The following is a 57,671-nucleotide window of genomic DNA, read 5'->3' as shown; positions in this document are numbered from 1 at the left end:
TACTGCCCGTAGTAGGCTTTTGCCCCGTGTTTGCGCAGGTAGTGCTTGTCCAGCAGCGTTTGCTGCATCGCGGGCAGCTGCGGCGCTAGCTGGCGGCAGAAAATCCCCATATAGGCGATCTCTTCCAGCACGATTGCATTATGTACCGCATCTTCGGCGTTTTTCCCCCAGGCGAACGGGCCGTGCGAATGCACCAGCACGCCGGGCATTTGCGCCGGATCGATACCCTGTTCGCGGAACGTTTCGACGATAACGCGCCCGGTTTCCCACTCATATTCGCCGTTGATTTCCTCATCGGTCATCAGGCGGGTGCAGGGCACCGGGCCATAGAAATAATCGGCATGGGTGGTACCGGTCGCCGGAATAGCTTGCCCGGCCTGCGCCCAGATGGTGGCGTGGCGCGAATGGGTATGGACAATCCCGCCCAATGACGGGAAGGCCTGGTAGAGCAGGCGATGGGTTGCTGTATCCGAAGAGGGTTTCTTTTTCCCTTCGACCACTTCGCCGCTTTCAAGACTCACCACCACCATATCGTCGGCGCCCATTGCGCTGTAGTCGACGCCCGACGGCTTAATCACCAGCACACCGCGTTCGCGATCGACGGCGCTGACGTTGCCCCAGGTGAGGGTGACGAGATTGTTTTTCGGCAGGGCCAGGTTAGCTTCTAGCACCTGCTGCTTTAATGCTTCGAGCATTGGGTTCTCCTTGCCGGCGGCGCTTCGTTGACCTGGCCTACAAAACCGCAGTGTGTAGGCCGGGCAAACCACGTGTCGCCGGGCAATTGGCTGCCGTGGTTAACGTTTTGAAGCGTAATAGACTTCGTTCCAGCGCAGCGCGTCTTTAAAGGACGGCAGACGGGTTTCGTTATCGATTACCGCCAGTTCGATATCCTGTAGCTCGGCAAATTGACGCATATCATCGAGCGTCAGCGCGTGGCTGAAGACGGTGTGGTGTGCGCCGCCGGCGATGATCCAGGCTTCAGACGCGGTGCACAGATCCGGCTGGGCTTTCCACAATGCATTGGCAACCGGCAGCTTCGGCAGATCGTGCGGCGTTGGGACTGTTTCCACGGTGTTAACCAGCAGGCGGAAACGATCGCCAAGATCGATCAGGCTGGCGACGAGGGCCGGACCGGTCTGCGTATTGAAGATCAGGCGGGCCGGATCGGCTTTACCGCCGATGCCCAACGGCTGAACGTCGAGGATCGGTTTGTCTGCCGTGGCGATGGTCGGGCAGACTTCCAGCATATGCGAGCCCAGAACCAGATCGTCTCCGTTATCGAAGTGGTAGGTGTAGTCCTCCATAAAGGAGGTGCCGCCCTGCAGACCGGTTGACATCACCTTCATGATGCGAAGCAGGGCGGCGGTTTTCCAGTCGCCTTCGCCGGCAAAGCCATAGCCCTGCTGCATCAGACGCTGTACGGCGAGGCCCGGGAGCTGCTTCAGGCCGTGCAAATCTTCAAAGGTAGTGGTGAAAGCATGGAAGCCGCCCTGCTCAAGGAAACGTTTCATCCCCAGCTCAATGCGCGCGGCGTCGAGCACATTCTGCCGCTTATCACCGTGGATCTGCGCCGCCGGGGTCAGGCGATAGCTGCTTTCATACTCATCAACCAGCGCGCTGATATCCCCCTCGCTGATGCTGTTGACCACCTGAACCAGATCGCCCACCGCCCAGGTATTGACCGAAAAGCCGAATTTGATCTGGGCGGCAACTTTATCGCCATCGGTGACCGCGACTTCACGCATGTTGTCGCCGAAACGGCAGACTTTCAGATGACGGGTATCCTGCTTAGAAACCGCCTGGCGCATCCAGGAGCCGATGCGCTGATGGGCGCTCTGATCCTGCCAGTGGCCGGTAACCACGCTGTGCTGCTGGCGCATGCGCGCGCCGATAAAGCCGAACTCGCGGCCGCCGTGCGCGGTCTGATTCAGGTTCATAAAGTCCATATCGATGCTGTCCCACGGCAGCGACGCGTTGTATTGCGTGTGGAACTGCAGCAGCGGCTTATTGAGGATAGTCAGGCCGTTAATCCACATTTTGGCCGGAGAGAAGGTATGCAGCCACACCATCATGCCGGCACATTTATCATCATAGTTAGCGTCGCGGCAGATATGGGTAATCTCATCCGGCGTGGTGCCCAGCGGCTTTAACACCAGCTTGCACGGCAGCTTTGCTTCCGCATTCAGGCTGTTCACCACATGTTCGGCATGCTTCGTGACCTGACGCAGCGCTTCCGGGCCATACAGATGCTGGCTGCCAATCACGAACCATACTTCGTAGTTATCAAAAATCGTCATTTTCGTGTCCTTAATGGGTGAGAGCTGCCTGAGAAAGCGGGGCTTTTTCCGCCTTCGCAGCCGAAGGGAGATACTGTTGTTCTGCGCTGACCGACCACTGCTGGTAGCGCTGATAAAGTTGTTCAAAGCGTTGAGCCTGGGCAGGACGCGGCTGCAGGGTGCTTTCGACCTCACTTGCCATGCTGCGCTGGGCGGTGGGGATATCCTGATGCACGCCAGCGGCGACGGCGGCGAAGATCGCCGCGCCGAGCGCGCAGCACTGATCGGAGGCGACGATTTGCAGCGGCCGGTTCAGCACGTCACAGCAGGCCTGCATAATGACCGGGTTTTTACGGGCAATACCGCCCAGGGCCATCACGTTGTTGACCGGGATTCCCTGGTCGGTGAAGCACTCCATAATGGCGCGCGCGCCGAAGGCGGTGGCCGCCACCAGGCCGCCAAAGAGCGCCGGCGCATCGGTGGCGAGATTCAGATCGGTAATGACCCCCTTCAGTCGCTGGTTGGCATTGGGGGTGCGACGGCCGTTAAACCAGTCCAGAACCACCGGCAGATGTTCCAGCGACGGATTTTTGGCCCAGGCTTCGGTCAGCGATGGCAGCAGCTGTTTTTGCTGGGCAGCAATCTGCGTTTTCAGCTCCGGATGCTGCTGCGCCAGCTGTTCCAGCGGCCAGCCGAGAATACGGCCAAACCAGGCGTAAATATCGCCGAAGGCAGATTGTCCGGCCTCCATACCAATAAAGTCAGGGACCACGCTGCCATCGACCTGGCCGCAGATCCCCTTGACCGTGCGATTGCCCACGCTCTGTTTATCGGCGATCAGAATGTCGCAGGTGGAGGTGCCAATGACTTTGACCAGGGCGTTAGGCTGCGCGCCGGCGCCGACTGCACCCATATGGCAGTCGAAGGCGCCGCCGGACAGAATGACGGTTTCCGGCAGGCCCAGGCGCTGCGCCCATTCGGCACAGAGCGTGCCGACAGGGACATCGGCGGTCCAGGTGTCGCTAAACAGCGGCCAGCTCAGGTGCCGGTTGATAATCGGATCGAGCTCATCGAAGAAGCTGGCCGGCGGCAGTCCGCCCCAGCTTTCGTGCCACAATGATTTATGCCCGGCGCTGCAGCGTCCGCGACGAATATCCTGCGGGCGGGTGGTGCCGGAAAGCAGGGCGGGCACCCAGTCGCACAGCTCAATCCACGAAGCGGCTGCCTCGGCGACGGCGCTGTCCTGACGGGTGACGTGGAGTATTTTGGCCCAGAACCACTCGCTGGAGTAGATGCCGCCAATGTAGCGGGAGTAGTCCTCTTTGCCCGGCTGATGGCACAGGCGAGTAATGGCTTCCGCCTCTTCGACCGCCGTGTGGTCCTTCCACAGCACGAACATGGCATTGGGGTTATCGGCAAACTCTTCGCGCAGCGCCAGCACGTTGCCGTCGGCATCGATCGGCGCCGGCGTTGAGCCGGTGCTATCGACGCCGATGCCCACCACCCCGGCGCGCTGTTCGGGGCTTAACAATGCCAACACACTTTTCAGCGCGGCTTCCATCGATTCAATGTAGTCGCGCGGATGGTGGCGAAACCGGTTATTCGGGCCATCGCAAAACAGCCCCTCCTGCCAGCGCGGATACCACTCTACGCTGGTGGCCAGCTCCTCGCCGGTGGCGCATTCCACTGCCAGTGCGCGTACGGAATCACTACCAAAATCGAGGCCAATCGCAATTGCCATGCTGTTACTCCATGCAGAAAACCATTCATGGTGAAACAGTAGATATTCACGCCAAAAACCGTCAGGCCGTATTCGCTAATCTTATGGACTATGTTGCTATTGCATCGCAAAGTGTGACGCCGTGCAAATATTCAATGTGGACATTTCTGCCGTATTTATAGACACTTCTGTTATGCGGAAAAAGTGCTTTAATTGTGCGCTGTCATCGATTTTTGCTGTGACGAGGCGGGTTTTGATCGAAATTTCAACCGGCGTCCCAGTACGGCGAGCTGCGTTAGCAGTACAATGTTGAATATGGACAATTGGTTTCCATAATATATCCAGGAGAGCTGAGCCTATGGCTGAAACACAAAACGATCCGCTGCTGCCGGGCTACTCGTTTAATGCCCATCTGGTGACGGGGCTGACGCCGATTGATGCCGATGGCTATCTGGATTTCTTTATTGATCGTCCGCTCGGTATGAAGGGATATATTCTGAACCTGACGGTGCGCGGTGAAGGGGTGATTAACAATCACGATGAGCAGTTTATCTGCCGGCCGGGAGATATTTTGCTTTTTCCGCCGGGAGAAATTCATCACTATGGCCGCCATCCCGATGCCCGTGAATGGTATCACCAGTGGGTCTACTTCCGGCCGCGCGCCTACTGGCATGAATGGCTGAACTGGCCGACGATCTTCGCCCAGACCGGCTTTTTCCGTCCTGATGAGCAGTGGCAGGCGCGTTTTTGCGAGCTGTTTGGGCAGATCGTTGAGGCTGGTCAGGGGGCCGGACGCTATTCGGAGCTGCTGGCGATCAATTTGCTCGAGCAGCTGCTGTTACGGCGCATGGAGGCGATTAATGAGTCTCTGCATCCGCCGCTGGACAATCGCGTGCGCGATGCCTGCCAGTACATCAGCGATCACCTCGCGGATAGCCATTTCGATATCGCCAGCGTCGCCCAGCATGTCTGTCTGTCTCCTTCGCGCCTGTCCCATCTGTTCCGCCAGCAGCTGGGTATCAGCGTGCTGGGGTGGCGGGAAGACCAGCGCATCAGCCAGGCGAAGCTGCTGCTCAGTACCACGCGTATGCCCATCGCCACGGTAGGGCGCAACGTCGGGTTCGAAGACCAGCTCTACTTTTCGCGGGTATTTAAGAAATGCACCGGCGCCAGCCCCAGTGAATTCCGTGCGGGGTGTGAATAAAACGTAAAGAAAATGAAATGTTGCGCCGGATAATTGTCACAACCAGTAAACTAAACCCTAAATAATTCGAGTTGCAGGAAGGCGGCAACGCAGGGAATCCCCAGGAGCTTACTCAAGTAAGTGACTGGGGTGAGCGAGGAAAGCCAACGCTCATGCAACTTGAAGTATGACGGGTTTATTCTGACAATTGATGACTTGACGAAGGCGCGACGGCTCCGGAGAATCCGTGCTTCGTTTTGATACCGGGCACATTATGCAAGCATTGCTGGAACATTTTATCACCCAGTCTACGGTCTATTCCCTGATAGCCGTGATGCTGGTCGCCTTCCTTGAATCACTGGCGCTGGTGGGGCTGATATTACCGGGAACGGTGATGATGGCCGGGCTGGGGGCGCTGATTGGCAGCGGAGACGTGAATTTCTGGCAGGCGTGGCTGGCGGGGATTATCGGGTGTTTACTCGGCGACTGGATCTCTTTCTGGCTCGGCTGGCGGTTTAAAAAACCGCTCCATCGCTGGTCTTTTATGAAGAAAAACAAGGCGCTGTTGGATAAAACCGAGCATGCGCTGCATCAGCACAGCATGATCACGATTCTTATCGGCCGCTTTGTTGGTCCGACGCGGCCGCTGGTGCCGATGGTCGCCGGCATGCTCGATCTCCCGGTGGCGAAGTTTATTCTGCCCAATATTATTGGTTGCCTGCTGTGGCCGCCGCTGTACTTCTTGCCAGGTATTCTGGCCGGCGCGGCGATTGATATCCCCACCAATGAGCACAGCGCCAGCTTCAAGTGGCTGCTGCTGGCTGCCGCGCTGCTGGTTTGGCTGGCGGGCTGGCTGTGCTGGCGCTTGTGGCGCAGCGCAAAAATGCGCGATCGCCTGACGCGACTCTTACCCCGCGCGCGTCTGCTGTGGCTGACGCCGGTGACGGTGGTGCTGGCCGGCGCAGCGCTAACCCTGGTGATTCGCCATCCTCTGATGCCCGTCTATCTCGATATTCTGCACAAGGTTATCGCGCGCTAATGCCTAACAGGTGAGAGGCGCTGCTGTTGCCGCTGAGCAACGTTTCGGTCGCGCCGTCCCAGGCGATCCGCCCGTCGGCCACCACCAGCGAGCGCGGCGCGATACGGGCGGCATCTTCCACGCTATGAGACACCATCAGCAGCGTCAGATGTTGACGCTGGCAGACATCGTTCACCAGCGTCAGCATCTCCTGGCGCAGTGCGGGGTCGAGTGCGGAAAAAGGTTCGTCCAGCAGCAGGACCGGCTGTTCCCGGACCAGACAGCGCGCCAGCGCCACGCGTTGGCGCTGGCCGCCTGAGAGCTCGCCCGGCAATCTGTCCAGCAGTGAATCGATGCTCATTTGCCCGGCTATCGTCTGCAGGCTGGCGGTCTGCGTCGGGTTAAGCTTCAGCCCCGGATGCATCCCGAGCGCGATATTCTGGCGGACGGTAAGATGATGAAAGAGATTGTTTTCCTGAAACAGCATTGATACCGGGCGCCGGGCCGGCGGCGTCGTGGTATGCGGCTGGCCGTTAATCAAAATCGTGCCGCTCACCGGCGGCAGAAAGCCGGCGATCAGATTGAGCAGCGTGCTTTTGCCCGCGCCGCTCGGGCCGAGCACGGCGAGGCGTTCACCCTGCTCGACGGAGAGCGTGAAGCGCATCGGCAGATGCTGGTAAAGCCAGGTCACATCATTCAGTTTTAACATCACGTCCCGGAAGTTTCTCAATCACGGTAAAGAGTAAAAAGCACAGCAGCAGTAGCAGCAGGGCAGTGACGGCACCGTCCTGGCTACGATAAGAGCCTATTTGCTGGTACAGATAGAACGGCAGCGTACGGAATTGTTCATTACCGAACAGCGCGACGGCGCCGAAATCGCCGATGGACAGGACGCAGGCAAACGCCAGCGCCTGGGCCAGCGGACGCTTTAATGCGCGCAGCTCCACGACCCTCAGGCGGGTAAAACCGCTCATGCCCAAAGAGTGGCAGAGCATACCGTAGCGTACGGCAATATCGCGCATCGGGTTTTCCAGCACCTTCAGGGCATAGGGGATAGCCATCAGCGCGTTGGTGAAGATCACAATACCGTCGGCGGAAGCCGGCAGTCCAATACTGTTATTGAGCAGTAAAAAGAAGCCGGTCGCCAGCACGATTCCCGGCATCGCCAGAATCAGCATACCGCTGAGTTCCAGCGTCTGGCCCGCCAGCAGTCGGTTGCGAAGGCGCAGTTCACGGCTGCTCCACAGCAGCATCATCGTTAACATCACGCTGAGCAGACCGGCGGAAAGCGCGATGCGTAACGAAGTGCAGAATGCCTGCCACAGCGCGGGCTGCGCCAGGACGCTGAGCAGATTGTTATTCAGACCGTCGACCACCACCGCCAGCAGCGGAGGCAGCAGTAACAGTAGCGTGAAAACGATCAGTGCGGTATCGCTCAGGCGGCTGTGCAGGCGATCGTCCGGATCGCGCCAGCCGTGAACTTGCGTGGTGCCGATAGCAACGGCCTTGCTCAGACGCTGGGCGAGGAGCACCAGCCCGAGGCAGCAGACCATCTGGATCAGCGCCAGCATCGCCGCACGGGCCGGGTCATAATCAAAGTTCAGCGCCTGGTAGATCGCCAGCTCAATCGTTGTGGCCCGTGGGCCGCCGCCCAGCGACAGCACGGTGGCAAAGCTGGCGAAGCAGAGCATAAAGATCAGTGCCGCAACCGGGGGAATTTGCCGCCGTAGCCAGGGCCACTCCACCAGACGGAAAAAAGGGTAGCCGCGCATGCCCAGCTGGGCAGCGATCTGCCGCTGCTCTCCGGGGATATTCTCCAGCGCCTGCAGCAGCAGCCGGGTTGCCATCGGCATATTGAAAAAAACGTGCGCCAACAGAATGCCTTGCAGTCCATACGGCGAGAAATCCCACTGCCAGCCGATGGCGTTAAACAGTGTCGCCAGCCAGCCCTGACGGCCATAGACGCTGAGAATGCCAAAGACGGCCACTAATACCGGCAGAATCAGCGTCATGGCGCACAGGCGCAGCAGCAGCGTACGCCCCGGGAAGCGGCGACGATACAGCGCGCGGGCGAGAAAAATCGCCGGTACAACGGAGAAGAGCGCGGAGAGAAACGCTTGCCAGAAAGAGAAACGGATAACGTGCCACAGATAGCTGTCGCTGAAAACCGAGCGCCACGCCGCCTCCGGCGCACTGCTCCAGAGCGCCAGGAATGCGGCCAGTGCGACGGCGACCAGCAGCGCGGCGGCCGTCAGACCCGGCGCCAGCCAGCCGATATTTAGCGGCTGACGGCGCGTTGCCATGCATTAATCCAGTTTTGACGTTCTGCGGCGACCTGCTGCGGAGTATATTCCAGCGTGGTTTGAGGTTTCGGCAACGTCTCAAAGCCCGCGGGAAGCGCAACCTGGGTGACCGGATACATCCAGTTGCCGGTCGGGATGGCATTCTGGAAGGCGGGAGACACCATAAACTTGAGGAATTTCTCCGCCAGCTCCGGTTGTTTGCTGGCGGCGGTACGCGCGGCGACTTCAACCTGCAAATAGTGGCCTTCGGCGAAACTGGCGGCCGCGTACTGGTCTTTTTTCTCTTCAATGATGTGGTAGGCCGGCGATGTGGTGTAGCTGAGAACCAGATCGCTTTCCCCTTTCAGGAACAGACCGTAAGCCTCGCTCCAGCCTTTGGTGACGGTGACGGTTTTCGCCGCCAGTTTTTGCCAGGCTTCCGGCGACTTCTCGCCATACACTTTTTGCATCCACAGCAGCAGCCCCAGGCCCGGGGTACTGGTGCGGGGATCTTCGTAGATCACGCGCCATTTTTGATCGCTTTCCACCAGTTCTTTCAGGCTTTTCGGCGGATTTTTCAGCTTGTTTTTGTCGTAGACAAAGGCGAAATAGCCGTAATCAAACGGCACAAACGTGTCGTTATCCCAGCCGCCCGGTACCGTGACTGCGCTGGCCGGTACCTGGCTTTTGGCGAACAATTTGCTCTGCGTAGCCGCTTCCAGCAGGTTGTTGTCCAGCCCGAGCACCACATCGGCTTTGCTATTCTTGCCTTCCATCCGCAGACGATTAAGCAGCGAAACGCCATCTTCCAGCGCCACGAACTTCAGTTCACAGTTGCAGTCGGCTTCAAAGGCTTTTTTCACGACCGGTCCAGGACCCCAGTCTGCCGAAAAGGAGTCATAGGTGTAGACGGTGAGTACAGGTTTAGCAAACGCGGGAACGGCGACCAGCGCCAGCAGCGGGAGTAATTTTTTCAACACTTTGCACCTCATAAACAAGGGGGGGCAAAGGATTTTGAGTAGGCCTCAAATCCCTTCGCCGGCGTTATCCGGATCAGGTTCGACGGGTATTTTCTCAGCCAATACACTTCATCCTTCGCGCTGCCTCTGCGTTAGCATCGCGTGTTCACCCCGGTCACATAGTTATCTATGCTCCCGGGGATTCACCCGCTTGCCGCCTTGATGCAACCCGAATGATTTTGTGTATACACGCTTCATCCTTCGCGCTGCCTCTGCGTTAGCATCGCGTGTTCACCCCGGTCACATAGTTATCTATGCTCCTGGGGATTCACCCGCTTGCCGCCTTGATGCAACCCGAATGATTTTGTGTATACACGCTTCATCCTTCGCGCTGCCTCTGCGTTAGCATCGCGTGTTCACCCCGGTCACATAGTTATCTATGCTCCTGGGGATTCACCCGCTTGCCGCCTTGATGCAACCCGAATGATTTTGTGTACGTATATCAGCACCCCGTTGAGAACGGCGATAGTGTAATGATTTTGTGAACTGACGGAAAGCGCTTCAGCGCCTGCCGGGAGTGCTATCAGGGATCCGGCGGCGCGAACCATGCGGATTTGAAATCAAACCAGCCGAGCGTATTCATTCTTACGCCGCGCATACTGCGCTGCCCCTGGATCATCAGCCAGTGGTGGATCAGCGGCACGATGGTTTGATTGGCCAGCAGCTGCTGGCTCCAGGTGGCCGGGTTTAGCTCGCCTGCGTGCCAGCGACGGGCATCCTGCTCCCAGTCGACAGGAATACAATGCCGTATCAGCGGGACCTCATACAGCAAGGCAAACAGAGAAAAATCAATCGGCAGGGTAAAGTTGGCGCTGTTCAACCAGACATCGCTGACCACCTCGCCGCGGTGCCACTCTTCGTAGTCCAGCTCCTGAATCTCCAGCTTGACCTGATGCTCCGCCAGCAGTGTTGCCATGATCCCGCCCATCACGCGGTGTTCGACGTGATCCCGGTAGTAGGTGAGGGTGACAGACTCCAGTCCCGGCGGTTTTTCACAGGCATGACTGCGGGCGTGGTGCCAGCGGGGCAGCAGACCGTAGGCCGGGAACCAGTTGCCCTGATACTGTTCACCGGCGTGATAAAGCAGATTGGCGGGCTGTAACAGATAGCTGAGCCACTGACGAACGGCGAGGTTGCTGCCGAGGGGGCTGCGGGCATCAAACAGCAGATAGTAGCACCCTTCTTCCAGCCGGCTCTCAACCGCTTTCTCACTTTGCGTGGTCCCCTGTAGCGTCAGGCCGCCGTTGGGCTCTTCGCTAATCTCTGGCAGGACCCAGACGTTAACTTCATCAATTAACGCCCGGTAGCCGAAATAATCGTCAAAAGCATGGATCTTCAGCTGGTTTTGATTGTTGCGAACCACCGCATAAGGCCCGGTACCTACCGGCATTGCAGAGAAATTCTCCATCGACTGCCATTCACGCGGCAATACGACAGCCGACACCTGGCCGAGCAGCCACGGTAGCCAGCGATCGGGTTGCGTCAGATGTACATCCAGCGTCCAGGCGGTGGGGGAGGCAATACGTTCAATATGTGAGTAGAGCGGCAGACTGTTGCTGCGCTGCAACGAAGCAATGACATCCTCCATCTCCAGCTCTCTCCCGTGGTGAAAATGAATGCCGGGGCGGAGAAAAAAGCGCCAGTGGGTGGGCGAAAGCTGCTGCCAGTGGTGCGCAATGTCGGCTTCCAGTTCCCCGTTTTCCTCATTTACCCGCGTTAATGCGCTGAAGATCTGCCTGGCGATATGATTTTCCGAGCGGCGCAGCGCGCTGCCGGGGAGCAGGTTTTTCATCGGTCGGTAGTAGAGTACGCGCAGAATATGCCGCCCCTGACGGAAGCTGCGGCCCAGATGCGAGACCAGCATCTGACGCACCGCGGCCTTGTCGCCCACCAGCTGGACCAGCTGATCGATACGATCCTGTTCCAGCAGATCCTCGGCCCGCTGCTGCTGCAGCGCCAGGCCGGTATAGAGGAAAGCCAGCTTTGAACGCTTGCCGCGCCCGGCCTCCGCTTCCCAGGTTAACCAGCCGCGTTCTTCCATCATATTCAGCAACGTACGCATATGGCGGCGCGAGCAGCAGAGCATTTCCGCCAGTTCGTTAAGGGTTGTCTCCTGCGATTTACCTTCGCAGCACTGCCATAAGCGGATGAACTGTTGTTGCAGACGAGCAGAAGACATAAAAGGGGAACTCCTGATGAAAACTCAGCAATTTATTAATCCCTATATTAGGCCAATAATGCATTCCGATGAAGCGAGGAGGTGAATATGATGAGGTCTACCGCGAAACAGTTCTACCAACGCTACTTTTCTGCGACGCAGGACGCGTCATGGCTGGCCCGCCTGATGGCAGGGAGACAGCAGAAGATTCTTGGCGAGCTGATGCAGTGGGGAGTTACGTCACAGACCTCTGATCATTGACTTGCCCACATCATGTGTGACTGAGTATTGGTGTGTACTTATCCTCTTTCAGACCCAGGCCAGTTGACTGAACCATAACGTTTCGGTCGCCAGCCTGTCACTTGAAACAGATAGAGTATAAAATCACCCGCCAGCAGATGACTTCTGCTGGCTTTTTTCGTTTTCTTCGCGTGCTTTAAGGACATGACATGCTCTGGTTGATGACGATGGGACGGCGGCTTAACGGTGTATACGCGGCGTTTATGCTGGTCGCTTTTATGATGGGTATTGCGGGCGCGCTGCAGGCGCCAACCCTCAGCTTGTTCCTCAGCCGCGAAGTGGGCGCACAGCCTTTCTGGGTCGGCCTGTTTTATACCGTTAACGCGATCGCCGGTATTCTGGTGAGCCTGGCGCTGGCGAAACGTTCCGATAGCCAGGGGGATCGCCGCCGGCTGATCATGTTCTGCTGTCTGATGGCGGTGGGCAACGCGCTACTGTTTGCTTTTAACCGTCACTACTTAACATTGATCACCTGCGGTGTGATGCTGGCGTCGATTGCCAATGCCGCGATGCCCCAGCTGTTCGCCCTGGCGCGGGAATATGCCGATAGTTCGGCGCGGGAAGTGGTGATGTTCAGCTCGGTGATGCGTGCGCAGCTGTCGCTGGCGTGGGTGATCGGACCGCCGCTGGCCTTCATGCTGGCGCTGAACTATGGCTTTACCACCATGTTCTCGATTGCGGCCGGTATTTTCGTCATTAGCCTGGCGTTAATTGCCGTTAAGCTGCCGTCGGTTGCCCGAGTGGAACAGCCTGCGGAAGCGGCGGGCGTCGTAGTGCAGGCCGGCGGCTGGCAAGATAAAAACGTACGTATGTTGTTTATCGCGTCGACGCTGATGTGGACCTGCAACACCATGTATATCATCGATATGCCGCTGTGGATCAGTAGCGATCTTGGCTTGCCGGATAGCCTGGCCGGGATCCTGATGGGGACGGCGGCCGGGCTGGAAATCCCGGCGATGATCCTGGCGGGGTATTACGTCAAGCGCTGGGGCAAACGTAAAATGATGGTCGCCGCGGTGGCTGCCGGCGTGCTGTTCTATCTTGGCCTGATTGTGTTCCACGAGCGTACCGCGCTGCTGGCGCTGCAGCTGTTCAACGCCATTTTTATCGGTATTGTCGCCGGGATTGGCATGCTGTGGTTCCAGGATCTGATGCCTGGACGGGCCGGGGCCGCCACCACGCTGTTTACCAACAGTATTTCCACCGGAGTGATTCTCGCCGGCGTGCTGCAGGGAGCGCTGTCGCAAAACTATGGCCACGCCAGCGTGTACTGGGTCATTGCCGCCATCTCGCTGCTGACGCTGTTTCTGACCAGCAAAGTCAAAGATATTTAGCCAGGCGCCGCACCGCAGATTGCTGCGATGCGGCGTGCTTTCAGGACAGAATATTCATCATTTCCCGCAGCTGACGCACGGCAATTTGTCCGGGTGCCGATGCCTGGCCCACGCTGCCAAACGTCATCGCTGAGCCGAACAGGCGTCCGGTGACCCGGCTGACGCCGCCCAGTTTGCCCATCGACATCGTGATTAACGGGCGGGTGGCGTACCGTTCTTTCATGACCAGAGTGGCAGACAGTAATGTCAGCACGTCTTGCGGCGACTGAGGCATGACCGCGATTTTCGGCAGATCGGCGCCCAGCTCCTGCATGCGGCGTAGCCGGGCGATAATCTCTTCCTGCGCCGGTGTTGTTTGGAAATCATGATTGCTCATAATCACTTTTACCCCGGCGGCATGAGCTTCATCGATCAGCGCCCGGATCGGCATTTCGTCATTGAAGAGCTCAATATCAATGATGTCCACCAGCCCGCTGGCAACGGCCAGACGGTTGAGTGCGAAGTACGCGTCATCGCCGATCTCCGTTTCACCTCCCTCTTTATGGCTGCGGAAGGTGAACAGCAGCGGTATATCGGCGAGCAGCCGGCGAATCTCCGTCAGCGCCAGCAGGACCTGATCCCGATCGCCGACAGAGGTAAAATGGTCGACACGCCATTCGATAAGATCGGCTCCGGCCTCCGCCAGCGTGCGGGCATGGGCTTTCAGCTCGTCGAGCGTCTGGCCGATTAGCGGCACGCAAATTAACGTGGTGCCTTCCTGGAAGGTGATATTTTTAATGGTAACAGCGGTCGTCATGTGAGGGTCCATCGGTCAGGGCGGGCTCTTTTCTTGCCGTAAGCCGCGCGAAAAACCTAAAAAAATGCCCGGTCACAAGGACCGGGCTCGGGGATCAACGGCGTGGTTAGTTCATAAAGGCCGGCAGTTTGTTTTCATAGGCTGAAATCGCCTCTTCGTGCTGCAGCGTCAGACCGATGCTATCAAGTCCGTTGAGCATACAGTGGCGACGGAAGGCATCAATTTTAAAGCTGTAGGTTTTGTCGCCCGCTTTCACCACTTCGGATTCCAGATCCACTTCGAACGTCATACCGGGGTTCGCCTGAACCAGCTTGAACATCTCGTCGACCTGTTCATCGCTCAGCGTCACCGGCAGCAGCTGGTTGTTAAAGCTGTTACCGTAAAAGATATCGGCGAAGCTGGGGGCGATAACCACTTTAAAACCGTAATCGGTCAATGCCCACGGCGCGTGCTCACGGGAGGAGCCGCAGCCGAAGTTTTCCCGCGCCAGCAGGATCGATGCGCCTTTATACTCCGGGAAGTTAAGGACGAATTCCGGGTTTGGCTGTTGTCCACGATCGTCAAGAAAACGCCAGTCGTTGAACAGATGCGCGCCAAAACCGGTGCGCGTCACTTTCTGCAGGAACTGCTTAGGAATGATCGCATCGGTATCGACGTTTGCGGCATCCAGCGGAACCACCAGGCCCGTATGTTGGGTAAATTTCTCTGCCATGATGGTCTCCTTATTTGATGTCGCGAATATCGGCGAAATGGCCGGTCACGGCTGCCGCTGCGGCCATCGCCGGGCTGACTAAGTGGGTACGTCCGCCGCGGCCCTGACGGCCTTCAAAGTTACGGTTGCTGGTTGATGCGCAGCGCTCGCCAGGATTCAGGCGATCGTTGTTCATGGCCAGGCACATGGAGCAGCCCGGCAGACGCCATTCAAAACCGGCTTCGATAAAGATCTTATCCAGACCTTCGGCTTCCGCCTGAGCTTTCACCGGGCCAGAACCCGGGACCACCAATGCCTGCACGCCCGGCGCGACTTTGCGGCCTTTAGCGACTTCGGCCGCGGCGCGCAAATCTTCAATACGCGAGTTGGTACAGGAGCCGATGAACACTTTATCGATAGCCACGTCGGTTAACGGGATACCTGGTTTCAGGCCCATATAGGCCAGCGCTTTTTCCGCGCTCGCCCGCTCGACCGGATCGGCGAAAGAGGCCGGGTCGGGAATCATCTCGTTAACGGAAATGACCTGACCTGGGTTTGTACCCCAGGTAACCTGCGGGGCAATCTCTTCTGCCTGCAGGGTCACGACGGTGTCAAAGGTGGCGTCAGCGTCTGTTTTCAGGGTTTTCCAGTATTCAACAGCCGCGTCGAAGTCCTGGCCTTTTGGCGCGTGCAAACGACCCTTCACATAGTTAAAGGTGGTTTCATCCGGCGCGACCAGACCTGCTTTCGCACCCATTTCGATGGCCATATTGCACAGCGTCATACGACCTTCCATGCTCAGATCGCGAATGGCTTCACCGCAGAACTCCACCACGTGGCCGGTGCCGCCGGCGCTACCGGTTTTGCCAATGATGGCCAGCACGATATCTTTAGCGGTGATGCCCGGCGCTGCTTTGCCATTCACTTCAATCTTCATGGTCCTGGCACGGCCCTGCTTCAGGGTCTGAGTCGCCAGGACGTGCTCAACTTCGGAGGTGCCGATACCAAAAGCCAGCGCGCCAAATGCGCCGTGAGTGGCGGTGTGGGAATCGCCGCAGACGATGGTCATCCCCGGCAGGGTCACGCCCTGTTCCGGCCCCATCACGTGGACGATACCCTGATACGGGTGGTTCAGATCGTACAGCTCAACGCCGAACTCCTGGCAGTTTTTGATCAGCTCCTGCATCTGAATGCGCGCCATTTCGCCGGACGCGTTGATATCTTTCGTCTGGGTAGAAACGTTATGGTCCATGGTGGCGAAGGTTTTACCCGGCTGACGAACCTGACGGTTGTGCGCGCGCAGGCCGTCAAAGGCCTGTGGTGAGGTCACTTCATGCACCAGATGACGGTCGATATACAGCAGCGGGGTTTCGTTCTGCGCTTCATAAACGACATGCGCATCAAACAACTTTTCGTATAAGGTCTTCGCCATGATTACACCCCTTCAGCGACATAGCGGGCAATGATATCGCCCATTTCATCGGTACTGACCGCCGCCGTGCCGCGCGCTAAATCGCCGGTACGCACGCCTTCTTCTAATGCACGGTTGATCGCGCTCTCAATCGCTGTTGCCGCGTTATCGGCATCCAGGCTGTAGCGCAGCAAAAGCGCCAGAGAGAGGATCTGCGCGATAGGGTTGGCGATATTTTTGCCAGCGATATCCGGAGCTGAGCCGCCTGCTGGTTCATACAGACCAAAACCTTGTTCATTGAGGCTGGCCGACGGCAGCATGCCCATTGAGCCGGTGATCATGGCGCATTCGTCAGACAGGATGTCGCCGAACAGGTTGGAACACAGCAGAACGTCAAACTGGGACGGGTCTTTAATCAGCTGCATGGTGGCGTTGTCGATGTACATATGCGCCAGCTCAACGTCCGGGTATTCTTTGGCGATCTCGCTGACCACTTCGCGCCACAGAATAGATGACTGCAGAACGTTCGCTTTATCGATAGAAGTCACTTTATTACGCCGTTTGCGTGCGGACTGAAACGCGATATGCGCGATGCGCTCGATTTCAAAGCGATGATAGACCTCGGTATCAAATGCTTTTTCGTGTTGACCGCTGCCCTCGCGGCCTTTCGGCTGGCCGAAGTAGATCCCGCCGGTTAATTCGCGGACGCACAGAATGTCGAAGCCGTTTGCCGCGATATCCGCACGCAGCGGGCAAAACTCTTCCAGCCCCTGGTACAGCTTCGCCGGACGCAGGTTGCTGAACAGTTTGAAATGTTTACGCAGCGGCAGCAGCGCGCCGCGCTCCGGCTGACCGGCCGGCGGCAGATGTTCCCATTTCGGGCCGCCTACGGAGCCGAACAGAATCGCATCGGCCTGCTCACAGCCTTCTACCGTCGCCTGCGGCAGCGGGGTGCCCTGACGGTCGATAGCGATGCCGCCGACGTCATACTGACTGGTGGTAATGCGCATATCAAAACGGTGACGAACGGCTTCCAGTACTTTCATCGCCTGGTTCATGACTTCCGGGCCAATGCCATCACCTGGCAAAACAGCAATATGGTAATTCTTCGACATTACACGGTTTCCTTCTTGTTCTCGTTATTTTGAGCTTTGCGTTGCAACTCTTTTTCGACTTCTGCTGCGCGCCAGATATTGTTCAGCACGTGGACCATGGCTTTCGCGGAGGATTCAACGATATCCGTCGCCAGACCGACGCCGTGGAAGCGGCGACCGTTGTAGGTTACGACGATATCTACCTGACCCAGCGCGTCTTTGCCCTGACCTTTGGCGTTCAGGTCATATTTGACCAGCTCCACGTCATAGCCGGTGATACGGTTGATAGCCTGATAAATAGCGTCGACCGGGCCGTTGCCGTTAGCGGCTTCTGCTTTGGTCTCTTCACCGCAGACCAGTTTTACGGAGGCCGTGGCGATATCGCTGGAGCCTGACTGCACGCTGAAGTAATCCAGGCGGAAATGCTCCGGCTCTTCCTGCTGTTTGTTGATGAACGCCAGCGCTTCCAGATCGTAATCAAAGACCTGGCCTTTTTTGTCTGCCAGCTTCAGGAAGGCGTCGTAGAGGTGATCCATGTTGTAGTCGGTATCTTTGTAGCCCATCTCTTCCATACGGTGTTTCACTGCCGCACGGCCGGAGCGGGAAGTCAGGTTCAGCTGCACCTGATTCAGACCGATCGATTCCGGGGTCATGATTTCGTAGTTTTCGCGGTTCTTCAGCACGCCGTCCTGGTGGATGCCGGAGGAGTGGGCGAAGGCGCCGGTACCGACGATGGCTTTGTTGGCCGGAATGGGCATATTGCAAATCTGGCTGACGGTCTGGCTGGTACGCCAGATTTCGTTGTGATTAATGCCGGTGCGGACATCCATAATGTCTTTGCGCACCTTGATGGCCATAATCACTTCTTCCAGCGAACAGTTGCCCGCGCGCTCGCCGATACCGTTCATGGCGCCTTCAACCTGGCGAGCACCGGCGTGGACCGCGGCAATCGCGTTACCGACGGCCAGGCCTAAATCGTCATGGGTGTGCACGGAGATGATGGCTTTGTCGATATTCGGGACGCGATCGTACAGGCCGGTAATGATACTGGAGAACTCAAACGGCATGGTATAGCCGACGGTGTCCGGGATATTAATCGTGGTGGCGCCGGCGTTGATGGCGGCTTCGACCACGCGCGCCAGATCGGCGATCGGCGTACGGCCCGCATCTTCACAGGAGAATTCGACGTCGTCGGTATAGTTGCGTGCGCGTTTGATCATATAGATTGCGCGCTCAATGACCTCATCCAGGGTGCTACGCAGCTTGGTGGCGATGTGCATCGGCGAGGTGGCGATAAAGGTATGAATTCGGAACGCTTCGGCGACTTTTAAGGATTCTGCCGCCACATCAATGTCTTTCTCGACGCAACGAGCCAGGGCGCAGACGCGGCTGTTTTTGATGGTGCGTGCGATGGTTTGTACGGACTCGAAGTCGCCAGGAGATGAGACCGGGAAGCCGACTTCCATCACATCAACGCCCATCCGCTCCAGGGCCATCGCAATCTGCAGCTTCTCTTTCACGCTCAGGCTGGCCTGTAACGCTTGCTCCCCGTCACGTAAGGTCGTATCGAAAATAATGACTTGCTGGCTCATGGTTTAGATCCTTAATCGGTGTCCTGGGCGCCTTGCTTACGAGCATAAAAAAACCCGCGCAACGGCGCGGGTTTTATAGTCTTGCTGGAAGATGACTTAACGCTGAACGTCGCCCAACAGCCTACCGCGCATAGTGGATGCGTTTAGTAGTAGTAGGCCGGTGAAACGAGTGGTGCGAATCATTGCGTCATGCTCCAGATGAAATCGATATGCTTTTAGAGTTACTGGATACGCGTTTTGATGTCAACCCCTGGGCAACAAAAACCGCTTTTTACCTCACAATGGAATTAGTGTATTGTTCTGAGAAATGGCCTTATTTGCCGAGAATTATTTTTCAATTCACTCTGGCAGACTCTCAGTTAACGCTGCCGCTGCGATTGACTTTTCCCTTCTTGCCGCGTCACCGCCCGACATGGGTTGGAATTATCTTAATTACAGCCATTGGTTTATCGGTCTTATGAATATATTGATTTAAGTATTGTGAGAACGTCAATGATAATAAGCAGATAGTGCAGGTTGACGCTGAGTCAATGCATTGAAAAACGCTTAAATTAACGTTGGCGATGGGGAGTGTAGCGTTTTTTCTGCCAGTTATGTATTCCTTTAACGCTATCCACTCATCAATGGGCTTTCAGGCCTTTAGGATTTTTTCTGATAATTTAACGGAGGTCCGTGCAACTAATGGTTTTGATATATTCCTAAAATGCATTCTTGCTCTTTTGTATGTGACATATGTATGGTAAATGATATTTCCTTTGCCCATTGCCGCATTTTAATAAAGGGAATTTATCTGATGGTGGAGTTAGATATGATAATTGAAACCTCTGAACCTGAACCCGCCCTCGAAAGAGGAATGATTAAACCTCAGCTTAGAACGGTCGATCTTAATCTGCTTACCGTTTTTGATGCGGTCATGCAGGAACAAAATATTACGCGGGCGGCGCATTCGCTGGGGATGTCTCAGCCTGCGGTGAGTAATGCCGTAGCGCGACTAAAAGTAATGTTTAACGATGAGCTGTTTGTACGGTATGGGCGGGGTATTCAGCCGACGGCTCGTGCATTTCAGCTATTTGGCTCAATACGCCAGGCGCTGCAGCTGGTGCAAAATGAGTTGCCGGGTTCCGATTTTGAGCCGATAAGCAGTGAGCGCGTATTTAATCTCTGCATTTGCAGCCCGTTAGATAACTATCTTACTTCGATTATATTTAACAAAGTTAACGAAGTTGCACCAAATATTCATTTGATTTTTAAAGCATCCCTTAATCAAAACACCGAGCATCAATTACGCTATCAGGAAATAGAGTTTGTGGTTGGCTATGAGGAGTTTCGCCGCCCCGAGTTTGCCTGTGTGCCCTTGTTTAAAGATGAAATGATATTAGTAGCCAGCTGTAAACACCCGCGTATTTCCGGACCGGTGACGGAAGCGGATATTTATCGCGAAGAACATGCGGTTGTGGCTTTGGATCGCTATGCTTCGTTTAGCCTTCCCTGGTATAGCTCTGTCAATAAACAGACGCAAATTGCATATCAAGGGAATGCTATGGTCAGCGTGCTTAATGTGGTATCACAAACCCACATGGTGGCCATTGCCCCGAGCTGGCTGGCGAGGGAGTATGCAGAAAAGCTGAACCTGCAATTATTGCCGTTACCGCTAAAAGTGAATAACCGCACCTGTTTTCTTTCCTGGCATGAGGCCGCCGGTAGAGATAAAGGTCATCAGTGGATGCAGGATCTGCTGGTGCGAATTTGCCAGCGCTAAATATAGCTGTGCCTGAGCGGGAGCGCTCGCTCTCGCTTTATGTGATCAAAACCACAAAATATAGAATTTTATCCTGTTTGCCGCTCTTTGCCAGGGCGTGCAGCAAGTGAAAAATGGATGAATTTCTGTCATCAGACAATTTGTCCGAGTAATTTCAGCGCTCGTTTCTTATTTATGAAGCTTTCAACCACATTTCATATCAAATTCTTATCTTTTATTCTTTTGGCGGCTGACATGCGCCTGAGGTCGCTAATTGCCTGCCCGTTGGCGAGCAGTTATGGTAAGAGCACGCAGTCCATTCACCTCAATGGCCAGGAGCCGATTCCTGGCATTGTGCGAACGCGCGGAAATTGAATTCTGCTGTCGTTAGAAACAATAAGCCTGGAGGCAAACCATGGAGATGTTGTCAGGAGCCGAGATGGTCGTCCAATCGCTTGTCGATCAGGGCGTCAAGCAAGTATTCGGCTACCCCGGAGGCGCGGTCCTCGATATCTATGATGCATTACATACCCTGGGGGGTATTGACCATATTCTGGTACGCCACGAGCAGGCGGCAGTGCATATGGCGGATGGCCTTGCCCGAGCGACCGGTGAAGTAGGGGTTGTGCTGGTGACTTCGGGCCCGGGCGCGACGAATGCCATTACCGGTATTGCCACGGCATACATGGATTCTGTTCCGCTGGTGATTCTCTCCGGGCAGGTCGCGACTTCCTTGATTGGTTATGATGCCTTCCAGGAGTGCGATATGGTCGGCATCTCCCGACCGGTGGTGAAACACAGCTTTCTGGTCAAGCAGACGGAAGATATTCCCGGCGTGCTGAAAAAAGCGTTCTGGCTGGCTGCCAGCGGGCGTCCTGGTCCGGTGGTCGTTGATTTACCAAAAGATATCCTCAATCCGGCGAACAAGCTGCCGTACGCGTGGCCGGATAGCGTCAGCATGCGTTCTTACAACCCGACGACCAGCGGTCATAAAGGGCAAATTAAACGCGCTCTGCAGACGCTGGTGGCGGCAAAACATCCGGTTGTCTATGTCGGCGGCGGGGCGATTAACGCCGGATGTGAAGAACAGCTGCGTACCCTGGTAGAAAAACTGAATCTGCCGGTTGCTTCATCGCTGATGGGACTCGGTGCCTTTCCGGCCAGCCATTCCCAGGCGTTAGGTATGCTGGGGATGCATGGAACGTATGAAGCCAACATGACGATGCATCACTCCGATGTCATCTTTGCCGTCGGCGTGCGTTTTGACGATCGCACGACCAACAATCTGGCGAAGTACTGCCCGAATGCGACGGTGCTGCATATTGATATCGATCCGACGTCCATTTCGAAGACGGTTCCGGCAGATGTGCCGATCGTTGGCGATGCGCGTCAGGTCCTGGAGCAGATGCTTGAGCTACTTGAGCAGGAAGAAGCGCAGCAGCCGCTGGATGAGATCCGCGACTGGTGGCAGCAGATAGCGCAGTGGCGCGCGCGCCATTGTCTGCAATACGACACCCAAAGCGGCAAGATCAAACCGCAGGCCGTCATCGAGACCATCTGGCGCCTGACCAACGGCGATGCCTACGTGACCTCCGATGTTGGTCAGCACCAGATGTTTGCCGCCCTTTACTATCCTTTCGACAAGCCAAGACGTTGGATTAACTCAGGTGGTCTCGGCACGATGGGCTTCGGTTTGCCCGCTGCACTCGGCGTGAAGATGGCCTTACCGGAAGAAACGGTCGTTTGCGTGACCGGCGATGGCAGTATTCAGATGAATATTCAGGAGCTTTCCACCGCGCTGCAGTATGAGCTGCCGGTGCTGGTGTTGAATCTGAACAACCGCTACCTCGGAATGGTGAAGCAGTGGCAGGATATGATCTATTCCGGTCGCCATTCACAATCTTATATGGAGTCGCTCCCGGATTTCGTCCGGCTTGCGGAAGCCTATGGGCACGTAGGGATTCGCATCAGCGAGCCGCAGGAGCTGGAGTCTAAGCTGGCCGAAGCGCTGGAACAGGTGCGTAATCATCGTCTGGTGTTCGTTGATGTGACGGTGGACGGCAGCGAGCATGTGTATCCCATGCAGATCCGCGGCGGCGGCATGGATGAGATGTGGTTGAGCAAAACGGAGAGAACCTGATTATGCGCCGGATATTATCTGTCTTACTGGAAAACGAATCAGGCGCCTTATCACGCGTCATCGGCCTTTTCGCACAGCGCGGGTATAACATTGAAAGCCTGACGGTGGCCCCCACCGACGATCCGACGCTTTCGAGAATGACTATCCAGACCGTTGGCGATGAGAAAGCGATCGAGCAAATTGAAAAACAGCTGCATAAGCTGGTGGATGTACTGCGTGTCAGCGAGCTGGGGCAGAATTCGCACGTTGAGCGTGAAATTATGCTGGTGAAAGTCCAGGCGAGCGGTTTTGGCCGTGAAGAGGTGAAGCGCAACACGGAGATTTTCCGCGGGCAAATCATCGATGTCACGCCGTCACTGTATACCGTCCAGCTGGTAGGGACCAGCGATAAACTGGATGCCTTTATTGCTTCGTTACGCGACGTTGCGCGGATTGTTGAAGTGGCACGCTCCGGTGTGGTAGGACTCTCGCGCGGCGACAAAATCATGCGCTGAGTCCCTGAAACTGACGTAAAAATAGCCCGACACAATCTGTCGGGTTATTTTTTTGCGAAATCGGTGGGAACTGTAGACAAAACCGGTTGCTGCGCTAACTATTCTGCGTTTAGATGTTATGAAAATGAATCCATAGCTGAAGAAAGGTTATGTTCTGTACTCATTACCCAAGGGGCAATTGTGAAACTGGATGAAATCGCCCGGCTGGCCGGTGTCTCGCGTACCACCGCTAGCTATGTGATTAACGGTAAAGCGAAACAGTACCGCGTCAGCGACAAAACGGTCGAAAAGGTGATGGCCGTCGTTCGTGAGCACAACTACCATCCGAATGCGGTCGCTGCTGGCTTGCGTGCAGGACGCACGCGTTCTATTGGTCTGGTGATTCCCGATCTGGAAAATACCAGCTATACCCGTATTGCTAACTATCTTGAGCGTCAGGCGCGCCAGCGCGGCTATCAGCTGCTGATCGCCTGTTCGGAAGATCAGCCTGACAACGAGATGCGCTGCATTGAGCATCTGCTACAGCGCCAGGTGGATGCCATTATCGTCTCGACGTCATTACCGCCTGAGCACCCGTTCTATCAACGCTGGGCCAACGATCCTTTCCCGATTGTCGCCCTGGATCGCGCGCTCGATCGCGAGCATTTCACCAGCGTTGTTGGCGCCGATCAGGATGACGCCGAAATGCTGGCCGCTGAACTGCGCAAATTCCCGGGGGAAAACGTCCTGTATCTTGGTGCGCTACCGGAGCTGTCGGTCAGTTTCCTGCGTGAACAGGGCTTCCGTACCGCGTGGAATGACGATCCGCGTGAAGTGCAGTATCTGTACGCCAACAGCTTTGAACGCGAAGCGGCAGGGCAGTTGTTTGAGAAATGGCTGGAAACGCATCCCATGCCGCAGGCGCTGTTCACCACCTCATTTCCGCTGTTGCAGGGGGTGATGGATGTGACGCTGCGTCGGGAAGGGAAGCTGCCGTCCGAACTGGCTATTGCGACCTTCGGCGACAATGAGCTGCTCGACTTCCTGCAGTGTCCGGTACTGGCCGTGGCCCAGCGCCACCGCGATGTGGCGGAACGCGTGCTGGAAATTGTCCTCGCCAGCCTTGATGAGCCGCGTAAGCCAAAACCAGGATTAAGCCGTATCCGTCGTAATTTGTATCGCCGGGGAAGTTTGAACCGTCGCTGATGCGCCAGGCTTTCGATCGCCGGCCTCTGCGTGTGTCAAAAACCCGGAAAAGAGTGGCGTGACTCGCCAGACGAAAGTCGTCTGGCGATAATCCGTACAAATTACCATAAAAAAGTAAATTTGAATCGCTTTCAGACAAATCCCTAAACTTCTTTACGCATTATTTTGTTTTATTCTGGAGTTACCGCTTTCCGGCCCCCGTTAGCGATAAAAAAAAGTTAAATCAGTCTTTATTTGTATTATTTTGTTACATTCATTAAGTTAATCGCTGAATTAACACTCATTTTACGGCTCATCACCCGCTCATCTCCCCGCAACCCGCGACAAGAGTGCTTCTCTGACGGTAACAGGCACTGTTAACGGACATCATAATCGCCTAAAATGCCGCTCGCGTCGCAAACTGACACTTTATATTTTCCCACCGAAGATATTTTGTTGCTTTTAACTGTTACGAATTTGTTGGTTGTTTTCTTACACGTATTCATAGCGTTAATTTGCCTCGTTTGTTGATGATTATTTCATCAGGCCTAATATCGGCTGCAAATAATGGGTTTTTGAGCTTCGTTGGTATTCGTGCTGGCTTGACAAGCTTTTCCTCCGCTCCGTAAACTCCTTCTGGTGGGAATTTGTGGGTTAAAGTGGCGAAAAGGGGTGAGGCTGGCATGTTCCGTGGGGCAACGTTAGTCAATCTCGACAGCAAAGGCCGTCTGGCCGTACCGACGCGTTACCGCGACGGGCTGATCGAAGACGCTTCCGGTCAACTGGTTTGTACCATTGACATTCATCACCCGTGCCTGCTGCTTTACCCCTTGCCTGAATGGGAAATCATCGAGCAAAAATTGTCGCGTTTATCGAGCATGAATCCCGTTGAGCGGCGCGTCCAGCGCCTGCTTTTGGGTCATGCCAGCGAATGTCAGATGGATAATGCCGGGCGTCTCCTGATTGCGCCGGTGTTACGGCAGCATGCCGGGCTGACAAAAGAAGTGATGCTGGTCGGACAGTTCAATAAGTTTGAACTGTGGGATGAAACGACCTGGTATCAACGGGTCAAGGAAGATATCGACGCTGAGCAGTCGTCGACCGACGCGTTGTCGGAGCGTCTGCAGGATTTGTCTCTATAACATGATGGAAAATTTTAAACACACTACGGTACTTCTGGATGAAGCGGTTAACGGCCTGAATATTCGTCCGGATGGTATCTACATTGATGGGACCTTTGGTCGCGGTGGACACTCGCGCCTGATCCTTTCCCAACTGGGAGCGGAAGGACGCTTGCTGGCTATCGATCGCGATCCGCAGGCTATCGCCGTGGCGAAGACCATCGATGACCCTCGCTTTTCCATCGTACATGGACCTTTCTCTGCGCTGGCTGATTATGTGAGTGAGCGCGGACTAACTGGCAAGATCGACGGTATTCTTCTCGATCTTGGTGTCTCTTCACCTCAGCTTGATGATGCCGAGCGTGGCTTCTCGTTTATGCGCGATGGTCCGCTGGATATGCGTATGGACCCCACTCGCGGCCAGTCTGCCGCCGAGTGGTTGCAGACGGCGGACGAAGCGGATATCGCCTGGGTGATTAAAACCTTTGGCGAAGAGCGCTTCGGTAAGCGCATCGCGCGCGCCATCGTTGAGCGTAACCGTATCGAGCCCATGACCCGTACGAAAGAGCTGGCGGAAGTGGTGACGGCGGCGACGCCGGTGAAGGACAAATTCAAACATCCCGCGACCCGTACCTTCCAGGCGGTGCGCATCTGGGTGAACAGTGAACTGGAGGAGATAGAGCAGGCGCTAAAAAGCTCGCTCAGCGTGCTGGCCCCGGGCGGGCGGCTTTCGATCATCAGTTTCCACTCGCTGGAAGACCGTATTGTGAAGCGCTTCATGCGTGAGCAAAGCCGCGGTCCGCAGGTTCCGGCCGGGTTACCAATGACCGAAGAGCAGCTCAAAAAACTGGGTGGCCGTGAGTTGCGAGCACTAGGCAAGTTGATGCCGGGCGAAGAAGAGGTGGCAGAGAATCCACGGGCCCGTAGTTCAGTTCTGCGCATTGCAGAGAGGACGAACGCATGATCGGCAGAGTGACAGAAGCCTTAAGCAAAGTTAAAGGATCGTTAGGAAGCAACGAGCGCCATGCCTTGCCTGGCGTTATCGGGGACGATCTTCTGCGGTTTGGGAAGCTGCCACTCTGCCTGTTCATTTGCATCATCATTACGGCGATTACCGTGGTGACGACGGCTCACCATACCCGTCTGCTAACCGCGCAGCGTGAACAACTGGTTCTGGAACGTGACGCGCTGGATATTGAATGGCGAAACCTGATCCTCGAAGAGAACGCGCTCGGCGATCATAGTCGGGTTGAGCGGATCGCGACCGAGAAGTTGCAGATGCAACACGTTGATCCATCACAAGAAAATATCGTTGTACAAAAATAAGGATTATTGCGACGCATGAAAGCAGCGCCGAAAACGCTAAAACCAAAACGTCAGGAAGAACAGGCCAGCTTTATTAGCTGGCGTTTTGCGTTGCTGTGCGGGTGTATTTTAATCGCGCTGGGTTTCCTGCTGGGTCGCGTGGCCTGGCTACAGGTGATCAGCCCGGACATGCTGGTTCGTCAGGGTGATATGCGTTCTTTACGCGTGCAGGAAGTCTCCACCGCCCGCGGAATGATTACCGACCGCTCCGGCCGCCCGCTGGCGGTGAGCGTGCCGGTGAAGGCTATCTGGGCGGATCCGAAAGAGCTGCACGATGCCGGCGGTGTCACTCTCGATAACCGCTGGAAGGCGTTGGCCGATGCGTTAAACATGCCGCTGGATCAGCTGGCATCGCGCATCAACACCAATCCGAGAATGCGTTTTATCTATCTGGCGCGTCAGGTTAATCCTGATATGGCGGATTACATCAAGAAGCTGAAGCTGCCAGGGATTCACATGCGCGAAGAGTCGCGCCGTTACTACCCGTCAGGTGAAGTTACCGCTCACCTCATTGGCTTCACCAACGTGGATAGCCAGGGGATTGAAGGCGTCGAGAAGAGCTTTGATAAATGGCTGACCGGTCAACCCGGGGAACGCATCGTGCGTAAAGACCGCTACGGCCGCGTTATTGAAGATATCTCCTCTACCGACAGCCAGGCCGCGCACAATCTGGCGTTGAGTATCGATGAGCGTCTGCAGGCGTTAGTTTATCGCGAACTGAATAATGCCGTGGCGTTTAACAAAGCCGAATCGGGGAGTGCGGTTCTGGTCGATGTCAGCACTGGCGAAGTGCTGGCGATGGCGAACAGCCCCTCTTATAACCCGAATAATTTCTCCGGTACGGCGAAAGACATCATGCGTAACCGCGCCATCACCGACGTGTTTGAACCGGGTTCGACGGTCAAGCCAATGGTGGTGATGACGGCGCTACAGCGCGGCATTGTGAACGAAAATACCGTGCTGAATACCATTCCTTACCGGATTAACGGCCACGAGATCAAAGACGTGGCGCGCTATAGCGAATTGACCCTGACCGGGGTATTACAGAAGTCGAGTAACGTCGGTGTCTCCAAACTGGCGTTAGCGATGCCGTCCTCAGCGTTAGTAGATACTTACTCACGTTTTGGACTCGGAAAAGCGACCAATTTGGGGTTGGTCGGAGAACGCAGTGGCTTATATCCTCAAAAACAACGGTGGTCTGACATAGAGAGGGCCACCTTTTCTTTCGGCTACGGGCTAATGGTAACGCCGTTACAGTTAGCGCGAGTCTATGCAACGATCGGCAGCTATGGCATCTATCGCCCGCTGTCGATTACCAAAGTTGATCCACCGGTTCCCGGTGAGCGCGTGTTCCCGGAACCTCTCGTTCGTACCGTCGTGCATATGATGGAAAGCGTGGCGCTGCCCGGTGGTGGCGGCGTGAAGGCGGCCATTAAAGGCTACCGCATTGCGATCAAAACCGGTACGGCGAAGAAAGTGGGGCCAGATGGCCGCTACATCAACAAATATATTGCTTACACCGCAGGCGTTGCGCCCGCCAGCCACCCGCGTTTTGCGCTGGTGGTGGTGATCAACGACCCGCAGGCGGGTAAATACTACGGCGGCGCCGTTTCCGCGCCGGTCTTCGGTGCCATCATGGGCGGCGTACTGCGCACCATGAACATCGAGCCGGATGCGTTGGCAACGGGCGAAAAAAGTGAATTTGTGATTAATCAAGGCGAGGGAACAGGTGGCAGATCGTAATTTGCGCGACCTTCTCGCTCCGTGGGTGCCAAATGCGCCGGAGCGAATTCTGCGAGAGATGACGCTGGACAGCCGGGTGGCTGCTTCCGGCGATCTCTTTGTCGCGGTATTAGGTCATCAGGCGGACGGGCGTCGTTATATCCCGCAGGCGATAGCGCAAGGTGTTGCTGCCATTATTGCAGAGGCCAAAGATGAGGCTGCTGACGGCGAAATCCGTGAAATGCACGGCGTGCCGGTCATTTATCTCAGCCAGCTCAACGAGCGCTTATCCGCGCTGGCCGGGCGTTTTTACCATCAGCCTTCAGAGCAACTGCGCCTGATTGGCGTCACCGGTACCAACGGTAAAACCACCACCACGCAGCTGCTGGCGCAGTGGGCCAGCTTGCTTGGCGAAACCAGTGCGGTGATGGGAACAGTTGGTAACGGTCTGCTGGACAAGGTCATTCCGACGGAAAATACCACCGGTTCAGCAGTCGATGTTCAGCACGTGCTTTCAGGCCTGGCAGGGCAGGGCGCTACCTTCGCGGCCATGGAAGTCTCTTCCCACGGTCTGGTTCAGCACCGCGTGGCGGCGCTGCAGTTTGCCGCATCGGTCTTTACAAACCTGAGCCGCGATCACCTGGATTATCACGGTGATATGGAACATTACGAAGCGGCAAAATGGCTGCTTTATTCCACCCATCATTGCGGACAGGCTATCGTCAACGCCGATGATGAAGTGGGCCGCCGCTGGCTGGCGAAGCTGCCGGACGCGGTTGCCGTATCGATGGAAGATCGTATTAACCCGGATTGTCACGGCCGCTGGCTGAAGGCTACGGCGGTGAACTACCACGATAGCGGGGCCACCATCCAGTTTGATTCCAGCTGGGGCAAGGGCGAAGTTGAAAGCCGCCTGATGGGCGCCTTTAACGTCAGCAACCTACTTCTGGCGCTGGCTACGCTGCTGGCCCTGGGCTATCCGCTGGCTGAGCTGCTGAAAACCGCGGCTCGTCTGCAGCCGGTCTGTGGCCGTATGGAAGTGTTCAGCGCGCCGGGTAAACCGACCGTGGTGGTGGATTATGCCCATACCCCGGATGCGCTGGAAAAAGCGCTCCAGGCGGCGCGTCTGCATTGTAACGGCAAGCTGTGGTGCGTCTTCGGCTGCGGCGGCGATCGCGATAAGGGCAAACGTCCGCTGATGGGCGCCATCGCCGAAGAGTTTGCCGATATTGTTGTGGTGACCGATGACAACCCGCGCACCGAAGAGCCTCGCGCCATCATCAACGATATCCTCGCTGGTATGGTTGACGCCGGACACGCGAAGGTGAAAGAAGGCCGGGCTGAAGCGGTGACAAACGCCGTGATGCAGGCTGCCGAGGGGGATGTCGTACTGGTCGCTGGCAAAGGTCATGAGGATTACCAGATTGTTGGCAACCGTCGTCTTGACTACTCCGATCGCGTCACCGTAGCCCGTCTGCTGGGAGCGGTAGCATGATTCGCTTGATGTTAAGCCAGCTCGCCGACGTGACGCGCGGTGAACTGCATGGTTGCGATCTGGCCGTCGATGAGGTCACGTCGGATACCCGTAAGATTACGGCAGGCTGCCTGTTCGTTGCCTTAAAGGGCGAGCGTTTTGATGCTCACGATTTCGCGGAGCAGGCGAAACAAGCCGGCGCCGGCGCGCTGTTGGTCAGCCGTCAGCTGGAGTGTGATTTACCTCAGGTGGTGGTGAAAGATACCCGCCTGGCCTTTGGCGAGCTGGCGGCGTGGGTTCGTCAGCAGGTGCCGGCCCGCGTTGTGGCGCTGACCGGCTCTTCCGGGAAAACGTCGGTGAAAGAGATGACGGCGGCGATTCTCGGTCAGTGCGGCAATACGCTCTATACCGCCGGCAACCTGAATAATGACATTGGCGTCCCGATGACGCTGCTGCGCCTGACTCCAGAGCATCGCTATGCGGTAATCGAATTAGGCGCTAACCATCAGGGCGAAATTGCCTGGACCGTCAGCCTGACGCGCCCGGAAGCTGCCCTGGTCAACAATCTGGCCGCCGCTCACCTTGAAGGCTTCGGCTCCCTGGCGGGCGTGGCGAAAGCGAAGGGCGAAATATTTACCGGTCTGCCGGAAAATGGCATTGCCATCCTGAATGCTGACAATAACGACTGGCTGAACTGGCAAAGCGTGATTGGCGCACGCAAGGTATGGCGTTTCTCGCCGAATGCGGCCAACAGCGATTTTGCGGCTAGCCAGATTCATATTACCAGCCACGGGACAGAATTTACGCTGCAAACCCCGATGGGAAGCGTGGATGTTCTGCTGCCGCTGCCGGGTCGCCACAATATCGCCAACGCGCTGGCTGCTGCCTCGCTGGCGATGGCGGTGGGCGCCGACTTAAATGCGGTGAAAGCCGGTCTGGCGCAGCTGAAAGCGGTGCCGGGACGGCTGTTTCCCATTACGCTCGCCGAAAACCAGCTGCTGCTTGATGATTCCTACAATGCCAACGTCGGTTCAATGACTGCCGCAGTGCAGGTGCTGTCCGAGATGCCGGGCTACCGGGTGCTGGTCGTGGGTGATATGGCCGAGCTGGGTACGGAAAGCGAGGCATGCCATCGTCAGGTTGGCGAAGCGGCAAAAGCGGCAGGGCTTGATCGGGTACTCAGCACCGGCGTGCTGAGCGCAGAAATTAGCCGCGCCAGCGGCGTGGGCGAGCATCTCAGCGATAAAGCATCGCTGGTGGCCCGACTACGCGAGCTGACGGCGGAACACAAGATCATCACCATTTTAGTGAAGGGTTCACGTAGTGCCGCCATGGAAGAGGTAGTACGCGCATTACAGGAGAATGGAACATGTTAGTATGGCTGGCCGAACATCTGGTCAAATATTATTCCGGCTTTAACGTCTTTTCCTATCTGACGTTTCGCGCCATCGTCAGCCTGCTGACCGCGCTGTTCATCTCTTTGTGGATGGGCCCGCGCATGATCGCCCGTCTGCAAAAACTCTCCTTCGGTCAGGTCGTACGTAGCGACGGCCCGGAATCGCATTTCAGCAAGAAAGGCACCCCAACCATGGGCGGGATTATGATCCTGACCGCCATTGTGGTCTCTGTCCTGCTGTGGGCCTATCCGTCCAACCCGTACGTATGGTGTGTGCTGACCGTGCTGATAGGCTACGGCATCATCGGTTTCGTCGATGACTACCGTAAGGTCGTGCGTAAAGACACCAAAGGGTTGATCGCCCGCTGGAAGTACTTCTGGATGTCGGTGATTGCGCTGGGCGTTGCGTTTGCGCTGTATATGGCCGGTAAAGATACGCCAGCGACCCAGCTGGTTGTACCGTTCTTTAAAGACATCATGCCTCAGCTGGGGCTCTTGTACATTCTGCTGGCCTACTTCGTGATTGTCGGTACCGGCAATGCGGTCAACCTGACCGATGGTCTTGATGGCCTGGCGATTATGCCGACCGTATTTGTGGCGGCGGGCTTCGCGCTGGTGGCATGGGCAACGGGTAACATGAACTTTGCCAACTATCTGCATATCCCTTATCTGCGCCACGCCGGGGAACTGGTCATCGTCTGTACGGCGATCGTGGGCGCGGGTCTCGGTTTTCTGTGGTTCAACACCTATCCGGCGCAGGTCTTTATGGGCGATGTCGGTTCCCTGGCTCTCGGCGGCGCGCTGGGCATCATTGCCGTGCTGCTGCGTCAGGAGTTCCTGCTGGTGATTATGGGTGGCGTATTCGTGGTGGAGACTCTGTCGGTTATTTTGCAGGTCGGTTCCTTCAAGCTGCGCGGTCAGCGCATCTTCCGTATGGCGCCGATTCACCACCACTATGAACTGAAGGGCTGGCCGGAGCCGCGCGTTATCGTGCGCTTCTGGATTATTTCGCTGATGCTGGTGCTGATTGGCCTGGCGACGCTGAAGGTACGTTAATCATGGCAGATTATCAGGGTAAAAAAGTCGTCATTATTGGCCTGGGAATGACCGGGCTGTCTTGCGTGGACTTTTTCATGGCGCGCGGCGTGACGCCGCGCGTGATGGATACCCGCGTCGCGCCTTCCGGGCTGGAGAAGCTGCCGGAAGAAGTGGAACGCTACGTGGGGGGCCTGAATGAAGACTGGCTGCTGGCAGCGGATCTGATTGTGGCAAGCCCTGGTATCGCGCTGGCGCACCCTGCGCTGAGCGCGGCAGCGGATGCCGGCGTGGAAATCGTCGGTGACATTGAGCTGTTCTGCCGCGAAGCGCAGGCGCCGGTTATCGCTATTACCGGTTCTAACGGGAAAAGCACCGTGACGACGCTGGTAGGCGAGATGGCAAAAGCGGCCGGCATGAATGTTGGCGTCGGCGGCAATATCGGCCTGCCGGCCCTGATGTTACTCGATGCGGACCGCGAACTGTACGTTCTGGAACTCTCCAGCTTCCAGCTGGAAACTACCTCCAGTCTGCGGGCGGTGGCCGCGACGATCCTCAATGTGACCGAGGATCATATGGACCGCTATCCGCTGGGCCTGCAGCAGTATCGTGCGGCCAAACTGCGGGTGTATGAAAATGCGAAAACCTGCATCGTGAATGCCGATGATGGGCTGACGATGCCGGTACGCGGCGCCGATGAGCGCTGCATCAGCTTCGGCGTTGATGTCGGCGACTATCACCTTAACCGCCAGCAGGGAGAAACCTGGCTGCGGGTGAAAGGTGAGAAGATCCTGAACGTCAAAGAGATGCACATCACCGGGCAGCACAACTACAGCAACGCGCTGGCGGCATTGGCGCTGGCTGATGCCGCCGGTCTGCCGCGGGCCAGCAGTCTCAAGGCGCTGACCACCTTTACCGGCCTGGCACATCGTTTTCAGCTGGTGCTGGATCATAACGGCGTGCGTTGGATCAACGATTCCAAAGCCACCAACGTCGGCAGTACCGAAGCGGCGCTGAACGGGCTGCATCTGGACGGTACTCTGTATCTGCTGCTGGGTGGCGATGGGAAATCCGCTGATTTCACGCCGCTGAAGCGTTATCTGGCGGGCGACAATATCCGCCTGTACTGCTTCGGTCGCGATGGCGAGCAGCTGGCGGCACTGCGTCCGGAAGTGGCGACGCAAACCGGGACGATGGAAGAGGCGATGCGCCAGATTGCCCCGCTGCTGAAGTCGGGCGATATGGTGCTGTTATCGCCAGCTTGTGCCAGCCTCGATCAGTTTAAGAGTTTCGAACAACGGGGCGATGTCTTTGCCCGCCTGGCGAAGGAGTTAGGTTGATGCGTTTATCCCTCCCGCGCCTGAAAATGCCTCAGTGGAGACTGCCGCGCCTGCCGGGGATGTTTATCTTCGCCTGGCTGTTTGCGGCGCTGAAAGGCTGGGTGATGGGCTCGCGGCAGAAAGATAACGATAGCCTGGTGATGTATGACCGGATGCTGTTGTGGTTGACGCTTGGCCTGGCCGCCGTGGGTTTCATTATGGTGACCTCGGCTTCTATGCCGGTAGGGCAGCGCCTGGCTAACGATCCTTTCTTGTTCGCCAAGCGCGACGGGTTATACATTCTTCTGGCGCTGGGCCTGGCTCTCGTGACGCTGCGTCTGCCGATGGAGTTCTGGCAGCGGCACAGTACGGCGATGTTGATTGCTTCGATCGTTATGTTGCTGATCGTCCTGGTCGTCGGTAGCTCGGTAAACGGGGCATCGCGCTGGATTGCATTGGGTCCGCTGCGTATTCAGCCTGCGGAGTTTACCAAGCTGTCGCTGTTCTGCTACATCGCCAACTACCTGGTGCGTAAAGGCGATGAGGTGCGGAATAACCTGCGCGGCTTCTTAAAGCCGATGGGCGTCATTTTCGTGCTGGCGATTCTGCTGCTGGCGCAGCCGGACCTCGGTACGGTAGTGGTGTTGTTCGTCACCACCCTGGCGATGCTGTTTCTCGGCGGCGCCAAGCTGTGGCAGTTCATCGCCATTATCGGCATGGGGATTTCGGCGGTGGTGCTGCTGATCCTTGCCGAACCGTATCGTATTCGCCGCGTAACCTCTTTCTGGAACCCGTGGGAAGACCCGTTTGGCAGTGGTTACCAGCTGACTCAGTCGCTGATGGCTTTCGGCCGCGGTGAAATGTGGGGGCAGGGCTTAGGCAACTCGGTACAGAAACTGGAGTATTTACCGGAAGCGCATACCGATTTCATCTTCGCCATTATCGGCGAAGAACTCGGTTATATCGGTGTGGTACTGGCCCTATTAATGGTATTCTTCGTCGCCTTTCGCGCCATGTCGATTGGGCGTAAGGCGCTGGAGATTGATCATCGCTTTTCCGGCTTCCTGGCCTGCGCCATTGGAATCTGGTTTAGCTTCCAGGCGCTGGTTAACGTCGGGGCGGCGGCAGGCATGCTACCCACTAAAGGCCTGACGCTGCCGCTTATCAGTTACGGCGGTTCCAGTTTGCTGATTATGTCGACGGCCATCATGTTGCTGTTGCGAATTGATTATGAAACGCGTCTGGAAAAAGCCCAGGCGTTTACACGGGGTGTTCGATGAGCGGTCAGGAAAAGCGGTTAATGGTGATGGCGGGCGGTACCGGTGGGCATGTGTTCCCTGGGCTGGCGGTCGCGCACCATTTAATGGACCAGGGCTGGCAGGTTCGCTGGCTCGGCACCGCCGATCGTATGGAAGCGGATTTAGTGCCGAAACACGGCATTGAGATTGATTTTATCCGTATATCCGGCCTGCGCGGTAAAGGGCTGAAAGCGCTGCTGTTAGCGCCGGTACGTATCTTCAACGCCTGGCGTCAGGCGCGGGAGATCATGAAGCGTTTCCAGCCGGACGTCGTACTGGGGATGGGCGGTTACGTTTCCGGCCCTGGCGGCCTGGCGGCCTGGTCGCTGGGTATCCCGGTGGTGCTGCATGAGCAAAACGGCATTGCTGGCCTGACAAACAAATGGCTGGCAAAGATCGCGAAGAAGGTGCTGCAGGCGTTCCCAGGTGCGTTTCCGCATGCTGACGTGGTGGGCAACCCGGTGCGTACTGATGTGCTGGCGCTGCCGTTACCGGAACAGCGTCTGGTCGGGCGCCAGGGAGCGATTCGCGTGCTAGTGGTGGGGGGCTCGCAGGGCGCTCGCGTGCTGAACCAGACGATGCCGCAGGTGGCGGGGAAACTGGGTCCGGCGGTCACTATCTGGCATCAAAGCGGGAAAGGCGGCCAGCAGACGGTGCAGCAGGCCTACGCGGATGCCGGGCAGCCGCAGCATAAAGTGACTGAATTTATTGATGACATGGCGGCGGCGTATGCCTGGGCCGATGTTGTTGTGTGTCGTTCCGGTGCGCTGACGGTGAGTGAAATTGCCGCAGCAGGTTTACCGGCGTTATTTGTGCCGTTTCAGCACAAGGATCGTCAGCAGTACTGGAATGCACTGCCGCTGGAGAAAGCGGGCGCAGCGAAAATTCTCGAACAACCTCAGTTCACCGTTGATGCCGTCGTGCAGACGCTGGCTGGCTGGGATCGGGAAACGCTGCTGGATATGGCGGAACGAGCGCGCAGAGCCTCGATTCCGGATGCTACCGAACGGGTAGCAGAAGAAGTGAGCGCTGCAGCACTGGCGCGCTAATCGCGGTGAATCTCACCGCCCGTATAAAGAAGTTGATGGCGTAAAGAATGAATACACAAGATCTGGCGAAACTGCGTTCCATAGTGCCCGAGATGCGTCGCGTCCGGCATATTCACTTTGTTGGCATCGGTGGTGCCGGTATGGGCGGTATTGCCGAAGTTCTGGCTAACGAAGGCTACCAGATTAGCGGTTCCGACCTGGCGCCGAATCCGGTTACGCAACAGCTGTCGCAACTTGGCGCCACGATCTATTTCAACCATCGCCCGGAAAACGTTCGCGATGCGAGCGTGGTTGTCGTTTCCAGCGCAATCTCTGCGGAAAACCCGGAGATTGTTGCCGCGCATGAAGCGCGTATTCCGGTCATTCGCCGCGCGGAAATGCTGGCAGAGCTGATGCGTTTTCGTCATGGCATTGCGATTGCCGGCACTCACGGTAAAACCACGACCACGGCAATGGTTTCCAGTATTTACGCGGAAGCAGGTCTTGACCCCACCTTTGTCAACGGTGGACTGGTTAAAGCAGCAGGCGTTCACGCCCGCCTCGGCCATAGCCGCTATCTGATTGCGGAAGCGGATGAGAGCGATGCGTCGTTCCTGCATCTGCAGCCGATGGTCGCGATTGTGACCAATATCGAAGCCGATCACATGGATACCTATCATGGCGACTTTGAAAATCTGAAGCAGACCTTTATTAACTTTCTGCACAACCTGCCGTTCTATGGTCGCGCGGTGATGTGTGTCGATGATCCGGTGATTCGTGAACTGCTGCCGCGCGTTGGCCGTCAGATCACCACCTACGGTTTTAGCGAAGATGCCGACGTGCGCGTAGAAGATTATCGTCAGGTCGGCGCCCAGGGCCACTTCCGCCTGGTTCGTCAGGATAAAGAAGTGCTTCAGGTGACGCTGAATGCGCCCGGTCGCCATAACGCGCTGAACGCGGCGGCGGCGGTTGCGGTCGCGACGGAAGAGGGAATTGATGACAGCGCGATCCTGCGGGCGCTGGAAAGTTTCCAGGGAACCGGCCGTCGCTTTGATTTTCTCGGTGAATATCCGTTGGCTGAGGTCAATGGCAAAAGCGGCAGCGCGATGCTGATCGATGACTATGGTCATCACCCGACTGAAGTGGATGCCACGATCAAAGCGGCGCGCGCCGGCTGGCCGGATAAAAATCTGGTGATGTTATTCCAGCCGCACCGTTTTACGCGTACGCGCGATCTGTATGACGATTTCGCTAACGTGCTGACTCAGGTTGATGCCCTGCTGATGCTGGACGTTTATTCCGCCGGTGAAGCGCCGATTCCTGGCGCCGACAGCCGTTCGCTGTGCCGTACGATTCGCGGTCGCGGCAAGGTGGATCCGATTCTGCTTTCCGATCCGGCCCAGGCGGCACAGATGCTGGCATCGGTGCTGACCGGGAATGACCTGATCCTGGTGCAGGGCGCGGGAAACATAGGAAAAATCGCACGCCACCTGGCTGAAATCAAACTCGTGCCGCAAAAAGCGGAGGAGGAGCGCCATGGCTGATAAAATCGCGGTTCTTTTCGGCGGTACCTCTGCTGAGCGCGAAGTGTCGCTCAATTCAGGGACTGCGGTACTGGCGGGCCTGCGTGAAGCTGGCGTGGATGCGCACCCTGTCGATCCGCGCGACGTGGATGTTACCCGGTTGAAAGCGCTGGGCTTTAAGAAAGCGTTTATTGCGTTGCATGGTCGCGGTGGCGAAGATGGGACGTTGCAGGGGCTGCTGGAGCTGATTCAGCTGCCTTACACCGGCAGCGGCGTGATGGCGTCGGCGATTTCCATGGACAAAGTTCGCAGCAAATTGTTGTGGCAGGGCGCGGGATTACCGGTCGCTCCATGGGTCGCGCTGACGCGTGCGCAGTTCAATGCTGGCCTGTCTGCTGAAGTTGAACAGCAGATTGCCGCACTGGGTCTGCCGCTGATTGTTAAACCGGCTTGCGAAGGCTCGAGCGTCGGCATGTCGAAAGTCAGCGAAAGTTGTGCATTACATAATGCATTGGCGCTGGCTTTTCAGCATGATGAAGATGTTCTGATTGAGAAATGGCTTAGTGGGCCTGAATTCACCGTCGCTATCGTCGGTGAAGAAATTTTACCGTCAATTCGTATCCAGGTGGCTGGAACCTTCTATGATTATGAGGCGAAGTATCTCTCTGATGAGACGCAATATTTCTGCCCAGGTTGTGAAGATCCTGCCCGCGAGTCAGAAATTCAGGCCCTGGTAGTTAAAGCCTGGAATGTTCTCGGTTGTAAAGGTTGGGGGCGTATTGATGTGATGCTGGACAGCGATGGCCAGTTTTATTTGCTGGAAGCAAATACTTCCCCTGGCATGACCAGCCACAGCCTGGTGCCGATGGCGGCGCGTCAGGCCGGGATGAGCTTCTCGCAGCTTGTTGTTCGAATTCTGGACCTGGCGGGGTGATATGTCGCAGGCTGCGCTGAATACGCGGAACCACGAAGAAGAGGAAGCCTCTTCTTCGCGTCGGAGTAATGGAACTCGTCTGGCCGGGATTGTCTTCCTGCTGACGGTGCTATGTACCGTGTTGGTCAGCGGGTGGATGGTTCTGGGCTGGATGGAGGATGCACAGCGTTTGCCTCTGTCCAGGATGGTTGTTACCGGTGAGCGTCACTACACGCGTAACGATGATATCCGCCAGGCAATTCTGGCGCTGGGTTCCCCGGGGACCTTCATGACGCAGGATGTCAACATCATCCAGAGTCAGATTGAGCGCCTGCCGTGGATTAAGCAGGCGAGCGTCAGAAAGCAGTGGCCGGACGAATTGAAGATTCATCTGGTTGAATATGTGCCGATTGCGCGTTGGAATGATCAACATATGGTCGACGTAGAAGGGAATTCCTTCAGCGTCCCGGCGGATCGGACCAATAAGCAGAATTTACCGATGTTGTATGGCCCGGAAGGCAGTGAGAACGAAGTGTTGCAGGGGTATCGCGACATGGGGCAGGTGCTGGCAAAGGATAAGTTCACGTTGAAAGTGGCGGCGATGACCGCTCGTCGTTCCTGGCAGTTGACGCTGAATAACGATATTAAGCTCAACCTTGGCCGAGGCGATACCATGAAACGGCTTCAGCGCTTTATGGAACTCTACCCGGTTCTACAGCAGCAAGCGCAGACCGACGGCAAACGGATAAGCTACGTTGATTTGCGTTATGACTCGGGCGCGGCGGTAGGTTGGGTACCTGCTCCCGCAGAGGAAACTAATCAACAACAGAATCAGGCACAGGCAGAACAACAATGATCAAGGCGACGGACAGAAAACTGGTAGTTGGACTGGAGATTGGCACCGCGAAGGTTGCCGCTTTAGTAGGGGAAGTTCTGCCCGACGGCGTGGTCAATATCATTGGCGTGGGCAGCTGCCCATCGCGTGGTATGGATAAAGGCGGGGTTAACGACCTGGAATCCGTGGTGAAATGCGTTCAGCGCGCCATTGATCAGGCCGAGCTGATGGCGGATTGCCAGATTTCGTCAGTGTATCTGGCGCTTTCAGGTAAACATATTAGCTGTCAAAATGAAATTGGCATGGTGCCGATTTCAGAAGAAGAAGTCACGTTGGACGACGTTGAGAACGTGGTGCATACCGCGAAATCGGTCCGCGTACGCGATGAGCATCGTGTTCTGCACGTTATCCCGCAGGAATACGCTATCGACTACCAGGAAGGGATTAAAAACCCGGTCGGTCTGTCCGGCGTACGTATGCAGGCAAAAGTCCATCTGATTACCTGCCATAACGATATGGCGAAAAATATTGTTAAAGCGGTGGAACGTTGCGGTCTGAAAGTGGACCAACTCATTTTCGCCGGTTTAGCGGCCAGTTATTCCGTGTTGACGGAAGATGAACGTGAGCTGGGTGTCTGCGTCGTGGACATCGGCGGTGGTACAATGGATATCGCCGTGTATACCGGCGGCGCGCTGCGCCATACCAAAGTGATCCCGTACGCGGGCAACGTGGTCACCAGCGACATCGCCTACGCTTTCGGAACGCCGCCGAGCGATGCCGAAGCGATTAAAGTTCGCCACGGTTGTGCGCTGGGTTCCATTGTCGGTAAAGACGAAAACGTCGAAGTACCGAGCGTGGGCGGGCGTCCGCCGCGTAGTCTGCAGCGCCAGACGCTGGCAGAGGTGATTGAGCCGCGTTATACCGAGCTGCTCAACCTGGTGAATGAAGAGATTCTGCAACTGCAAGAGCAACTGCGCCAGCAAGGGGTGAAGCACCATCTGGCGGCAGGGATTGTTTTAACGGGCGGCGCCGCGCAAATTGAAGGCCTTGCCGCCTGTGCTCAGCGCGTGTTCCATACGCAGGTTCGTATTGGCGCGCCGCTGAATATTACCGGTTTAACGGATTATGCCCAGGAGCCGTATTATTCGACGGCGGTTGGGTTGCTGCACTACGGGAAGGAATCGCATCTCAGTGGTGAAGCAGAAGTGGAAAAACGCGTAACTGCATCAGTTGGCTCGTGGATTAAGCGACTTAATAGCTGGCTGCGAAAAGAGTTTTAATTTTTTAAGAGAACGCAGAAAATTAGCGTTCTCAGGCGACAGGCACAAAACGGAGAGAAACTATGTTTGAACCTATGGAACTGACCAACGACGCGGTGATTAAAGTCATCGGCGTCGGTGGCGGCGGTGGCAATGCCGTCGAGCACATGGTGCGCGAGCGTATCGAAGGTGTTGAATTCTTTGCGGTGAACACCGACGCGCAGGCGCTGCGTAAAACGGCTGTTGGCCAGACCATTCAGATCGGTAGCGGTATTACCAAAGGTCTGGGTGCCGGTGCAAACCCGGAAGTCGGTCGCAATGCGGCTGATGAAGACCGTGAAGCGCTGCGTGCTGCTCTTGATGGTGCAGACATGGTGTTTATCGCGGCAGGTATGGGTGGCGGTACCGGTACCGGTGCAGCGCCAGTCGTCGCTGAAGTGGCGAAGGATCTGGGCATCCTGACCGTTGCGGTGGTCACTAAACCGTTTAATTTTGAAGGCAAAAAGCGCATGGCGTTCGCCGAGCAGGGGATCACCGAGCTGTCCAAGCATGTGGACTCGCTGATCACCATTCCGAACGACAAGCTGCTGAAAGTTCTCGGCCGCGGTATCTCTCTGCTGGACGCTTTCGGCGCAGCAAACGACGTGCTGAAAGGCGCAGTACAGGGTATCGCCGAACTGATTACCCGTCCGGGTCTGATGAACGTCGACTTTGCGGATGTGCGTACCGTAATGTCCGAAATGGGCTATGCGATGATGGGCTCCGGCGTGGCGAGCGGTGAAGACCGTGCGGAAGAAGCGGCTGAAATGGCTATCTCTTCTCCGTTGCTGGAAGATATCGATCTGTCCGGCGCGCGCGGCGTTCTGGTCAACATTACGGCCGGCTTCGACCTGCGTCTGGATGAGTTCGAAACCGTGGGTAACACTATCCGTGCTTTCGCTTCGGATAATGCGACCGTGGTTATCGGTACTTCCCTTGACCCGGATATGAACGACGAACTGCGTGTGACCGTTGTGGCCACCGGTATCGGTATGGACAAGCGTCCGGAAATTACCCTGGTGACCAACAAGCAGGTTCAGCAGCCGGTCATGGATCGCTACCAGCAGCACGGTATGGCTCCGTTAACTCAAGAGCAGAAACCGGTTGCGAAGGTGGTGAACGACAATACACCGCAAACTGCGAAAGAGCCGGATTATCTGGATATCCCAGCGTTCCTGCGTAAGCAAGCTGATTAAGAATTGGCTGGAAGTTGGGCATCAGCGCTCTTTGTGCTAAACTGCCCATCCGAATGTATTGTACACTTCGGTTGGATAGGTAACTTGGCGAGATTATACGATGATCAAACAAAGGACTCTTAAACGTATCGTTCAGGCGACTGGCGTCGGTTTGCATACCGGCAAGAAAGTCACCCTGACGTTACGCCCTGCGCCGGCAAATACCGGGGTCATCTATCGTCGCACCGACTTGAATCCACCGGTTGATTTTCCGGCTGATGCCAAATCTGTGCGTGATACCATGCTCTGTACTTGCCTGGTGAACGAGCATGACGTGCGGATTTCGACTGTCGAGCACCTGAATGCCGCACTGGCAGGTCTCGGCATTGACAACATCGTTGTTGAAGTCGATGCGCCGGAAATTCCAATTATGGATGGTAGCGCTGCGCCGTTCGTTTATCTGCTGCTGGATGCCGGCATCGATGAGCTGAACTGTGCCAAGAAATTTGTACGCATCAAAGAGACCGTTCGGGTCGAAGATGGCGACAAATGGGCTGAATTCAAACCGTACAATGGTTTTTCGTTGGATTTTACCATCGATTTTAACCACCCGGCGATTGATGCAAGCAGCCAGCGCTATGCGATGAACTTCTCTGCTGATGCATTTATGCGCCAGATTAGTCGCGCTCGTACTTTTGGTTTTATGCGTGATATCGAATATCTGCAGTCCCGCGGCCTGTGCCTGGGCGGCAGCTTCGATTGTGCCATCGTTGTTGACGATTATCGCGTATTGAACGAAGACGGTCTTCGCTTTGAAGATGAGTTTGTCCGCCACAAAATGCTGGATGCGATCGGTGACCTGTTTATGTGTGGTCACAATATCATCGGTGCATTCACGGCGTTCAAATCAGGTCACGCGTTGAATAACAAACTGCTGCAGGCTGTTCTGGCAAAACAGGAAGCCTGGGAGTATGTGACTTTCGAAGACGAAGCAGAACTGCCGCTGGCATTCCGCGCACCGTCAATGGTTATGGCATAAGCCTGACCATTCAGTAAAACAGACTGGTAACCTGGTACTCTCTCCGGCCAGGGAGCCAGTCTTTTTTCTTTTTTTGCCTTCCTCTGCTGGTTCTGCCCTGATTCTGCGGCGCTGTTCATTGTTCGTTCGCTGATTTATTGAACGTTTTTGCCTTGTCGCAACCGTCATTCCTGCTGCTGTCGTGCAGTATTAATGGTAGTATTTGGGCGCAAAAAATATTTCCTGGGGTTGCTTCAACTAAAGGTAACGTACGTGAGTGGATTGCTGACGCGCTGGCGACAGTTTGGCAGACGGTATTTCTGGCCGCATCTCCTGTTGGGGATGGTCGCGGCTAGCTTTGGCCTGCCTGCGCTTAGCAACAGCCACGAAACGGCTTCGCCGACGAAAACCACGGCCAGCAACCACAGCCCGAATAAAGTTAATTTCTCCCAGCTGGCGCTGCTTGACGCCAGCCGTCGACCGAATTTTACCGTCGATTACTGGCATCAGCATGCTATCCGCACGGTTATTCGTCATCTCTCATTTGCGATGGCGCCGCAAGCGCTGCCGGTTGCCGAAGAGTCTTCGCCCTTCCAGGCGCAGCATCTGGCTTTACTTGACACGCTCAGCGCACTGCTGACGCAGGAGAGTAAACCGCCGGTAATCGTTCGCCAGGCGGCTTATACCCCATCCCATTCTGCATTTTCTGTCTCGGCCTGGATTAGCCAGGTGGCAGGGATTCGCGCAGGACCTCAACGTCTCAGCTGAACTAAAAACGGATGATTCTTTTTTGTGACTCCGCATCGCGGGGCGTTTGAGATTTTATTATGCTAATCAAATTATTAACTAAAGTTTTCGGTAGTCGTAACGATCGTACCCTGCGCCGTATGCGCAAAACCGTTGGCCTCATCAATGCCATGGAACCGGAGATGGAAAAGCTCTCCGATGACGAGCTGAAAGGCAAAACCGCCGAGTTCCGTGCTCGCCTGGAAAAGGGCGAAAGCCTGGAGAGCCTGATCCCGGAAGCCTTTGCCGTGGTTCGTGAAGCCAGTAAACGTGTATTCGGTATGCGCCACTTCGACGTCCAGCTGCTGGGCGGTATGGTGCTTAACCAGCGTTGCATCGCGGAAATGCGTACCGGTGAAGGTAAAACGTTGACCGCAACGCTGCCTGCGTACCTGAATGCATTATCCGGTAAAGGCGTTCACGTGGTTACCGTCAACGACTATCTGGCACAGCGTGATGCTGAAAACAACCGCCCGCTGTTTGAGTTCCTCGGTATGACCGTCGGGATCAACATGTCCGGTTTACCGGCGCCAGCCAAACGTGAAGCGTACGGTGCGGATATTACCTACGGTACCAACAACGAATACGGCTTTGACTACCTGCGCGACAATATGGCGTTCAGCCCGGAAGAGCGCGTTCAGCGTAAACTGCACTATGCGCTGGTGGATGAGGTGGACTCCATTCTGATCGATGAAGCGCGTACTCCGCTGATCATTTCCGGTCCGGCGGAAGACAGCTCGGAAATGTACAAGCGCGTGAACAAGATCATCCCGCACCTGGTTCGTCAGGATAAAGAGGATTCCGACACCTTCACCGGTGAAGGCCACTTCTCCGTTGATGAAAAGGCGCGCCAGGTTAACCTGACCGAACGCGGTCTGGTGCTGATCGAAGAGCTGCTGGTGCAGGAAGGGATCATGGACGAAGGCGAATCGCTGTATTCACCGTCCAATATTATGCTGATGCATCACGTGACGGCAGCGCTGCGCGCGCACGTGCTGTTCACCCGCGACGTTGACTATATCGTCAAAGATGGCGAAGTGATTATCGTCGATGAGCATACCGGTCGTACGATGCAAGGACGTCGCTGGTCTGATGGTCTCCACCAGGCCGTTGAAGCGAAAGAAGGCGTGGATATCCAGAATGAAAACCAGACGCTGGCCTCCATCACCTTCCAGAACTATTTCCGTCTGTATGAGAAACTGGCGGGGATGACCGGTACGGCAGATACTGAAGCCTTTGAATTCAGCTCTATCTACAAGCTGGATACCGTAGTGGTGCCGACTAACCGCCCGATGATCCGTAAAGATATGGCGGATCTGGTCTATATGACCGAAGCGGAAAAAATTCAGGCGATCATCGAAGATATCAAAGAGCGCACCGCCGCTGGCCAGCCGGTTCTGGTTGGTACCATTTCGATTGAAAAATCAGAAGTGGTTTCCCATGAACTGACCAAAGCCGGTATCAAGCACAATGTTCTGAACGCGAAGTTCCACGCCAGCGAAGCGGATATCGTTGCCCAGGCGGGTTACCCGTCAGCGGTAACCATCGCAACCAACATGGCGGGTCGTGGTACGGATATTATGCTCGGCGGGAGCTGGCAAGCCGAAGTCGCTGCGCTGGAAGATCCGACACCGGAGCAAATCGCGCAGATTAAAGCCGACTGGCAGGTTCGTCACGATGCCGTTCTGGCAGCAGGCGGCCTGCATATTATCGGTACCGAGCGTCATGAATCCCGTCGTATCGATAACCAGCTGCGCGGCCGTTCTGGTCGTCAGGGGGATGCCGGTTCTTCCCGCTTCTACCTGTCGATGGAAGATGCTCTGATGCGTATCTTTGCCTCCGACCGTGTCTCCGGCATGATGCGCAAGCTGGGGATGAAACCAGGCGAAGCGATTGAGCACCCGTGGGTCACCAAGGCTATCGCTAACGCACAGCGTAAAGTCGAAAGCCGCAACTTTGATATTCGTAAGCAGCTGCTGGAATATGATGATGTTGCTAACGATCAGCGCCGGGCAATCTACAGTCAGCGTAACGAATTGCTGGACGTTTCTGATGTTAGCGAAACCATTAACAGCATCCGCGAAGATGTGTTCAAAGCGACCATCGATGCCCATATCCCGCCGCAGTCTCTGGAAGAAATGTGGGATGTTGAAGGTCTGCAGGAACGTCTGAAAAATGACTTCGACCTCGAGCTGCCGCTGAAAGAGTGGCTGGATAAAGAGCCGGAGCTGCATGAAGAGACGCTGCGCGAGCGTATTCTGCAGAGCGCGATTGAGACCTATCAGCGTAAAGAAGAAGTTGTGGGCGCCGAAATGATGCGTCATTTCGAGAAAGGCGTCATGCTGCAGACTCTGGACTCGCTGTGGAAAGAGCACCTCGCGGCGATGGATTACCTGCGTCAGGGTATTCACCTGCGCGGCTATGCGCAGAAAGATCCTAAGCAGGAGTACAAGCGTGAGTCCTTCTCTATGTTTGCCGCGATGCTGGAATCGCTGAAGTATGAAGTGATCAGCACCCTGAGCAAGGTTCAGGTCCGCATGCCGGAAGAAGTTGAAGCAATGGAGCAGCAGCGCCGCGAGGAAGCCGAACGTCTGGCGCAGATGCAACAGCTTAGCCATCAGGACGACGATACTGCCGCCGCGGCTGCGCTGGCTGAGGAGACCGGCGAGCGTAAAGTGGGGCGCAACGATCCGTGCCCATGTGGTTCCGGTAAAAAATATAAGCAGTGCCATGGCCGTCTGAGCTAAGCTCAGAGCATGAAAAATAAAGGCGCAGATATCTGCGCCTTTTTTATGGAATGATCACGATGAAACAACTGCAAATTTCCGTGGGTATTATCCGCAATCCGCAGGGGGAGATCTTTATCACCCAGCGCGCCGCCGATGCCCATATGGCCAACAAACTCGAGTTTCCCGGCGGTAAAATTGAAGCCGGAGAATCTGCGGAACAGGCGCTGGTGCGTGAACTGCAGGAAGAAGTGGGGATTACGGTAAGCTCATCCCGCCTGTTTGATAAGCTGGAGTATCAGTTCCCGGACCGCCACATTACCCTGTGGTTCTGGCTGGTGGAAGAGTGGTCCGGCGAGCCGTGGGGGAAAGAGGGACAGCCCGGGCAGTGGATTGCGCAACGGGCATTAGACTCTGAGGCGTTTCCGCCGGCGAATGAACCCATTATTACCAAATTAGTGCAGGCGGCTTCCTGAACCCGCGTTTCCCGGACAAGGCGCGATGTTGCCTTGCCCGGGAACCGGTCACGGTTGCTGTTCCTCGCTCCAGCCATCGCTATCGGACAGATCGCTCGCGCTGGGAATACGTTTTTCTTCCGCAGCCCATTCGCCTAGATCAATCAGCTGGCAGCGTTTAGAGCAAAAGGGGCGGTACAGGCTCTGTGCGTTCCAGACCACGGGTTTACCGCAGGTGGGGCAATTGACGATCGTCTCTTCTGACATTATTTCTCCTTAACAACAGGCCAGTTCAAAATCAAAACGCTCAGGTACGACCCCGAACTCGCTATCCAGCGGCAGGAAGCGGATAGCGAAACGGCTCTTATGCCCGGAGATTTGAGGATAGAGCTGGCTGGCAATATCCAGCCGCAGACGTAGCAGGTCGGCATCTTCGCCATTATCCTGATAAAAGCCGTTGAGGCTGGTCTGCTTACGGAAAGGGGCGGCATTACGAATCAGATCGAGGATCAGCACCAGAGATTGAGTCAGCGGATCAAGGCTGGCTATCCAGACGCCGATCTGTTCGTCACGGTATGCCTGCGGCATGTGCAGCCAGATATGCAGCGTGGGCAAATCAAAGCTGCAGCAGCCGCCGGGAATGCTCAGACGCTGGCGTACCAGCGCAATCAAACGATCTTCACGCAGGAACTGGCCGATGCGCGGCGCGGACATCAGCGTGGCGCCGCACTGCTTCAACTGCTGACGCAAGGCGTCAATACGTTCGCCATCGACGCCGGGAATATCTACCCATGACTGTAATTTCCGCTGCTGGCGCTCCAGCTCTTTTAGCAGGTCCGTCCTGACCTCTCCACGTTCCAGTACATCTAAAAGATCGCCCGCGTTGCGGAAAAAATGGAGTGCATCGGCGTAGCTGGCGATTGTCGGATGAACGGACAATTGCTGAGTCAAAAATTCAATACGCAGCCAGGTGCGCATTTTCTCGTTGAGTGGATGTTCAAACAGAACGGGGGTGTGCATTACGGTTTTTCCTGTGAGGCGGCCTGCGATGCCAGCATTAGATACTTTTCGTGCAGGCGGGCAACATCCGATGCGACGGCATCCGGAGAGCCCATGTTTTCAATGACATCATCCGCAACGGCAAGGCGCTGTTCGCGCGTAGCCTGGGCGGCAAGAATATGTTCTGCATGTTCACGACTGACCCGATCGCGAAGCATCGTACGCGCGATCTGCGTCTCTTTTGGAACATCAACGACCAGCACGCGATCGGCCTGCGTAGCCAGCCGGTTTTCTACCAGTAAGGGGACGACCCAAAGAATATAAGGAGAGCTCGCGGCCTGCATCTGCCGGCGAGTTTCCTGCTGGATGAGCGGATGCAATAGCCCGTTAAGCCAGGTTTTATCTTCAGGGTGAGCAAAGATTTTTTCACGCAGAGCGCGGCGGTTCAGCGTGCCGTCATCATTGAGCATCGGTGAACCAAAGTGAGCGGCGATGGCCTGAAGCGCGGTGGTTCCGGGTTCTACTACCTGACGGGCAATAATGTCAGCGTCAATAACGTTAATCCCAAGCCGGGAAAATGCATCGGCCACGGTACTTTTGCCACTGCCAATGCCGCCTGTTAACGCTACCGTATACCTCATACGCTCCGATCCTGAACTGACCATATACACATTACTCTTCAGAGGCGCTCGTTTTGCTGCGCACCACGCCCCGGTGAACGCTATCCCCATCAAGGTGGCTGCAGGCCAATAAAAGGCCATCACAGTATATACTGGATTGTTTTGTATATATAAATCAAGTGGTTAAAAATGATACGCCGGGCGTCGATTATTGCTTTCGCGCCATTCACTGTTCACCAGGTAAATTTATACGATTGTAGCGTAAAAAAAGTGAAAATCGCAGTCTTGCGCAGCCATGATTCGTGCGTATGATAACGTCACTGGAGTTGTGCTCTCACAATAATGCAATTAACCCCAGGAATTCGTACATGCGTATCGAAGAAGATCTGAAGCTTGGTTTTAAAGACGTTCTTATCCGCCCAAAACGCTCTACCCTCAAAAGCCGTTCTGATGTTCAGCTGGAACGTGAATTCACTTTTAAACATTCTGGTCTGTCCTGGTCTGGCGTGCCGATCATTGCCGCTAACATGGATACCGTCGGGACGTTTGGCATGGCGAAAGCGCTGGCCTCTTTCGGTATTCTGACCGCGGTTCACAAGCACTATACCGTTGAACAATGGCAGGAGTTTGTCCAGTCGGTGTCCGCAGATGTGCTGAAGTACGTCATGGTGTCCACCGGCACCTCGGATGTCGATTTCGAAAAAACCCAGCAGATCCTTTCTCAGAACCCGCAGCTTAGCTTCGTCTGCATCGATGTGGCGAATGGTTATTCTGAACATTTTGTTCAGTTCGTCGCCAAAGCGCGTGCAGCCTGGCCGCAAAAAACCATTATTGCGGGTAACGTTGTGACGGGCGAAATGTGCGAAGAGCTGATTCTGTCCGGTGCTGATATTGTGAAAGTGGGCATCGGCCCGGGCTCCGTATGTACCACTCGCGTGAAGACCGGCGTCGGTTATCCGCAGCTGTCTGCCGTTATCGAGTGTGCCGATGCGGCGCATGGCCTGGGCGGCCAGATCGTCAGCGATGGCGGTTGCACGATGCCAGGTGACGTGGCGAAAGCCTTCGGCGGCGGTGCAGATTTTGTCATGCTGGGGGGAATGCTGGCTGGCCATGAAGAGAGCGGCGGTACCGTCGTTGAAGAAAACGGCGAGAAATTCATGCTGTTCTACGGCATGAGCTCCGAATCCGCCATGACGCGCCACGTTGGCGGCGTTGCGCAGTATCGCGCCGCGGAAGGCAAAACCGTTAAGCTGCCTCTGCGTGGACCGGTAGAGAACACGGCTCGCGATATCCTCGGTGGCCTGCGTTCTGCCTGTACCTATGTGGGCGCCTCTCGCCTGAAAGAGCTGACCAAGCGTACGACCTTCATTCGCGTGCAGGAACAAGAGAACCGCGTGTTCAACAGCCTGTAATGCCTGATGCTGGCGCGTTTTGCGCCAGCACTTATCCGCCCATTCCGCTAATGGCGTCACCCAGATGAAAGATGGGTAAATACATCGCCACCACCAGCACACCGACAATCGTTCCGGTTATCAACAGCAGGGCCGGCTCCAGTAACGTTGCCAGATTTTCTGCCTGATAATGCGTCTGCTCACTATGATGACGGGCGAGGTTTTCCAGCATTGTATCCAGCGATCCGGATGCTTCACCGGTACGGATCAGCTGCAGGCATAGCGTGGTAAAACCGCCGCTTCGCTCAAGAGCCTGCCAGATGGGAGCTCCGTGGCTAATGTGCAGATGCACCTGCTGGATCCGCTGGCGCCATAGCGGGCAGTTCAGCGTATCCTCGACGCTTTCCAGACCTTGTAGAAAGCTAATACCTGCACTTTGGGTCAGTGCGAGTACGGTAAAGATCTGGCTAAGCCGCTGCCCGCGTTTGAGTTTTCCCACAACCGGGAGCGCGTGGAGCATTTTTTGTCGCTGCAGCAGCCAGTGCGGGCGGCGACTGGCTATCAGATTAAGGACGGCGGGCAGCACAATCGGCACAATCAGCAGTGGCCAGCCATAGCTAAGGCTCTCGCTGGCGTGAATAACCAGGCGCGTCAGCAGCGGTAGCGGTGTGTTGAAGGTTTGGTAGATCGCCGCAAACTCCGGCAGAACGAAGCACAGCATCGCCACCACCACCATCAGGGCCAGACCCAGAATAACGGCCGGGTAGCGCACCGCTTTCTTCACTTTTTCTGCCAGCTGCTGCTGTTCCTGCTGTTGACGCGCCAGCTGAAGACAACAAAAATCCAGTTTACCGGTGAGCTCGCCGGTACGGATCATCGCCAGACTAAGCGGTGCAAAGGCCTGAGGCCACTTTTCCAGCGCGGCAGAAAGCGAGACGCCTTGCGCCAGATCCTGAGCCAGTGTGCGCAGCAGCGCCTGCCACTGCGCGCTCGGTTGCTGTTGCGCCAGCAGTTCGAGTCCTTCAGCTAAAGAAAGTCCGGCCTGAAGGAGCACCGCCAGTTGGCGAACAACCTGACTGCCATAGCGCGGATGCCAGAGCGTGTTTTTGACCGCACAGCGGCGAATGGCCAGTGGAATAATGCGTTCATGCTGAAGCGCCTGGAATACTTCCAGTCGGCCAGGGTTCCACTGTGTTCCCTGACAAAATTGGCCCTGCATATCCACGCCTTGCCAGCGCCAGAGACGGTTAGCGGTCATGAGGGATCCCCAGTACGCGGACGATTTCTTCAAGGTTGGTCAGCCCTTGCTCGACCGCCAGACAGCCGCTTTCAAACAGCGTCATCATTCCCGCTTCGCGTGCCAGAGATTCGATTTCCAGCGCGCTCGGGCCACGGGCGATCGCTTGACGTAGCGGGGCATTCACCGGCAATAGCTCAAATAATGCCTGGCGACCATAGTAGCCGTGATAGCAGTGCTGACAGCCTACTGCGCTGCCAGCGCGGGAGAGGTCGGGGCCACAGGCGGCGCGGTATATCCATCGTCTTCCCGGTTTCACGGCGGCAGTGTACGCACAGTTTACGCACCAGGCGTTGAGCGATAACCAGCGACAGTGCAGAAGAGAGCATCCAGCCGGCAACGCCCATTTGCTGTAGGCGAGTGAGGGTTTCACTGGTGGAGTTGGTGTGCAGCGTCGAAAGGACCAGATGCCCGGTTTGCGCCGCTTTAATCGCAATCTCTGCGGTCTCCGCATCGCGAATTTCCCCGACCATCACAATGTCAGGATCCTGGCGTAACAGCGCGCGCAGAACGTTTTGAAAAGTCAGTCCGGCGCGGGGGTTAATTTGTGTCTGGTTCATTCCGGCTATCGGCATCTCCAGCGGATCTTCCACGCTACAAATATTGACCGCATCGTGGTTTCTGGTTTGCAGCGCGCTATAAAGGGTAACGGTTTTACCGCTACCGGTTGGGCCGGTAACCAGCAGCAGTCCCTGCGGCTGTTCGAGGGCCGAGCGAAACGCATTAAGCTGGTCTGACGAAAGTCCCAGCGCCCCCAGCTCGAGTGCCTGCTCGACCTGATGCAGTAAACGCAGCACGATTTTCTCCCCGTGGCGACAGGGCAGTGTGGCTATACGGAAAGAGACCGGGCGACCGGCAAGGGGCAGGGTAAACTGGCCATCCTGCGGCAGGCGATGCTCGGCGATGTCCAGGTTGCCGAGCACTTTAAGCCGCGCGGCGACCGGGGCTGCGCGTTCGGGGGGAAGGGGCGAAAGTGCATGGAGCACGCCATCGACACGCAGACGAATGCGCAGGTGATTTTCTTCGGGCTCAAAATGAATATCGGAAGCCCGCTGGCGTAGCGCTTGCTCGAGGATCTGCTGGACCTGGCCGATTACATCGGCCGCGGTATCGCTGTGGGCAGGGGGCGAGGGGTGGGTTGCCGTCTGCTGACGCTTATCCATCTGCGCCTGGCTCCAGCATTCGATATCGATTCGCTTCTGAGTAGCGAAACGCAGCGCCTCCATCAGTTCAGGCGTCGGAGCATCGACAACCGCGATAGCGATGGTTTGCTCATCGCTGTTCAACAGCAGCGCCTGATGGCGCTGACAAAGGGTGATTAACCGATCGGTTTTCATCGTGGCGGCCTCAGTTTATGCGGAACACATCTTCGCAGGCCTGCTGGAGTGCGCTGCTGCTGGCTATGTTGCAGACGCGCCCCCAGCCGGTGATACCGCTTGCATTGTCCCAGGACGGCGTCAGGGTGACGCTCAGTCCGTTCAGGCTTTCTTGTCCGTTCAGCGTGACAATACCTTGCGCGACGCTCATGGTGGCGACGTAGCGCGTGGTCGCTGGAGAAGGGATGCCGTTGGCGCCGGCGTCACAGCTTGTCAGTCCGCCGTGTTCGAGCGCGCATAGTTCAACGGCCGTGCGGTAGGGGACAAAGGTTTGCAGCATGTCGGTCAGGGCCGCCTTGCGCAGGTAGTTCTGATAAGCCGGAATGCCGATAGCGCTCAGAATGGCGATAATGCCGATGACCACCATCAGTTCGATCAGGGTAAATCCGCGTTGTCTGTCCATATATGCTCCTTGTGGTGAAGGAAGCACTGTGACGCGCTGGCGGCGCCGCGGCGAATGACAAATGATGAGGTGGGAAACGACTTTCCAGGTTTTCTGGTGTTCTTGCAGGTGGGGGAGTCAGAGATGCTCGCTGTCTCGCAAAAAAAGCCCCGGCGCGTTGTCGCTCCGGGGCGGGCGATTAGCGAAAACGCATGGAGAGGTCCAGGGCGTGTACGTGCTTGGTCAGGGCGCCCACGGAGATGTAATCAACGCCGGTTTCGGCAAATTCGCGGATGGTTTTAAACGTCACGTTGCCGGATACTTCCAGCGCCGCCTTGCCGTTGGTCCGCTTCACCGCTTCACGCATCAGGTCGGTGGTGAAATTATCGAGCATAATGATATCCGCGCCGGCTTTAAGCGCTTCATCCAGTTCATCAAGCGATTCCACTTCCACTTCAACCGGAACGTCCGGATGCAGCCAGAAAGCTTTTTCCACCGCCTGACGCACTGAGCCTGAGGCAATAATGTGGTTTTCTTTAATCAGGAAGGCGTCGAATAAACCCAGACGGTGGTTGGCGCCGCCGCCGCACAGCACGGCATACTTCAGTGCGGTGCGCAGGCCTGGCAGCGTTTTACGCGTGTCGAGCAGCTGGGTTTTGGTTCCGGCCAGCAGCTCCACGTAGCGATGTACTTCGCTGGAGACGCCGGACAGGGTCTGCACGAAATTCAGCGCGGTGCGTTCACCGGTCAGCAGCAGCCGGGAAGGCCCCTCCAGCTCGAACAGCGGCTGGTCCGCTTTGATGAGATCGCCATCTTCGACATGCCAGGTGATGCTGACATCGTCGCCAGCCAGTTGAATGAAGACCTCTTCCACCCAGCGCTTACCGCAAAATACGCCGTCTTCGCGCGTAATAATGACCGCATGTGAGCGTGCGTCTTCCGGCAATAATTGGGCGCTAATATCGTTGTTGGCATTGACCTCGCCACCCAGATCTTCCCGCAGGGATTGGGCGACGGCATCGGTGATATCCAGGTTAATGCGTTCCAGCAGCGCGTCACGGCGGCGGTCGGGATTGTAGCGACGAGGCGACATGATAAAGCTCCAGATAGATAAGATTCAGCAGTGGGAAACATGCTAACCTGAACAGCGTTTCTACACCATACAGACTTCGCGCTTCGGGGCGCCTCTGTATCGGCTATGTCTCTGCTTTTCAGCGATGATTTGTGGGTTGCTGGACCGCAGGCTGAACGATTTTGTGTATGATAATCAGCATCCTTTGGGCCACGGGCGGCCCGGGAGCATGAGTTAGCGAAAGGAGATTCCGCATGCAGTTGAATGGGGGATGGCTGGTGGATGCGCGTCGGGTTCCTTCGCCGCACCATGATTGCCGCCCGGATGATGAAGCCCCTTCCTTACTGGTGGTGCATAATATTAGTCTGCCGCCGGGGGAGTTTGGCGGCCCGTGGATCGATGCTTTATTCACCGGAACGCTCGATCCCAGCGCTCATCCTTTCTTTGCGGAAATCGCGCACCTGCGCGTTTCAGCGCATTGTCTTATTCGTCGCGATGGTGAAATTGTGCAGTATGTTCCTTTTGATAAGCGAGCGTGGCACGCGGGCGTATCCAGCTATCACGGGCGTGAACGCTGCAATGACTTTTCTATCGGCATTGAGCTGGAAGGAACCGACACGCTGGCTTATACCGATGCGCAGTACCAGCAGCTGGTGGCGGTGACGCGACAGCTGATCGCGTTGTACCCGGCCATCGCACGCCATATGACTGGCCACAGCGATATTGCGCCAGTCCGAAAAACGGATCCCGGTCCGGCTTTTGACTGGGCAAAATTTCGCGGCCTGCTGGCCGCTTCGTCAGAAAAGGAGATGCCATGACGTTGTTTACTACGCTGCTGGTTCTCATCGCTGAGCGGCTGTTTAAGCTGGGTGAGCACTGGCAGCTCGATCACCGCCTGGAAGTGCTGTTTCGCCGGGTAAAACACTTTTCACTCCCTGCGACTCTGCTGATGACGGCGCTGGCCATGGCGGTGGTTTATCTTATTCAGCGCCTGCTGCACGGGGTGCTGTTTAACGTCCCTCTTCTGGTCTTCTGGATCTTGCTCGGCCTGCTGTGTATTGGCGCGGGCAGGGTACGGCTGCACTATCATGCGTATCTGAAAGCCGCATCACGCAACGATCGTCATGCTTGTGACGCGATGGCCAGCGAGCTGACGCTGATTCACGGCGTGCCGCCAGGCTGTGACGATCGCGAGTTTCTGAGCGAACTGCAAAATGCGCTGCTGTGGATTAACTACCGCTACTACCTGGCTCCGCTGTTCTGGTTTGTGGTTGGCGGGCCATGGGGACCTATTACGCTGATTGGCTACTGCGTGCTGCGCGCCTGGCAGACGTGGCTGGCGCGTTATCAGACGCCGCGCCATCGCTTACAGTCGGGGATTGATGCCATTCTGCACGTGGTGGACTGGCTGCCGGTACGTCTGGTCGGCGTGGTCTATGCGTTGGTGGGACACGGGGAAAGAGCCTTGCCGGCCTGGTTTGCTTCTTTGGGCGACCGTCACTCGTCGCAGTACCAGGTTCTGACCCGACTGGCTCAGTTTTCGCTGGCGCGCGAACCGCATGTGGATAAGGTCGAGACGCCTAAAGCAGCGGTCTCAATGGCCAAAAAAACGTCGCTGGTGGTGGTCGTTATCATGGCGCTACTCACCATTTACGGTACCTTGATTTAAGCCCCGCCCGCTGCCGGGCAGGGGAGGCGATCAATACGTATCGGCGGGCGGGATGCCGAAGTCAGGCATCCCGTTTTCTTGCCAGCGAACCCGCTTGAGCCGCGTATGGCGATTCGGATCGTACAGCGGATCGCCTTCAATTTCGGTATAGTTCCGCGCATGGTAGACCAGCACATCTTCCCCTTCCGGCGTTTGCGTAAAACCGTTGTGACCGGGGCCATACTGACGGTTCTCATCGCTGGTGCGAAATACGGGCTCCGGTGATTTATGCCAGTTCTCCGGGCGCAGCGGGTCGGCCAGCAGGTCTATCCACAAGAGTCCCATGCAGTAGTTTTCATCGGTTGCGCTGGCGGAATAGCTGACAAACAGCCGCTCGCCGTGGACCAGAACCGCCGGGCCTTCATTGACCCGAAAACCGCGACATTCCCAGTCAAACTCCGGTTTACTCAACATCACGGGATCACCTTTTAGCGTCCACGGGTTTGCCAGCTCCGCCAGGTAGAGGTTGGAGTTGCCTGCAATATGTGGGGCTTTCTGCGCCCACAGATACCACTGCCTGCCCTGATGTTGAAAGGTGGTGGCATCCAGCGCAAAGGTATCGAAGGGCGTTTTTACCTGGCCTTTTTCAACCCACTGACCTCTGAGCGGGTCGCTGTCGGCACATTCGAGGACAAACATCCGGTGCTGGAACATCCCGAGTTGGTCCAGGTCTTGCGTGTGAGCAGCGGCAAAATAGATATACCATTTCCCGTCAATTTCATGCAGTTCCGGTGCCCAGATGAGCTGGCTCATTGGGCCGCTCTCCGCTTTACGCCAGACCACCACCGGCGGCGCTTCGCGTAGACCTTCCAGCGTCGCCGCGCGACGAATCTCCAGCCGGTCATATTCCGGAACCGAGGCGATAAAATAGTAGTGATCCTGATGGCGCAGAATATAGGGGTCCGCGCGTTGTTCAATAAACGGATTAGGCCAGTTGCTCATCAAGCTTTCCTTATGTGTTCACTGGTTTTGAGATCCTGCCAGGTATTGAGTTCCTCGTAGTTAGCGCGACGCTTTTCCAGGTCCGACTGGATTTGGCACATAAACTCGCGGTTGACCTTCAGCATCCGCACGACGCCTGCGGTAATCAGATAGCCAACACCCGGAATGACGCTGAACAGCAGCACGATACCGTTTACCGCCGAGGCGCTCTGCTCTTTGGCGCCGGCATCGTAGCCGTACCATGAGAGCAGGAAACCGACCATCGCGCCGGCTACCGCCAGCCCGACTTTCAGGAAGAAAAGATTACCGGAGAAGCTGATCCCGGTGATGCGTTTGCCGGTTTTCCACTCGCCGTAATCATCGACGTCAGCCATCAGGGACCAGTGCAGCGGCGACGGGATCTGATGCAGGATGTTGAGCAGGAAGTAGAGCACCATAATCATCATGGTGGCATGTGGGTCGAAGAAGTAGAACGCGCAGGAGAAAATCGCCAGGGCGATATTGGTCCAGAAGAAAACCTGCAGCTTGCACCAGCGATCGGTCAGCACTTTTGCCAGCATACTGCCGATCATCATCCCGACCACGCCGAGGCTGATAAACAGCGTCGCAAAGTGGGTGCTTTGCTGCATGACCCAGGTCACGTAGTACATGGTGGCGGCCATGCGGATAAACCCGGGACAGACGTTGCACAGCGTTAACAGCAGGATGCGAACCCACTGATCGTTTTTCCAGACGTCCTTAAAGTCTTGCTTCAGTTCATCGTGGGTCTGTACCGCCGGACGCACGCGTTCACGGACGGTGGCGAAGCAGAATAAAAACATACACATACCAATTGCTGCCAGCACGGTCATCGCCATCTGATAACCTTTGGCTTTATCGGCGCCACCGAACCAGTCGGCCATCGGCAGCAGCGTCAGCGACAGCAGCAGCGTGGCAATACCGACCAGCACAAAACGATACGACTGGCAGGCTACGCGCTCCTGCGGA

51 protein-coding genes and 1 pseudogene (2 of these 52 running past the window's edge) are annotated in these 57,671 nt (G+C 56.3%); 30 read left to right on the top strand and 22 right to left on the bottom strand.

All coding sequences use genetic code 11. The annotated features are described in order from the left end of the window. From araD to araB, 3 genes are all read right to left on the bottom strand, one after another. Positions 1 to 695 carry the 5' portion of an L-ribulose-5-phosphate 4-epimerase gene (araD, locus tag OQV00_RS22290; protein ID WP_015585171.1) on the bottom strand. 1 nt of this gene lie to the left of the window's left edge, so only the first 695 of its 696 coding nucleotides appear in the window; its start codon is at positions 693 to 695; only part of the stop codon is in view: it crosses the left edge, with 2 bases visible at positions 1 to 2. A gap of 99 nt (positions 696 to 794) precedes the next feature. Then, positions 795 to 2,297 carry an L-arabinose isomerase gene (araA, locus tag OQV00_RS22285; protein ID WP_004857809.1) on the bottom strand — a complete coding sequence of 501 codons (1,503 nt, stop codon included), beginning with the start codon at positions 2,295 to 2,297 and terminating at the stop codon, positions 795 to 797. A gap of 10 nt (positions 2,298 to 2,307) precedes the next feature. Continuing rightward, the gene (gene araB, locus OQV00_RS22280) at positions 2,308 to 4,017 is read right to left on the bottom strand and encodes a ribulokinase (RefSeq protein ID WP_004857811.1); all 1,710 of its coding nucleotides are present in this window, start codon (positions 4,015 to 4,017) and stop codon (positions 2,308 to 2,310) included. Positions 4,018 to 4,354: 337 nt separating this feature from the next. Here araB and araC point away from each other — a divergent pair, with 337 nt between their 5' ends. Together araC and OQV00_RS22270 are read left to right on the top strand one after the other, a co-directional pair. Next, entirely contained in the window at positions 4,355 to 5,200 is an 846-nt protein-coding gene (gene araC / locus OQV00_RS22275) for an arabinose operon transcriptional regulator AraC (protein WP_004857813.1), read from the top strand. A gap of 253 nt (positions 5,201 to 5,453) precedes the next feature. Beyond that, positions 5,454 to 6,218 (top strand): DedA family protein, encoded by a 765-nt coding sequence (locus OQV00_RS22270; RefSeq protein ID WP_015585169.1) that lies wholly within the window; start codon positions 5,454 to 5,456, stop codon positions 6,216 to 6,218. On the opposite strand, the gene thiQ is transcribed toward OQV00_RS22270, so the two are convergent. The 4 genes from thiQ to sgrR all read right to left on the bottom strand — a co-directional run bounded on the left by thiQ (position 6,205) and on the right by sgrR (position 11,677). Beyond that, on the bottom strand, positions 6,205 to 6,906 hold the full coding sequence (gene thiQ, locus OQV00_RS22265; protein WP_004857817.1) for a thiamine ABC transporter ATP-binding protein ThiQ: 702 nt from the start codon (positions 6,904 to 6,906) through the stop codon (positions 6,205 to 6,207). The genes OQV00_RS22270 and thiQ overlap by 14 nt on opposite strands. Then, positions 6,890 to 8,500, bottom strand: coding sequence for a thiamine/thiamine pyrophosphate ABC transporter permease ThiP (gene thiP, locus OQV00_RS22260; protein WP_004857818.1), 1,611 nt, complete (start codon positions 8,498 to 8,500; stop codon positions 6,890 to 6,892). Before thiP ends, thiQ begins: the two co-directional genes overlap by 17 nt. After that, a complete protein-coding gene (gene thiB / locus OQV00_RS22255; RefSeq protein WP_015585168.1) occupies positions 8,476 to 9,459 on the bottom strand; it encodes a thiamine ABC transporter substrate binding subunit in 984 nt (327 codons plus the stop codon). Before thiB ends, thiP begins: the two co-directional genes overlap by 25 nt. A 562-nt stretch (positions 9,460 to 10,021) precedes the next feature. Then, positions 10,022 to 11,677: an HTH-type transcriptional regulator SgrR gene (sgrR, locus tag OQV00_RS22250; protein WP_015585167.1), complete on the bottom strand. Its 1,656-nt coding sequence runs from the start codon at positions 11,675 to 11,677 to the stop codon at positions 10,022 to 10,024. Between the two features lie 87 nt (positions 11,678 to 11,764). On the opposite strand from sgrR, the gene sgrT reads away from it, so the two are divergent. Beyond that, positions 11,765 to 11,917: a glucose uptake inhibitor SgrT gene (gene sgrT, locus OQV00_RS22245; RefSeq protein WP_004857824.1), complete on the top strand. Its 153-nt coding sequence runs from the start codon at positions 11,765 to 11,767 to the stop codon at positions 11,915 to 11,917. Between the two features lie 188 nt (positions 11,918 to 12,105). Further along, positions 12,106 to 13,290, top strand: coding sequence for a sugar efflux transporter (locus OQV00_RS22240; RefSeq protein WP_004857826.1), 1,185 nt, complete (start codon positions 12,106 to 12,108; stop codon positions 13,288 to 13,290). A gap of 40 nt (positions 13,291 to 13,330) precedes the next feature. Here OQV00_RS22240 and aroD read toward each other — a convergent pair whose 3' ends face one another. The 6 genes from aroD to leuL all read right to left on the bottom strand — a co-directional run bounded on the left by aroD (position 13,331) and on the right by leuL (position 19,057). Further along, positions 13,331 to 14,086: a type I 3-dehydroquinate dehydratase gene (gene aroD / locus OQV00_RS22235; RefSeq protein WP_044023567.1), complete on the bottom strand. Its 756-nt coding sequence runs from the start codon at positions 14,084 to 14,086 to the stop codon at positions 13,331 to 13,333. A gap of 106 nt (positions 14,087 to 14,192) precedes the next feature. Beyond that, on the bottom strand, positions 14,193 to 14,798 hold the full coding sequence (leuD, locus tag OQV00_RS22230; RefSeq protein WP_004857830.1) for a 3-isopropylmalate dehydratase small subunit: 606 nt from the start codon (positions 14,796 to 14,798) through the stop codon (positions 14,193 to 14,195). 10 nt (positions 14,799 to 14,808) lie between these two features. Then, positions 14,809 to 16,209 (bottom strand): 3-isopropylmalate dehydratase large subunit, encoded by a 1,401-nt coding sequence (leuC, locus tag OQV00_RS22225; protein ID WP_004857832.1) that lies wholly within the window; start codon positions 16,207 to 16,209, stop codon positions 14,809 to 14,811. A gap of 2 nt (positions 16,210 to 16,211) precedes the next feature. Further along, on the bottom strand, positions 16,212 to 17,303 hold the full coding sequence (gene leuB / locus OQV00_RS22220) for a 3-isopropylmalate dehydrogenase (RefSeq protein WP_004857834.1): 1,092 nt from the start codon (positions 17,301 to 17,303) through the stop codon (positions 16,212 to 16,214). Then, positions 17,303 to 18,874 (bottom strand): 2-isopropylmalate synthase, encoded by a 1,572-nt coding sequence (leuA, locus tag OQV00_RS22215; protein WP_004857836.1) that lies wholly within the window; start codon positions 18,872 to 18,874, stop codon positions 17,303 to 17,305. Before leuA ends, leuB begins: the two co-directional genes overlap by 1 nt. 96 nt (positions 18,875 to 18,970) lie before the next feature. Then, entirely contained in the window at positions 18,971 to 19,057 is an 87-nt protein-coding gene (gene leuL / locus OQV00_RS22210) for a leu operon leader peptide (protein WP_049267590.1), read from the bottom strand. Positions 19,058 to 19,664: 607 nt separating this feature from the next. On the opposite strand from leuL, the gene leuO reads away from it, so the two are divergent. From leuO to mutT, 23 genes are all read left to right on the top strand, one after another. Next, entirely contained in the window at positions 19,665 to 20,633 is a 969-nt protein-coding gene (gene leuO / locus OQV00_RS22205) for a transcriptional regulator LeuO (protein ID WP_086817614.1), read from the top strand. Between the two features lie 394 nt (positions 20,634 to 21,027). Then, entirely contained in the window at positions 21,028 to 22,752 is a 1,725-nt protein-coding gene (ilvI, locus tag OQV00_RS22200; RefSeq protein WP_004857841.1) for an acetolactate synthase 3 large subunit, read from the top strand. 2 nt (positions 22,753 to 22,754) lie between these two features. Continuing rightward, on the top strand, positions 22,755 to 23,246 hold the full coding sequence (ilvN, locus tag OQV00_RS22195; protein ID WP_004857843.1) for an acetolactate synthase small subunit: 492 nt from the start codon (positions 22,755 to 22,757) through the stop codon (positions 23,244 to 23,246). A gap of 180 nt (positions 23,247 to 23,426) precedes the next feature. Continuing rightward, positions 23,427 to 24,431, top strand: a complete 1,005-nt coding sequence (gene cra, locus OQV00_RS22190; protein ID WP_004857845.1) for a catabolite repressor/activator — start codon at positions 23,427 to 23,429, stop codon at positions 24,429 to 24,431. A 662-nt stretch (positions 24,432 to 25,093) separates the two neighbouring features. Continuing rightward, on the top strand, positions 25,094 to 25,552 hold the full coding sequence (gene mraZ / locus OQV00_RS22185; RefSeq protein WP_004857850.1) for a division/cell wall cluster transcriptional repressor MraZ: 459 nt from the start codon (positions 25,094 to 25,096) through the stop codon (positions 25,550 to 25,552). A gap of 1 nt (position 25,553) precedes the next feature. After that, positions 25,554 to 26,495, top strand: coding sequence for a 16S rRNA (cytosine(1402)-N(4))-methyltransferase RsmH (gene rsmH, locus OQV00_RS22180; protein ID WP_004857852.1), 942 nt, complete (start codon positions 25,554 to 25,556; stop codon positions 26,493 to 26,495). Continuing rightward, complete coding sequence (gene ftsL, locus OQV00_RS22175; RefSeq protein ID WP_004857854.1) at positions 26,492 to 26,857, top strand: cell division protein FtsL; 366 nt, start codon at positions 26,492 to 26,494, stop codon at positions 26,855 to 26,857. Before rsmH ends, ftsL begins: the two co-directional genes overlap by 4 nt. A gap of 15 nt (positions 26,858 to 26,872) precedes the next feature. Next, positions 26,873 to 28,639: a peptidoglycan glycosyltransferase FtsI gene (locus OQV00_RS22170; RefSeq protein ID WP_004857856.1), complete on the top strand. Its 1,767-nt coding sequence runs from the start codon at positions 26,873 to 26,875 to the stop codon at positions 28,637 to 28,639. Continuing rightward, entirely contained in the window at positions 28,626 to 30,113 is a 1,488-nt protein-coding gene (murE, locus tag OQV00_RS22165) for a UDP-N-acetylmuramoyl-L-alanyl-D-glutamate--2,6-diaminopimelate ligase (RefSeq protein WP_015585164.1), read from the top strand. The genes OQV00_RS22170 and murE overlap by 14 nt, the downstream gene beginning before the upstream one ends. After that, the gene (gene murF, locus OQV00_RS22160) at positions 30,110 to 31,468 is read left to right on the top strand and encodes a UDP-N-acetylmuramoyl-tripeptide--D-alanyl-D-alanine ligase (RefSeq protein ID WP_065905817.1); all 1,359 of its coding nucleotides are present in this window, start codon (positions 30,110 to 30,112) and stop codon (positions 31,466 to 31,468) included. Before murE ends, murF begins: the two co-directional genes overlap by 4 nt. Continuing rightward, on the top strand, positions 31,462 to 32,544 hold the full coding sequence (gene mraY / locus OQV00_RS22155; protein ID WP_004857865.1) for a phospho-N-acetylmuramoyl-pentapeptide-transferase: 1,083 nt from the start codon (positions 31,462 to 31,464) through the stop codon (positions 32,542 to 32,544). Before murF ends, mraY begins: the two co-directional genes overlap by 7 nt. A gap of 2 nt (positions 32,545 to 32,546) precedes the next feature. Beyond that, a complete protein-coding gene (gene murD / locus OQV00_RS22150) occupies positions 32,547 to 33,863 on the top strand; it encodes a UDP-N-acetylmuramoyl-L-alanine--D-glutamate ligase (protein ID WP_004857868.1) in 1,317 nt (438 codons plus the stop codon). Next, a complete protein-coding gene (ftsW, locus tag OQV00_RS22145; protein ID WP_004857870.1) occupies positions 33,863 to 35,122 on the top strand; it encodes a cell division protein FtsW in 1,260 nt (419 codons plus the stop codon). The genes murD and ftsW overlap by 1 nt, the downstream gene beginning before the upstream one ends. Beyond that, entirely contained in the window at positions 35,119 to 36,189 is a 1,071-nt protein-coding gene (gene murG / locus OQV00_RS22140; RefSeq protein WP_015585162.1) for an undecaprenyldiphospho-muramoylpentapeptide beta-N-acetylglucosaminyltransferase, read from the top strand. The genes ftsW and murG overlap by 4 nt, the downstream gene beginning before the upstream one ends. A gap of 47 nt (positions 36,190 to 36,236) precedes the next feature. Beyond that, positions 36,237 to 37,712, top strand: coding sequence for a UDP-N-acetylmuramate--L-alanine ligase (gene murC, locus OQV00_RS22135; protein WP_004857874.1), 1,476 nt, complete (start codon positions 36,237 to 36,239; stop codon positions 37,710 to 37,712). Next, positions 37,705 to 38,625, top strand: a complete 921-nt coding sequence (locus tag OQV00_RS22130; RefSeq protein WP_004857876.1) for a D-alanine--D-alanine ligase — start codon at positions 37,705 to 37,707, stop codon at positions 38,623 to 38,625. The genes murC and OQV00_RS22130 overlap by 8 nt, the downstream gene beginning before the upstream one ends. 1 nt (position 38,626) lies before the next feature. Then, positions 38,627 to 39,460 (top strand): cell division protein FtsQ, encoded by an 834-nt coding sequence (gene ftsQ / locus OQV00_RS22125; protein WP_004857878.1) that lies wholly within the window; start codon positions 38,627 to 38,629, stop codon positions 39,458 to 39,460. Beyond that, entirely contained in the window at positions 39,457 to 40,719 is a 1,263-nt protein-coding gene (gene ftsA, locus OQV00_RS22120) for a cell division protein FtsA (RefSeq protein ID WP_004857881.1), read from the top strand. The genes ftsQ and ftsA overlap by 4 nt, the downstream gene beginning before the upstream one ends. Positions 40,720 to 40,781: 62 nt before the next feature. Beyond that, on the top strand, positions 40,782 to 41,933 hold the full coding sequence (ftsZ, locus tag OQV00_RS22115; protein WP_004857884.1) for a cell division protein FtsZ: 1,152 nt from the start codon (positions 40,782 to 40,784) through the stop codon (positions 41,931 to 41,933). Positions 41,934 to 42,033: 100 nt separating this feature from the next. Next, the gene (gene lpxC, locus OQV00_RS22110; RefSeq protein ID WP_004857886.1) at positions 42,034 to 42,951 is read left to right on the top strand and encodes a UDP-3-O-acyl-N-acetylglucosamine deacetylase; all 918 of its coding nucleotides are present in this window, start codon (positions 42,034 to 42,036) and stop codon (positions 42,949 to 42,951) included. Positions 42,952 to 43,203: 252 nt separating this feature from the next. After that, positions 43,204 to 43,698 carry a secA translation cis-regulator SecM gene (gene secM, locus OQV00_RS22105; protein ID WP_015585160.1) on the top strand — a complete coding sequence of 165 codons (495 nt, stop codon included), beginning with the start codon at positions 43,204 to 43,206 and terminating at the stop codon, positions 43,696 to 43,698. Between the two features lie 59 nt (positions 43,699 to 43,757). After that, positions 43,758 to 46,463, top strand: a complete 2,706-nt coding sequence (secA, locus tag OQV00_RS22100) for a preprotein translocase subunit SecA (RefSeq protein WP_004857889.1) — start codon at positions 43,758 to 43,760, stop codon at positions 46,461 to 46,463. Positions 46,464 to 46,522: 59 nt separating this feature from the next. Continuing rightward, positions 46,523 to 46,918, top strand: a complete 396-nt coding sequence (mutT, locus tag OQV00_RS22095; RefSeq protein WP_004857891.1) for an 8-oxo-dGTP diphosphatase MutT — start codon at positions 46,523 to 46,525, stop codon at positions 46,916 to 46,918. A gap of 48 nt (positions 46,919 to 46,966) precedes the next feature. Here the strand turns inward: mutT and yacG are convergent, their stop codons facing one another. The 3 genes from yacG to coaE are packed head-to-tail and all read right to left on the bottom strand — an operon-like array spanning position 46,967 to position 48,537. Then, positions 46,967 to 47,164: a DNA gyrase inhibitor YacG gene (gene yacG / locus OQV00_RS22090; protein WP_004857893.1), complete on the bottom strand. Its 198-nt coding sequence runs from the start codon at positions 47,162 to 47,164 to the stop codon at positions 46,967 to 46,969. 9 nt (positions 47,165 to 47,173) lie between these two features. After that, positions 47,174 to 47,917: a cell division protein ZapD gene (gene zapD, locus OQV00_RS22085; protein ID WP_004857894.1), complete on the bottom strand. Its 744-nt coding sequence runs from the start codon at positions 47,915 to 47,917 to the stop codon at positions 47,174 to 47,176. Then, positions 47,917 to 48,537 carry a dephospho-CoA kinase gene (gene coaE, locus OQV00_RS22080; RefSeq protein ID WP_004857896.1) on the bottom strand — a complete coding sequence of 207 codons (621 nt, stop codon included), beginning with the start codon at positions 48,535 to 48,537 and terminating at the stop codon, positions 47,917 to 47,919. The genes zapD and coaE overlap by 1 nt, the downstream gene beginning before the upstream one ends. A 347-nt stretch (positions 48,538 to 48,884) precedes the next feature. Between coaE and OQV00_RS22075 the strand changes: the two genes are divergently transcribed. Next, positions 48,885 to 49,928 carry a GMP reductase gene (locus OQV00_RS22075; RefSeq protein ID WP_015585159.1) on the top strand — a complete coding sequence of 348 codons (1,044 nt, stop codon included), beginning with the start codon at positions 48,885 to 48,887 and terminating at the stop codon, positions 49,926 to 49,928. Between the two features lie 31 nt (positions 49,929 to 49,959). Here OQV00_RS22075 and hofC read toward each other — a convergent pair whose 3' ends face one another. The 4 genes and pseudogenes from hofC to nadC form a co-directional block, all read right to left on the bottom strand. Continuing rightward, positions 49,960 to 51,165, bottom strand: a complete 1,206-nt coding sequence (gene hofC / locus OQV00_RS22070; protein ID WP_004857901.1) for a protein transport protein HofC — start codon at positions 51,163 to 51,165, stop codon at positions 49,960 to 49,962. After that, positions 51,155 to 52,541, bottom strand: a pseudogene (gene gspE / locus OQV00_RS22065) (type II secretion system protein GspE). Before gspE ends, hofC begins: the two are co-directional and overlap by 11 nt. Positions 52,542 to 52,551: 10 nt before the next feature. After that, positions 52,552 to 52,983, bottom strand: coding sequence for a prepilin peptidase-dependent pilin (ppdD, locus tag OQV00_RS22060; protein ID WP_004857906.1), 432 nt, complete (start codon positions 52,981 to 52,983; stop codon positions 52,552 to 52,554). A 178-nt stretch (positions 52,984 to 53,161) separates the two neighbouring features. Then, a complete protein-coding gene (nadC, locus tag OQV00_RS22055) occupies positions 53,162 to 54,055 on the bottom strand; it encodes a carboxylating nicotinate-nucleotide diphosphorylase (protein ID WP_004857908.1) in 894 nt (297 codons plus the stop codon). A 233-nt stretch (positions 54,056 to 54,288) separates the two neighbouring features. Between nadC and ampD the strand changes: the two genes are divergently transcribed. Further along, positions 54,289 to 54,852 carry a 1,6-anhydro-N-acetylmuramyl-L-alanine amidase AmpD gene (gene ampD, locus OQV00_RS22050; RefSeq protein WP_015585145.1) on the top strand — a complete coding sequence of 188 codons (564 nt, stop codon included), beginning with the start codon at positions 54,289 to 54,291 and terminating at the stop codon, positions 54,850 to 54,852. After that, positions 54,849 to 55,703 (top strand): beta-lactamase regulator AmpE, encoded by an 855-nt coding sequence (gene ampE / locus OQV00_RS22045; RefSeq protein ID WP_015585144.1) that lies wholly within the window; start codon positions 54,849 to 54,851, stop codon positions 55,701 to 55,703. The genes ampD and ampE overlap by 4 nt, the downstream gene beginning before the upstream one ends. Before the next feature lie 30 nt (positions 55,704 to 55,733). Here the strand turns inward: ampE and OQV00_RS22040 are convergent, their stop codons facing one another. Next, a complete protein-coding gene (locus OQV00_RS22040) occupies positions 55,734 to 56,684 on the bottom strand; it encodes a glycoside hydrolase family 43 protein (protein ID WP_097357770.1) in 951 nt (316 codons plus the stop codon). Further along, positions 56,684 to 57,671: the 3' portion of a glycoside-pentoside-hexuronide (GPH):cation symporter gene (locus OQV00_RS22035; RefSeq protein WP_004857915.1), read on the bottom strand. It continues 419 nt past the right edge of the window; the window shows 988 of its 1,407 coding nt (coding positions 420–1,407); its start codon lies off the right edge, out of view — the gene reads right to left on this strand; it ends in the stop codon at positions 56,684 to 56,686. The genes OQV00_RS22040 and OQV00_RS22035 overlap by 1 nt, the downstream gene beginning before the upstream one ends.

The organism is Klebsiella sp. DY2415, assembly GCF_026314315.1.
Lineage (GTDB): Bacteria > Pseudomonadota > Gammaproteobacteria > Enterobacterales > Enterobacteriaceae > Klebsiella > Klebsiella ornithinolytica.
The sequence above is the reverse complement of the archived record's forward strand: the minus strand, read 5'-3'. Positions and strand labels throughout refer to the sequence as shown.

Coding starts and splice junctions, on each gene's coding strand:
- leuC (WP_004857832.1), bottom strand. CDS start 16,209: ATGGCGAAGACCTTATACGAAAAGTTGTTTGATGCGCATGTCGTTTAT.
- leuB (WP_004857834.1), bottom strand. CDS start 17,303: ATGTCGAAGAATTACCATATTGCTGTTTTGCCAGGTGATGGCATTGGC.
- zapD (WP_004857894.1), bottom strand. CDS start 47,917: ATGCACACCCCCGTTCTGTTTGAACATCCACTCAACGAGAAAATGCGC.
- sgrT (WP_004857824.1), top strand. CDS start 11,765: ATGATGAGGTCTACCGCGAAACAGTTCTACCAACGCTACTTTTCTGCG.
- thiQ (WP_004857817.1), bottom strand. CDS start 6,906: ATGTTAAAACTGAATGATGTGACCTGGCTTTACCAGCATCTGCCGATG.
- OQV00_RS22270 (WP_015585169.1), top strand. CDS start 5,454: ATGCAAGCATTGCTGGAACATTTTATCACCCAGTCTACGGTCTATTCC.
- nadC (WP_004857908.1), bottom strand. CDS start 54,055: ATGTCGCCTCGTCGCTACAATCCCGACCGCCGCCGTGACGCGCTGCTG.
- rsmH (WP_004857852.1), top strand. CDS start 25,554: ATGATGGAAAATTTTAAACACACTACGGTACTTCTGGATGAAGCGGTT.
- ftsL (WP_004857854.1), top strand. CDS start 26,492: ATGATCGGCAGAGTGACAGAAGCCTTAAGCAAAGTTAAAGGATCGTTA.
- araA (WP_004857809.1), bottom strand. CDS start 2,297: ATGACGATTTTTGATAACTACGAAGTATGGTTCGTGATTGGCAGCCAG.
- murF (WP_065905817.1), top strand. CDS start 30,110: ATGATTCGCTTGATGTTAAGCCAGCTCGCCGACGTGACGCGCGGTGAA.
- leuL (WP_049267590.1), bottom strand. CDS start 19,057: ATGATTCGCACCACTCGTTTCACCGGCCTACTACTACTAAACGCATCC.
- ampD (WP_015585145.1), top strand. CDS start 54,289: ATGCAGTTGAATGGGGGATGGCTGGTGGATGCGCGTCGGGTTCCTTCG.
- murC (WP_004857874.1), top strand. CDS start 36,237: ATGAATACACAAGATCTGGCGAAACTGCGTTCCATAGTGCCCGAGATG.
- mutT (WP_004857891.1), top strand. CDS start 46,523: ATGAAACAACTGCAAATTTCCGTGGGTATTATCCGCAATCCGCAGGGG.
- murG (WP_015585162.1), top strand. CDS start 35,119: ATGAGCGGTCAGGAAAAGCGGTTAATGGTGATGGCGGGCGGTACCGGT.
- OQV00_RS22075 (WP_015585159.1), top strand. CDS start 48,885: ATGCGTATCGAAGAAGATCTGAAGCTTGGTTTTAAAGACGTTCTTATC.
- lpxC (WP_004857886.1), top strand. CDS start 42,034: ATGATCAAACAAAGGACTCTTAAACGTATCGTTCAGGCGACTGGCGTC.
- murD (WP_004857868.1), top strand. CDS start 32,547: ATGGCAGATTATCAGGGTAAAAAAGTCGTCATTATTGGCCTGGGAATG.
- ftsQ (WP_004857878.1), top strand. CDS start 38,627: ATGTCGCAGGCTGCGCTGAATACGCGGAACCACGAAGAAGAGGAAGCC.
- mraY (WP_004857865.1), top strand. CDS start 31,462: ATGTTAGTATGGCTGGCCGAACATCTGGTCAAATATTATTCCGGCTTT.
- ftsA (WP_004857881.1), top strand. CDS start 39,457: ATGATCAAGGCGACGGACAGAAAACTGGTAGTTGGACTGGAGATTGGC.
- coaE (WP_004857896.1), bottom strand. CDS start 48,537: ATGAGGTATACGGTAGCGTTAACAGGCGGCATTGGCAGTGGCAAAAGT.
- ppdD (WP_004857906.1), bottom strand. CDS start 52,983: ATGGACAGACAACGCGGATTTACCCTGATCGAACTGATGGTGGTCATC.
- secA (WP_004857889.1), top strand. CDS start 43,758: ATGCTAATCAAATTATTAACTAAAGTTTTCGGTAGTCGTAACGATCGT.
- mraZ (WP_004857850.1), top strand. CDS start 25,094: ATGTTCCGTGGGGCAACGTTAGTCAATCTCGACAGCAAAGGCCGTCTG.
- araB (WP_004857811.1), bottom strand. CDS start 4,017: ATGGCAATTGCGATTGGCCTCGATTTTGGTAGTGATTCCGTACGCGCA.
- ftsW (WP_004857870.1), top strand. CDS start 33,863: ATGCGTTTATCCCTCCCGCGCCTGAAAATGCCTCAGTGGAGACTGCCG.
- leuA (WP_004857836.1), bottom strand. CDS start 18,874: ATGAGCCAGCAAGTCATTATTTTCGATACGACCTTACGTGACGGGGAG.
- ilvN (WP_004857843.1), top strand. CDS start 22,755: ATGCGCCGGATATTATCTGTCTTACTGGAAAACGAATCAGGCGCCTTA.
- ftsZ (WP_004857884.1), top strand. CDS start 40,782: ATGTTTGAACCTATGGAACTGACCAACGACGCGGTGATTAAAGTCATC.
- hofC (WP_004857901.1), bottom strand. CDS start 51,165: ATGACCGCTAACCGTCTCTGGCGCTGGCAAGGCGTGGATATGCAGGGC.
- yacG (WP_004857893.1), bottom strand. CDS start 47,164: ATGTCAGAAGAGACGATCGTCAATTGCCCCACCTGCGGTAAACCCGTG.
- OQV00_RS22130 (WP_004857876.1), top strand. CDS start 37,705: ATGGCTGATAAAATCGCGGTTCTTTTCGGCGGTACCTCTGCTGAGCGC.
- aroD (WP_044023567.1), bottom strand. CDS start 14,086: ATGACGACCGCTGTTACCATTAAAAATATCACCTTCCAGGAAGGCACC.
- sgrR (WP_015585167.1), bottom strand. CDS start 11,677: ATGTCTTCTGCTCGTCTGCAACAACAGTTCATCCGCTTATGGCAGTGC.
- araC (WP_004857813.1), top strand. CDS start 4,355: ATGGCTGAAACACAAAACGATCCGCTGCTGCCGGGCTACTCGTTTAAT.
- OQV00_RS22240 (WP_004857826.1), top strand. CDS start 12,106: ATGCTCTGGTTGATGACGATGGGACGGCGGCTTAACGGTGTATACGCG.
- leuD (WP_004857830.1), bottom strand. CDS start 14,798: ATGGCAGAGAAATTTACCCAACATACGGGCCTGGTGGTTCCGCTGGAT.
- ampE (WP_015585144.1), top strand. CDS start 54,849: ATGACGTTGTTTACTACGCTGCTGGTTCTCATCGCTGAGCGGCTGTTT.
- thiP (WP_004857818.1), bottom strand. CDS start 8,500: ATGGCAACGCGCCGTCAGCCGCTAAATATCGGCTGGCTGGCGCCGGGT.
- OQV00_RS22170 (WP_004857856.1), top strand. CDS start 26,873: ATGAAAGCAGCGCCGAAAACGCTAAAACCAAAACGTCAGGAAGAACAG.
- ilvI (WP_004857841.1), top strand. CDS start 21,028: ATGGAGATGTTGTCAGGAGCCGAGATGGTCGTCCAATCGCTTGTCGAT.
- OQV00_RS22040 (WP_097357770.1), bottom strand. CDS start 56,684: ATGAGCAACTGGCCTAATCCGTTTATTGAACAACGCGCGGACCCCTAT.